This window comes from Betaproteobacteria bacterium (assembly GCA_009377585.1).
Taxonomy (GTDB): Bacteria; Pseudomonadota; Gammaproteobacteria; order Burkholderiales; family WYBJ01; genus WYBJ01.
In genome coordinates, this window is the sequence record WHTS01000032.1 from 1 (window position 1) to 54,673 (window position 54,673).

A 54,673-nucleotide genomic window follows, 5' to 3' on the forward strand; every position below is an offset into this window, starting at 1 on the left:
GCGACTGACGCGTCACCCTTGCCAGCGTCAATCAACATCGGCATCATCAACCTCGCCGCGACATTCTCATCTTGTTTGTCGCGCCTCTCTCATCCAGATCGTCGCGCTACAAGTCGTAGTGCTTCGATGATCTTGCGCATGGATAACCGTTCTCTTGCCACCGGCCGTCCCCTGAAAAAGGGGGCGGATGGTAGCGGGTTATCCCGCGCCACCAGAGCGGGCCAGTCGTTCGCTCCGCTTGCATACGCAGTCAGTGATCGAATTGCCCTGGAATCACTGATCGATTTGCACTGGAATAGGTGATCGCAATGGCGTGGAATCAGCGATCGAAATGGCATGGAATACGCACTTACGTTTTTCGACGGCGTCCGATCGTGTCGAGGATGAACTGCTCCGCACCATCGGGCCGTCTTGCAACCATCCAGAGTCCAAGGTGTGTGCAGACATAGAGCAAGACACCGGTCGCGATCAATAGGGCGACTTGTGCAATCTGCATGAAGATCGCTGTCGACGGGGCGATGGCAGATTTGAGCAGCACGACTCCGCCAACCATGATACTCACGCTGACAAGACTGCGCCAGATATTCGTGATCTGGCGCAAGACCGAGATCTGAATGAAGCGTCGAGCGATCATCAAGGTCATGAGGATGATGACCAGCCCTCCAAGTGAGCGGGCAATGACCGCACCCAGCAGACCGAAGTACCATGCGCCGCCCAGAGTAAGTGGCATGCGCATGCCAAAGTTGACGGCCTCGCGCACAACCAGCACCTTCGGTTGACCAAGGGCCATGGACAGCGAGAGTAACGGCAGATAAAGCACCTGCAATGAGACGACAGGCGCCAGCCAGTAGATGACGGTCACGACAGAATCCCAGTTTGGGCCAAGTACCAACGGCACGAGTCGGTCTGCGACGACAGAAAGGCCGAAGCCGAATGGGAGCAGGATTATCACCAGCATCTGCTGGGCCTTGAGATAAGCTGCACGGGTCCGGTCAGTGTCACCATGCAGCCGAGCGAAACCTCCAAACATGGTCTGCATGATCGGAGAGGCAAAAGCGTAGGTCGCGAGCGATGCCATGTCGCTGCCAACCGTGTATTGCCCGAGTTGGGCCTTACCCAGGATATGACCTATCAGAAAGCGATCGGACTGGAGATTGACCGTCGAGATGAAGCGCGAGATCGTCACCCAGCCCGCGAAATTGAGAAGGCTCCTGGTCCCTTTGAGCCGGAACCGAGGCCGATACGGCGCCAAGAAGTAGCTATAACCGGTAGACACCAATGGTGTCACCAATTGGCTCGCGATCAGCGCCCAGTAAGAGCGGGTGGCATAGGCCAACCCAATCGCGACTACAAGACCCGCGAGACGCCCGACGATTTGCATGCGGGCGCCAGGTCCATATTCGAGCCGATGCAGGTAGTGCACTAGAGCTGGACTGGTAAAGCCGCCGACCAGGGGGACCAGTGACAGCACCCACAGGATGGCGGCGAGCCGATCATCATCATAGAGCGCCGCCATCGGCACGGCAGCGCCGGCGATGACTACTGTGACCAGGAGCCCGCGCAGGCAATTGATGGAGAAGGCAGTGTCGATATCTCGCGGATCGATTTCTTTGCGCCGCACCAGCGCGTCGCTGACGTTTAGTTCGGTTGTAGCCCGGACAATGGCCAGCACGGATGCTGCCAAGGCAACAAGTCCGAAATCGGCTGGCGTCAGCAGCCGCGCCATGATCACGAGAGAGATGATGTCTACGAACTTTATGAGCAGCTGCAAGGCTGTCAGAAGCGCGGCGCCGAGGGCTACTTTGCGTCCAAGCATGGGTTGTTTTTTCAGCGCTGCCAGACTGCCCGGAGGCAATTGACCACTCGCTTGGCGAAGGGGTTCAGATCCTTAGTCGATTCCAGAATGCTGGCTTCCTTATATCGCGTAGGAATTGGCGCAACTTATCGTTCGAATTCGATCAGTGGCTGCTTGGCCTGCCGGAGCCTCCCATAGATCGCCACCGAGGTTTCCGCGATTCCCAGTCGAACGTCATAACTCTCGCGACGATGCAAGCTTGACGCGAACTCTGGTTTGACGCGTTTGACCGGATCCCATGCTGCCCCCGGACCATGTCCTGCTCACACTCCGAGATTTCATAGCGAAAACAGCAGCCCATCGTTCTCGGTTGGATCCCCTGAGTTGACGTGCAGACCGCGTCAATCTCGCCCGATGGAACAGTTCGACGAATAGGCATTTCGGCTCGATTTTGACCTATCGCTCGGTGCGCGTCGAGCAAGTTGCCGTGGTAATCGCCGTCATGAAGCGGCTCGCACGCTCGCACAGCGGTACCCGCACTATGGGTACCGCCGCATCAAATCTTCCTGAAGCGAGAGGGTTACAGCATGAGTTGGCAACGCGCTCACCGGCTTTGGAATGCCGCCGGGCTGCAGCTTCCCCGACATCGGCCACAAAAGCGGGTTGTAAGGTCACGGCCGCGCCCCTTACAACCCTTTGCGCCAAACAGCGTCTGGATCTACGATTTCGTCTTCGACGGCTGCGCCAACGGCCCACAGCGCAAATGCCTCACGATCGTCGACGAATTCACCCGGGAGTGCCTCGCGATCGATGTGGCGGGCAGCATCCGTTCCAACCTCGTGAACGAGGTCCTGAACCGCCTGATCAGCGAGCGTGGCGCTCCGGCGATCCTGCCTTCCAACAATGGCCCGGAGTTCATCAGCAAGGCGATCTTGCAATGGATCGTGGACCAGAACATCCAGACGGCGCTCATCGATCCTGGGAAGCCATTGGGCAGAATGGGATCGACGAGAGCTTCAACCGCAATCCCCGACGAGTGCCTCGGCGTCGAGCGGTTCCGTTCGCACCTGAGGCGATCGTCGAGGCTTGGCGCAGGAATTACACCACGTTCACCGTATTCCAGCCTCGAGTACCATACGCGGTCGAGTTGCGACGTCGCCGCGATTTCAAGATTTTATCACCCGAAATTCCCATGGCAGGTCAAACGTTTGAATGGGTCAATTGGTCCGACAACCGGCGCCTACTCGAACCCATCGGCAACACGCCTCCGGTGGAGTTCGAGACATCGTACTATCCTGTCGCGGATGCTGCTCGAGCAGCCCAACCCATGATCAAGCAGCGCGTGGCGCTAAACTTTCAGCTCCCTTCCTCACCTTCTCGAGTTACAAAGGTGGCCCACAGGGCATGGGGTACTCTCTTGACCGAAACTGAAGCGTCGACGAGCGAGAAAGTGTTACGGCTACGTATAACAACAACTTTATAATGTAATGATGAGGGAATCTAGTCGCATTGTCGATACAGTGTTTCAATCACTATCATAAGAGGAGTCAAGGTATGTGCTTCCCCTTCGAGGCTCCATTGCCTTGCCAATCAGCATTAGCGTCGCTATAAGCTACTGGGTATGTCAACAATGGCCTTCGCTCTTCTAAAACAAACCCTAAAGCGGACGACCTGGAACTTTTGTCGCTCGTTACTTCGCACGTGCCCTTTTGTTCGCGACGGATATCACTACCTTCTAAAACGAAGGATCGTGCGTGCAATGTTTTATCTACCCGACGCAGTTCGCGCGTATCGCCATATGCGCTGGGGAACGACGAGGGAAACCTATTGGAAACTCAGCGCGGAGACGATTTTCTACTTTCATAAGTTAGAGAAAGGACTATGCATTCCTGGTCAGAAGCGATTTTTCGGCGCGGACGCGGCAATCACGTTAGTCTCTTTGCTTGATCGGTGGAGAGCACGCAGCTACTCAATAGATGATCCTGTTTATGTTGGCGCCCTAGAATGCCTTCGCGCCTATAGATCTCGCCTTGCCCTCACACCGCCGCCAGTCAAACTAGCCGACGGTCTGAAAAGACGAATCGATACTTGCTTGGCAGATGCCTCTTCGCGTCCTGAGTTCTCGACTCCAATGTCTGCCATGCAATGTACGGGCGCTGCTGAAACCCTTCAGCGGCTATGTATTGCACGCAGAAGTGTACGTGCATATCGTCCGGAACCTGTTGCTTTGAGTGATGTGCACGATGCAATAGCCATTGCGCAACTGAGCCCAAGCGCTTGCAATCGGCAATCTTGGCGCGTACACGCTTACCAAGACAGGCGGCAGATGGATTCGTTACTGGCTTTACAGAATGGCAACCGAGGTTTTGGCCATCTCATTCCACTACTTCTTATTATTACTGCAGAGGCCAATGGATTTTTCGATGGTTCGGAACGCAATCAGCCGTATATTGACGCCGGCTTGTTCACTATGACCTTGCTGCTGTCGCTTCAGGCTAGAGGATTGTCAAGTTGTTGTCTCAACTGGTGCGTCACAGACCCAACTTTAGACATCAAGGCGCACCGCCTCGGGCGTATCCCAGAAAGTGAGATTATCATCATGTATCTAGCAGTAGGGTACGCCGATGACGCTGCGTTGGTGCCACGCTCGGTTCGCAGAGACATTAATTCTTTCTTAGTCGTACACTGATTCGGAGCCCAGACCAACTGCAGCCCTCGAGCATCATTAACTGGACACGGAATATAACGGAATATCGTAACGTGCGGCGAACGCGACCTGCCTTAGAAATTCGGGTCAGTTATTGCTTGAGGATGGCTCCCTGGTTGATAAAATCATGACGGCGCCGAACTCGGTCGGGGTATGGTACTCGAAGCTGGAATGCGGAGGTGGCCCCGCTTGGTGCTGTTGATCAGCGTTGCCTTCGCCTTTGTCCAGATCGTGATGGCGTGTTTATCCAAGCGCCTGCCGCAGGAAGGCAATGGAAGTTGCCTGTAGTTCCTTGAGCTTTTCGTCAACTACCGCAAAGTCGATGGGTGTGCGCACGAGCTCGCGAAGCCGATCTGGTGCCGCGTCGGAGACAAGGCGGTCCATGAGGCCAAGTTGGCTCAGTAGTGAGGTGAATCGATCCGCGCCGCGGTTGCGATTGACGATGGCGATGAAGTTCTTGCGGAAGATGATCGAGAACGCCATTCCATGGAAAGAATCGGTAAGGACGAAATCCGCCTCCACGAAGGCTCGCACCCATCCGGACACATCCAGCGTCGTCGCCCCGGCATCGAGTGTCAACGAATGGTAGGAATGGTCTGGCTCAAGGGCCCGTTGAACTTCGCGACTGAAAATGGGTCGATCGGGTTCCTCATCCAGTACATAGCTCAGGAAAGACTTTCCGGGCTTGCGGCCGACGGGTTCGGCGATCCTTACGTAGAAGGCGGGATCGATTAGAAGCGTGGGATCGATCACATGGAGAGCGTCATTGCGGTCGAACACCTTGGCACAGATTTCGACGCCAGACGCCTCTCGCACTGAGACGGCATCGAACTGCGCCAGCAACGCCTTGATGCGAGTCGTGAGCTGGGGATAAGTCCAATTGCCGTGACCGAAGGAGGCCGCATAAGCCACCTTGCGGATGGCAGGGCTAGGCGCAAAGCCGAAGAAAAAGTCTTCCTCTGCGCCCCTGGGCAGGTATTCAAGACGCCAGACCTGATCCGAGCCCACCACGAGGGTGTCGATTCCGAAACGATGGATCGCTGCTGCCATGTCGCGTGTGGTGGTCAGCTTGCCTGATCGACTCGACACAAACCGGTTCAAAAACGGTTGATGCCCTTTGGCTCTTCGGGCACGAAGCGCGATATCGGCTTTTTCGAGCAATTTCCTCGTAAGGCCAGACGGGAGCAGCCTAGAGAGGGGAGGTCTTTTCTCGGCCATTGTTGTCAGCTGACTTTGCAACGTGGGAAGCCAAGGCAGATGTTCGAGTAATCCGACAGCAGTCCGATGCAGGGGCGACGTCCCCGATAGGGACGACGCACGCTCCAGAAACACGACATCCTTGTTCAACTCGGAGGTTAGAAACCAATAAAGCGCAACCGCTTGAAGGATGCCACCGTAGTTGGTGTGCAGGGGGAGGGTCAACAGACCAACACGCTTGGACAAATCAGCTCACTCCAGTTCCGTGCGGCAGTTCACCGTTTTCCGATGACTCGGCGTCGCACATACTTCAAGTATCTCCTTGCATCTCCAAGGAGAGTTCGCGGTTTCAAAAGACGAAACTTGCGGCGTACACCGAGGCACCGGATGATTTGTCCGGATTCCGCAAGACCGATGGCATCATCGGCAGCCGTTCTCTGTGCAAGTATGAAGAATGCCGCCCGGTGCTCCGGGGCAATGGTCTTCATAACCTCGAGTCCGTGGGTGGCCAAAGGACGTTCACGGTCTCGATACTTCACGGCGAAACCGAGGTCGGAATCTTCGACATGAAAAAGTATCCGTGGAGTTGGATCCCAGTAGACAGGTCCCATGAACAGGATCTGAACCCAAAGGTAGCTGTCCTCACCCCATAAGCACCGGTCTCGATCGTAGAAACCGCCAGCCTTGTGGAATGCTGACCGGCGCACGATCGTCGAACTCGAGTGCAGGCCATCGAGAGCGATCTTCATCCGACTGGAGTCTGTTTCCGCAGTTGGCGGCGGCAAGAGTTCTGGAGACGAAGTGAGAAGAGATACCTTGTCTTTGACGCGGTGTGCGAATGCGCCGGTATCGTAGCTGCAGGCATAGGCAACTGCTTCCGGGTGTCGCTCGAGTGCGGCAAGCCCAGCCCTCAGGAAGCCCGGTTGCCACTCGTCATCTCCATCGAGAAAAGAGAGGAGGTCAGCCCTCGCGTGAGATGCACCGGCGTTCCTGGCGCGCCCCGGGCCGGCATTGGCCTGCTGAATCAGCCTAATGCGTTTGTCGGTGATCGCCTTGACTTCTTCGGCAGAGCCGTCCGTGCTTCCGTCATCCACCACGATGATCTCGATCTCCGGAATTCCTTGTGCAATTACAGAACCAATCGCCCGCTGGATCGTGGCCTGCTTGTTGTAGAGGGGAATGACGATCGAAATTTGTAGAGGGTGAACCAATTTCAAGCCTCCGTGAAATTTTAGTGTTCGATCCTTTCGTTGTCCGACATGACCGGCTACAGTTCACGTGCGGGAGGCAACTGTTGGCCGTCTGTGAAGCCGTTACTTACTCCGGCATCCAGAGCCAATGAGCCTCGCCGCCGAGCGCTTCCACCGTTAATGTGGAGGGAGAACCGACATGAACACGCTGCTTGCCGATCCGGCCGAATTCGCCGCCTTGCTCCAGCGCTTCTTTGCCGACCGGTTGCTCCAGCCCCAGGCCGTCAGCCCCAGGCCGTCAGCCCCAGGCCGTCAGCCTCAGGCCGTCAGCCTCAGGCCGTCAGCCCCAGGACCATCGCGGCATACCGAGACGCCTGGCGCTTGATGCTGGCATATGCTGAGCGCAGGCTCGGCCAGCCGCCCGCCAAACTGACTCTGGGCGACTTCGACACGCAGTTGACTCTCGGCTTCTGGCAGCGTCAATGGCGTAACGGCTGCGCCTTCTCGACCGCAGCACCGAACTGCCCGGCCCGATTGGTGGTATGCGCAACAAAATCCCGGAAATCCGACAAAAATCTGGGGGTTGGCGCCATTTCCGGTAGCGACCCGTTTGCTCTGTCCCGTAGAATACCGCGATCGACAAAGCAACGAAAACAGATCCACGACCAATGCTCGACAGACGCTTTTGGGCACTTTTTTGTACGGCATGCTGGCCGGCTTTCGTGTTCGGCGCATTCGATCCGACGGATGTCGTTCAGATCGAAGCATCGGCATCGCTTTTGCGGGACGACAATTTGTACCGGCTGCCGGACGTCGATCCAAGGATATTCGGCATTAGCCCGGAGCAAACTTCGGATACGGTGCGCGTGCTCGGCATCGGGCTGAAGCTCGACAAGGAACTCAGCCGACAACGCGTTATTGCAGATCTGAAGCTGACCGACACCACCTTCGACAACAATCCACTACTCGACAATTCAGGTTACGACGGCGGGCTGTTATGGCATTGGCGGGTCGGAAACTATTGGGACGGAGAGTTGGGGGCAAGACGCCGCAAGTACCAAGCAGGGTTCGCAAATACCAGACTGACAACCAAAGACATCATCACATCGGAAAGTTATGTCGCATCCGGAGGGTATCTTTTCCACCCGCGATGGCGGATCGGGGGCGAACTACGTGCTCGTGACTACAGCCATAGCGCGCTGAGCAGGCAAAGCTCCGATCTGGAAACCAGCGGCGCGGCCATCGTCCTGACTTATCGCACCCCGGCCGCCAATTCGATTGGTGCGGAGCTGCGCCGAAATGAGGGCGAGTACCCCAACCGGCAGCTTATCGGAGTGGCGGCGTTCGACAACAGCTATACCGAAAACGAGGCCAATGCGATTGTCGCATGGCGCCTGTCGGGTGTCACGAATTTCAATGGGACGCTAGGATGGACCGAGCGACGTCATAAGAATTTCCCTGCCAGAGACTTTTCCGGGTTAACGGGAAAGTTGTCGGCCACCTGGGAGCCAACGGGAAAGCTGCGGTTTACCGTCACGGGAATCCGCGATATCCGCACGCTCGAGGACGAGGTCAACAATTACGTGCTCGTCAACTCCATAGCGGTCTCACCCTCATGGGCGGTCACTTCGAAATTCGCACTCCAGGGGTCACTGATACGGGAGGAGCGTGAATATCTCGGTGATCCTGGGGTCGTGGTCACGGGCGGTCCAACGCGAGAAGACACGGTGAAGACGGCCAGAGTTGGCATCATTTACACGCCCTTGCGATACATCGATCTAACCCTCTCGTACGAACGAGGCGACCGGCGCTCCAACCAGTTCCTCAATGACTTCGATTACGAGTCGTGGTTCGGAAGTTTGAGATTACGGTTCTAGCTCAGGCCGTAGGTCATTGATTGCAAATTGCACCAATTTTCTCCGCGCAGTGGGAGTTAGGGCTAACGGTGCTCCCGTCAACGCACGGTTTGAGGCTCGAACTCTCGGTTTTCGTTACCTGGTAGGTTCGTTCGAGCGGTCCCTTGCTCGATCAGTGCCAGCAGCCCGGCATGCTGAGCACCATTCCAAGCGTGAGCGGCCCAGTGCGCTTTCCGCGCATATGAGGCGGCAACCTCGGGCTCACGCAGCAAGAGCACAATCGCGTCGGCCATAGCGCTTGGATCATCATCCGGCACGTTCAGAAACGCCTTACCGCGCAATCCTTCCAGCCCCCGGCTCCCTGCTTCTGTCACAACTAACGGAAGCCCCAATGCCAAGCATTCCACAGTCTTCACATTCAGTCCTGTGCCCATCCGGACCGGGTTGACTGCCAACGATGCTTCCATGTAGACAGTTGCGAGGTCGTCTACCCTGCCCTTCTTGACGATGCCCACGGCATCTTCAATCCGGCGACATACGTCGCCAACGAGCCACAACTCGAAATTGGGGCACATCGTGCGCACGCGGGGTAGCACCTCCGCCACGAAATATTCGACGGCCTCCTGGTTGATGGGGTTGTCCGACCCTACGAACACTGCGCAAGGCCTTCTGGCGAGTAAGAGGGGATCCGATATCTGCACCAGGTGACCTATCGTCACCACCCGCGCCGCATCTTGCAGGATGTCGGAAAATATTCGCCTTTCCGTTTCCTGAATTGCGACGACCACGTCGGCCCTCGCCAGCCCACGCCGTTCCTCCTCCTGAGTTGTCGAAAACCATCTCGGCGTTTGACCCTTTCGCAGATAGTGCAAATGACGGTCCGCGAAGCGATCGTTTGTATCGAGTACTTTCAGGACCGTATCGGGCAACGCATCCAGTGCCTTGGAAAGGAAGACATACACGACGATGACCACGTCGAAACGTTCCTTCGCGTGCAATTCAGCCAGAGCAGCCGAAATCGCATTGTCGTACCAGTCGTCCACACCCCACACGTATGCGCTCGCCCTGGCCAGAACCGCCAATACGCGCCGACGCAATCGTGTACGCCAGCCGCGATGAGCCGACGGAGCTCGGTACGGAAGAACCGTCAATCGGCCCTCGAAAAAGCGATTCATTGCCGCTAGGTCTCCGCTCTCCATGGGAACCAGTGCAAAATGCACGGTGTGCCGAGCGTCCTTCAAAGCGCGTGCAATTGCGCCGACTCTTGCCCGATTCCCTGCGGAGGAAGGGTGAGTTGGCGTCGGGGAAACGATCAAGATCTTCATCCCATTTCCATTATCTGCTAGTAGTACTATTGTGGCGGGACTCTAACGCAGCTCGATGATTGCATCGTGGCCGTCTGCGGGATGGGTTCTATCGCAAATTGCGGCACGCCGAGTACTCGGTGTGTGCCGCTGCCTGCAGCCCTTTGCAACGGCCTCGTGACAAGTCGGCTAAGAACCGATAACTTCCGCAGGCTATATCGCGGGCGGCGATGCACATGCCAACGATAATGTATGCAAACGGCGAAGCCAACGAGCGGCGCCATTACAAGATGCGGTGACTGATTCTTGTCGAAGCTATCCAACTATCTCGAACGCGGCGAACAGGTTGACGGTTGGCTCGTCAACTTCAGTGCGCGTTTCATTGATGTGGCGAGAATCCAATTGGCGGCATCGTATACGTGTTCACTCGGCGAGATCGGCGGATCGGCGTTCCATGCGGGGCGCCTGTTTTGGTGCTGCACCTCTCAGCGCAACCCGACGAAAAGGTCTTTGCGATCGGTGACTTCGACAGTCAACATCCCGAAGCTCGATGCCGCTCCGAGCGGAGCCTATGCCGACTACTACAAGAGGAAGACCGAGGACTTCGAGCCCAACTTCCACTGTTGGGCTCGATGCACGCGAGCAGTAGAAGTGGTAAGCGTGGATGTCGATGAGGCCTCACTCGATCCGCTCTATCGGCTCACCAAGACGGAGACGCACCATGTAGTTCCTCTCAAAATACAATCTGAAAAACTCGACGAATCGATCGTCGTCGAAGACGACGAGCACGGCACATCTACAACATCCAGCCTTTGTCGATGCTGCAAAGGCACACTTCTCGTCTCACGAGATTCTCGATTCACACCCGGACTCGCGAAAGATCATCCTCTTGTATGATGGCACGCGGTTTTCTATGGTCCGATGACAGCTCTGCACCCAGGCTCGAACACCCCGAACGCAATCGAGGAACTTGCCATCTTGTGCTCGAAACGGCTCCCGCTCATCTGCCGCCAGCGCTCCGATAACCATCCGAGGAATCACCTGGGCATGCCTGCCGTCGTGCCAAACGCTGCTTCTTCGGCCGACTGGAAAGCGCCCGCGCGGGCAATAGGTCCCATCCAGAACGTATTTCGCACTCGCATGGAAGACCGATACATGCCTTGCTTCCAATAGTGCCTACCCGGCGCTCCGATGTCCCGGCCGCTGTTGTACTGCAGCGTTGCGACCTTCTGGATGTCCAGCACTTGCCGAAATTGCACCTCGTTTTCGTTGCGGCGCCAGATCGTAACGCCTCCCGTGTCATCTGTCGCGAATTTGATTCGGATCACAAAATCGGTCCAGTGACCGAGATTAAGAGAACTATCGGAGAGTTCTTTCGCGACGTAGCGATTGCCCGCAGCGAGATCGCCGCCATTCGTTCGAGCGACATATCGGCCGCCTGCTACATCAAGCGCGAACGAAGGAGGCGCCTTCAGACTATCCGGACCGTGCAGTTGCAGGATGATCTGCCACGTGTTTCTGGTATCTCGCTTAATGGCCACGAAGTCTTTCGGGAACTTGTAGCTCATCGCGAAGTACTGCGTATTGCTATCCGGGGTCTCGTACAAGACGCGGCCCTGATCCGAACGCATGTTGAGAAGCTCGGCACGATTCTCGCCCGGATGAACATCGACCAGAACCGCTTTCTTGCCGTGGTTCATTTCGCTCTCGGACACTGACAAGCGATCCGGGCGCGCGGCATGAGCATGGGCCCACTTGCCGAGCCGGGAATCCGACGTAAAGTCACTCGCGAAGCTCACATCGGGTGCTTGGGCGGCTGCAGCAGCCACGCTCGCTGGAAGAAGCAGAAGAGACGCCATCCAGAAAACTGGACGATGATTGTGAATTCCAGACTTGGTGAATCTCATAAGATTCTCCTGAGCTCCTGACAGGCCGAAATCGACCTCGGTCGGGGGTAGAGCTGCACTGCTGCGGACCGCGCGATGCACCTCACCCGTGTTCTGAAAACCGGTGGCGTGACGATCATTGATGACGTCCAACTCTGGCCCTGCCGAATCGTCGCAGATTTCTCGATGGCGAAGACGTCTGGGGAGAAATTGTCCGAACGCGCCGTTTTTGCCGCCTATCGTGTGCGCGTCGCCTCTTCGGAAGCATTGAACAGGGCGGGCGCCTAGCCCTACGTTGTCATTAAATCCAGACGCACGTTCTGGACGAGAATGCTGGATAGACTTCCGCGCAGTTAGCGAATCCATGCCGACAATTGACGACCATTATGCCGGGCCATCTCCAGGGCCAGCAGCCAGAAGAAGTACATGTCATGGATGAAGTAGCGGGCAAACATCCTCTGCGGTTCTTGCAGGAACCGATAGAACCACTCCAGGCCGACACTACGCATCCAGGCCGGAGCCCGCCTTGTCTTCCCTGCCACGATATCGAATGTTCCGCCGACCCCCATTGCGAAAGGCACCCCCATTGCCGACTGATACTTCGCCAGGAATTCTTCCTTCTTCGGCGAGCTGATGGCAACGAACAATATGTCCGGCGAGCTTTCCCGGATTTGCTCCACCACCGCGGCCTCGTCGTCTTTCTGCCAGTATCCGTGCCGAGATCCGGCAACGATCAACGAAGGGTGCATCGCTTTGAGGCTCTCCACGGTTGCCGATACGATCTCCTGTCTGGCGCCCAGGAAATAGACCCGCCAGCCCTTCCGTGCAGCGCTCGCTACGAGTTCGTAGAACAGGTCCACCCCGGTCACGCGCTCCTTAAGCGGGCGCCTGAGCAGCTTGCTGGCCCACACGACCGGCATGCCATCCGCGTTTATGAGATCGCACCGATTGATAATCGACCTGAATTCTGGATCATGGTGCGCGCGCACGACTTTGTCGGCATTTATCACGACGTGCTGATGCGGTTGTCCGGAATCGATGAACGATTCGATCCGATCTATCGTTTCGCTCATCGACAAGTTGTCGACCATGCAACCTAGAATCTGTACTCTCATCGTGAAGGTCTCATTAGCTCGCGAACGAATCCCTGTCAATCCTATCCGCCGTCCTGCGGCATCATCCGTTGGGGGCCATGGATGCGTACAAGTTCTCCAATCTGGGCAACACGACATCGGCGGAAAATGCGTGCTCGACCCTCGATCTGCCGGCTGCGGCCATCGCCGTTCTCATGCTTTCATCCTTGCCCAGCCGAACAAGACTCGCCGCGAGCGATGCCACGTCTCCGGGAGACACGATAAGTCCATCCACCTGATCGCGTATTACGTCCGGAACTCCGCCCACATCTGTCGCCACCACCGCCAAGCACCACGACATCGCCTCCAGTATGCTCACGGGCAGCCCTTCATGATGGGATGGGAGCACGAATATCTCCGACGTGGCGAACAGCGTCTCCTTTTCCTGGCCAGAAACCCACCCGCAGAACTCGACCTTGGTTTCCAAACCGAGGCCACGGGCGAATACTCGCGCCTTTTCGATTTCCCCGTCGCCGGCGACAACCAACTTCAACTGGGGCACATCCGCGATTGCCAGTTTGAATGCCGATAGCAGTTCATATATTCCCTTCTGTTCGGCCACCAGGCCCAGGAACAAGACTTGCAAAGCCGGCCCCGATCGCGGGCGGTTCACGTTCTGGGGCAAAGACACGTAGTTCGGAAGGACCATTATCTTGGAGCCGGGAGCAACGGCTTGTACGAATTCCCGCCAGGACTCGGTCAGAACCAGGACGATCGAGGCTTTGTACAGCTGCGAAGAAACGAAGCGCCGAAAGGGACGAAACAGTTGGGAGTAGAACTTCTGCATTGCCCCGCCGTGCAGGTGCAAGATCACCGGGACGCCGAAGGTCCGCGCAATGGATGCGAGAATCGCCTTTCTGAAGAAGCTTCCATACGCCGCGCAATGACAGTGCACGAGCGCGACTTTCCCGCTCATCAAGGCAGCCGTCAGCCGTAGGACACTCGACACGAATACCCCAATGCGCGCGGCGATGCTGCCCCTGACGTGCGTAACGATCAAAATTACGTCCCACCGTTCGAAGACCCCTTCCTTCCTGTAGCCTTCGACAACCGACCACATCCCGCCAGGCGCCGATGTCGAGAGCATGACTGCTCGCGATTTACGCCGGTCAAGCATCGCTGCGGCATTCCAGTTGCCGTAAGCGTACCATCGAGTTTGGATGCGGCCGCCAGCGCGAAACCCGCCTGCGGCATGCGAATAACGTTCCTAGGCGCAAGAGGTCGATGAACGGCCGTACTTGTTTTCCCGGTGCGGCTTTACCATCTCGCAAGGCTAACGTCGAAGCGCGAGCTTTCCCGTGAGGCCATGTCTGAGCTCGCGCGCTTCTGCGTAAACCAGTTCGCAGGTATCGGCTATCGATCTCCAGGACAATTCTCCATTTCTCAGTGCACCTGCGCCGTCCGCAAGCCGAGTCCAAAGGACATCGTCCAGAAGCAATGAGCGGACCGCGTTGGTAAGCGATACGACGTCTTTCGGCGGTACCAGCAGACCATTGATCCGGTCTCTAACCAGCAGCGGTATGGCCCCCACCGCGGAAGCCACTACTGGCCGGCCGTACCCTATCGCCATGGCCGCCACGCCGCTTTGTGTACCCTCCACATAGGGCAAAACAACCACCCTCGCACCACGAAACAACGGGGGAACTTCCGAGGCAGCAATATAGCGGTCGATGACCTCGAAGCAGCCAGAGGTTTTCATGCGGGTTAAATGCCTGCCGAGATCGTCCCCTCGACCCGCAACGACCCCCGTCACGGGATGACCTTCCGCGCGAAGCCTGAGCACGGCTTCGATGAAATATTCGAGACCCTTATATTCGTGCATCCGGCCAAAGAAGAGCAGCCGCATCCCGCGCGGCGGCACTTCCTCGGTAAGCATCGCTTCCTCCGGGCCCAGAGGTCCGTGAGCGACCGTCCGCACCTTCGTATGCAGCCATGGAGCCACCTGTACGAGCTCCCCGGCCAGCGCTTCGCCGTGGACCAGCGCAAGATCCGCCGATCGCCTCGCCCACGGCAGATACCACCTGTACCGGGAGAAGCGCAGGCGATTCTCATCGGTACCCTTATGCGGTGCCGGATCGTGAATCGTCATTACTTTCGGATACATCCAAAGAAACGGCAACGTGAGCACGATTTCGTCGCGCGGATTCTCCTGATAGTGGATCACGTCGGGAGCGAAGCGCAGTATTTGCTTCACCAGCCGCCATGCGTTGACGATCGCATTCCATGGCCAGCGAGGCTTTTTCAGGACCAGGCACTTCAGATTGGCTTTCTCGCCTCGGCTTTCCCAGTCCTGGCCCAGCTCATTCATCACGTTCTGATCGTACAGGATTAGCAAGACTTCCCACTTATCCGCAAGCGCCTCGGAAAGGCGGACGGCATATTCCGCGAAATGCAGCGCAACGACCGCAACTCGCCGCCTTCCGGTCGCCCCCGGATCCAACACTGGACCCTCCGTGGATGTAATGTGCGCGCTCATTTGGGATCGGTGAATATGTGCATCGTTACAGCGCCGCTGAGCTTCCTTGCGTTCTTCCAGCAACTGAATGGATCGGCAGCCGAATTGCCTACCGAGCTTCCCAGATGACCTTCGATCCTCTTCCCCTTCCTGCGGGACGACGGAGCGTACCGTGCGTCGTTGATGCCATCCGCCTGCGGAATTTCAGTAGCTCTGACCTAACAGCTTTGCGCCGTGCCTTTTTCCGTCCAGCGCGAATGGCCGCAACCGCCTGCCCGTTGCCTTGGCTTGCACGGCGCCTTCCTGCTGTTCGATTTTCGCGGCAACGCCGAACATGAGGGCAGGCAAAAAGTACAGCGTCGTATCCTGGAACGCCGGTGAGCTGAATGTCACCAGAAGCATGTACACCGTGCTGGCTACAAAAACAATCCAATACAGGCGTGCCCGCGACTTGGACTTGACAGAACGTATCACCGCGTACAGCAACACCAGACAGTAGAACATTAGCAGCAATGCCGCGCCGAAGAATCCGGACTCTGCAAGCGAATTTGGCCAGTACGTATCGATCAGAAATTGTTCGTCCTGAAACCACCAGTACTGCCTGAATCCGAGCTCATCGTATACGGACAGATCGAACTTCATCGCACCCGCGCCGCCGTAGGTTCCCAGCCCGGCCCCAATCGGAAAATACAGCTTGGCCAGGACGAAGCCTCCGTAGTACAGAAGTGCGCGCGGATTGTCCCATCTGCCCGTCGAATTGAACCCCCACGTTGTCGCATCCCGAAGGATGAACTCCGAGAAGGCGACCCAAAGGAAGACTGCGCCTATGCCGAGCAAGAGCATTGCCAACAATATCCTGCTTCTCATCTGTTCCGGGCGAACGATGACAATCACAAAAGCCGCGGCCAGAATGAACGAGACGATCTCCTGCCTTTGGACCGCGAAAAAGACCAAGGCAAAATAGGCGACAGCAAGCAGACGGAACTTGAATCGCTGCTCGGACTCCAGAGCCGACTTGATGAGGCAAACGAGGCCGAAGAAAGCCGAGATCGAGGCGAGGATCGATGGGTGCACGAACGGTCCGAGCGCGCGTCCGGGAAAGATTCCGGATGGATCCTTCCAGTACGAACCCGGCTCGGGAAAGACCTTCTCGTAAACGCCCGGCGCGACCCAGCCGAACACTACAAAAGCCAGTTCCCATAGCCAGAACCATCGGACCACGAACCAGAACGTCTTCTCTGCGGGAGCTCTCCATACTATCGCAAGCCCGAACGCAAGCAAGAGAAATGGTTTCAGATCCGACAGGAACTGGTATATGGCCGCGGCAGGGCGAGATCGGCCGAGATACGTGGACAACAACACAAGGAACAGAAAAAGAAGGAAGCAGATGCTTGCGCCGATCAGGAGCTTCGAGCGCGAGATCATGCCTAGTAACTTGGGCAGCCCTAGCAAGGCGCTCGCGAATACGAATACCTGCCAGAACCCGTAACCCGCTATCCCCAACACCTTATGAACGATCGGTAGACAGATCAATCCAGCCAGTGCGGCAAAAAAGAGCAGATCCCTCCCCGTAAGCGGAAAAAACGCCAGAAAGACGAGCATCAGCGCGGCCGCGATCAGCGCAAGCCAGAAGGCGGCCCCGAAAATACCGAACAGTGCGACAGAAGCGCCCACGACAACCAGCAGGAAGGCGCAAAGAATGGCCGCTACGGCAGCTCCAAGCTTCGACTGCCTCGGAGCGATTGTATAAATCGGGGTCATGATGTTCGGGCGCCTCTGGACAGGGAGAGGCCGTTATACCGGCTGACATATCGATAGTCGGACGCAATCGGCAGCCAGACCATCCTCGAGTTCGGACTCTTGTGCGATGTCGATGAACTCGCGCACGGCGCGGGCGAAAGCCACTTCGACCATGGCATAGCCTTCTCGCGCCCGATCATGCAGCCACAGAACACTTGGTCCTACCGCAGGGCTGGCGCATCAACCGGCCGTTTCGAAACGGCCGGCAATCCGAGCCCGGACCTCACCTTCAATGGCCGAAACGAACGTCTTCAGGAACCGATCCTGCACCTGGAAACTGTGTTCGCTGTTCGTATCGATGGTCGAAACTCGCACCAGCACGCCATCTGGAATCGTGCCTGTCAGCCCATAGCGCAACTGAGCCAGCTTTTGCTGCAAACCGTCGAGAACGATGTTGTCCCCAACCACGATCCAGTACGTGATCGGCTCGTGGCGCGTCCCTTTGGTTGCGATCAGCCGCTTCACCGGAAGCACACCGAACTGAGTTGCCACCTGGGACAACGAAGAACGGACAACCTGAAAACCTTGCGCCGCATAGCAGACTTCCGGACGATGCGCTCGCATCGCGTCGCTTTGATCGCCTCCATAGGCGATGGAAAGCATGACCCTGTTGCCTTGCTTGTCGACGTAGGTCCTTGCCAGGGTCTGGTTGTATATCTGATCGAGCTTTGCCTGAACGTCGGGTGCAGGCACGACGGGCATTATGGATCGATCGATCCGCCAGTCTCCGAGCGACTCCGGCACGATCTGCTCCAGATCCAGCTTCGGTCCGAGATCTGCCATGCGCTGCCTCGGCGTGGCTGCGATCGTCAATCCGGCAGCAATGAGCATCAGAATTGCCAACAGAATCGGTTTAATCAGCGACTGCGCGTTCATGTCAGCCTCGGTTCGGTGCGTGCGAACGTTCGAAAATGCCCCAGCGCTGCGTCGATCACGAACAATATGAGCAATCCGACGACGAACAGGAATATGCCGGAAAACCCGTGAATGAATCCCTGTCCCGCCTCATCGCCGAAGTGATAGGTGACAAGGACAAGGACGCTGACGCGGACCACGTTAGCCGCGAACGCGATCGGGAGCAGGCAGGCGGCGAGCACGAGATTGCGCCACAGATTGCGATGGTCCATGAGATAGATGTACAGCAAGCCCATGGCCGACATGGAAATCAACGAATGCAGTCCGGAGCACGCGTCGGCCACCAGGAGTTGGTACGGCCCCACCGTCAGAATCACGCCCGTGCGGCCGATCGGATATCCCAGGGCGTAAAGCATGTTTTCCGCGATACCCGACACCTGCTGCTTCAACGGACCGGTGAGCGCATCGACCAGAACGCCTGGAAGCGGTAGCATGAACAAAATAAAAAGCAGCGGAAACTTGAATCGCCAAACGGTTTGCCAACCCTGCATTGCCAGCAGCACGCCGCCGAGTACCACAATCAGCGAGCCCACTTCGAAGATAACGATGTCTTGGGAACGTCCCAGTACGTAGAGGGCGAGCCCGAAGGTCAGGCCGGCAATGCCTGTCCAAAAGCGAGGAGTGTCGGCTGCGAGGAGCTCGGAGCGTTGTTGCCATACGATCCACAACACGACAGCCAGCACGATCGGACCATGCATGTGATCATCTTGGGTCCACAGGCTGCGTCCCAAGTCCACGAAGGTCGGAACGTACAGCGCAAACAAGCTGATCGCAATCGGGATCCACCGAATCCAATGACGTGCGAGCAGGCCGTTAGACGGCTGAGGGGAAACAATGCTCGACATGCGCTTCGGACGGCCACCTAGATCCGGTTCAGGACGCAACCCACCACTTCGGCTTGCGTACTTTGAATCGCAATTCCAAGCCGACTCAGGGACTCCAACCGGGATCGGCCTTCGCGGGCGACGACCAGGGCGCCCCGCGCTCTCGCCGCGATCGCCTGCGCATCGGCCGAAGCGTCGGCCGCAGGCGTGTCGATCAATACGACGTCATAGCCAGCCGACTCACGCGCCATGAGCTCGGCGAACTCCGGGCGGCTCACCAGCTCGAGAGGATTGGGCGGAATGGCCCCGGCAGGCAGAACCGACAGGTTGGCAAAGTGCCCGACTCGTTCAATGGCCGCACCATTGATGCGTCTGCTCAACAGGGCCGACAGCCCATATTGATTCGGTAACTTGAAGAGCTCGTGCTGGCGCGCGTCCCGCATATCGGCGTCTATGAGCAAGGTCTTCTCGCCGAGCTGCGAAAAGACGATGGCGAGGTTCGCCGCCAGGTAGCTGCGGCCATCGCCTTGGGACGGGCTTACGATGGCAAGCGCCTTGCGTTCCGTGCTGAACCAGCGCAACAACAGCTGCGTGCGCAAGGCGCGAAGGGCTTCGACTTGCTCGCTGAAAGGTTGATAAGCTGCCACGAGCTCAGCGCTTAGGTTCGCATCGCCCGGGCGCAAGTAGGGATAGTCGAACTGATCGGACAACGCGCTGTCGATGTCGGACTGCTCGACAAGCTTCAGCTGCGTACATGCTTCGCCGAAGCGGATTCCCTTGTCCTTGGAAAGCCGCAGGGCACGCTCTGCGTCGCCTGGTTTCAATTTCCCCGCGTCGAGCAGGATTTTGCCGATGGAGCGATCAGCGGCCTGATGAGTTCCGGCCGCCGGTACGTTTCCGCTCAACCGCTCGATGATGCTGCTCATAAATCGATCTCCTCAGGCCCTCGAAAGCGCGGCGGGTCGTGCAGGCAGGCTGCGACGCCGCAGGCGCCGGGATTGGCGATCGAGCGCCCCGAGCAGCGGCATGCCCAGCGCGTCCACGATGTCCGCTTCGGAGCGCACGATCCGATCGGACATCTCCCTCAACAGGGCAAAGCCGACCGCGAGCATCGACCCGAGAACGAACGACAGGGCGATGTTGAGGAGCAGCCTGGGGAAGGACGGAGCCATCGGCTCGATCGCTTCGTTGATTACCATGATGTTGGTCTGGGTTGTCAGACTTTCGAGCCGCGTCTGCGTCATGCGGCCCATGGCCGCGTCATAGGCACGCTGGGCAGCGTCCACCTCGCGCAGCAGGATTGCCTGATCTTCCCGCACCTTCTTCATCTGCAGCACCTTCGACCGCTGTGCGGCTAGTGAATCTCGAATCTCGCCTTCCCGGCGTCCGGCAAGATTGGCAGACGCTCCGAGCGCGCTACTTATGGTCTTCATCTCGTCGAGCAGTTGGCGCTTCACTCCGGCGATCTCCGCGCTCACGGCCTGGGACGCCGGATGGTTCTTCCCGACCCGCGTTGTCAAATCGTTCTGCTTGGTCTCCAGCTGGGCGAGGTTCGTCTTGAGACTCTGTATCACCGGGTTTGTCAGGACGTCCGGCAGTGTGTCCGGCACCTGCCCTCTCGCGACCAGTTCCTGCACCTGCCGCTGGCGCCCCACGCTGTCGTATGTTTGCGCCTGAGCCCCAACCAATTGGGACGAAAGATCGTTCAGCCGGCTGTTCGCAACGTCGAGCCGCTCGTCGGTGGCGATAATTCCGTTCTCCCGCTGATACTCCGAGAGCCGGCTTTGCGCCCGTTCGAGATTGTCTTTCATCGTCTTGATTTGCTCGTTGAAAAACACGTTTGTCTCGCGGGCAGGCTCGGTCTTCAAGTCGAGATTCGTCGTTATGTAGCTATGGACAAACGCGTTCGCGACCGCCGCGGAAAAACGAGGATCGTTTCCGGTATAAGCCAGGTTGATCACGGTGCTATCGCGGGACGGATCGATATCCAAATTCTTCAAAAGCAGATCGGCCAGCCAATCGCGAATATTGCCCCTGCCCCCGGTTTCTTTCATGAACAGGTCCCTGGCCGTCGGATTGTCGGCCAGCTTGAGCACATCGACCGCGCGACGTGCGACGCTATGGCTCTTGATGATGTCCACCTGGGTCGCGAGATAGCCCGACATAGGCAGCATCGGCATGGCACCACCCGAAATCGGATCCACACCCTTGAAATCCACCAGCACCGTGGCGGTTGCTGTGTAGCGGGGAGGCAAAAGGAGGCTGACTGCAATGGTGGCTCCGACCGTAATCACGATCGTGAGCAACACCAGCAGCCAACGCGCGCGAAGGATCCGGAGGAACTGTTGTAGGCTCATTTCAGAACAGGCTTTCCTTAACGTAGATCACGTCGTTCTCCTGCACCCGGTCGCTCATCTTGGTCTCCAGCGTCTGCACCGTGCCGTTCCCGCTATGGCGATTGATGCGTATTCCACGCTCGGTTCCACGGACACTCAGGCCGCCACCGACCGAGAGGGCTTGTATCACGGTCATTTCCTTTTCCAGACGATACGCGCCTGGCCGCTGGACTTCGCCGTAGATATAGAAAAGCGGCCCGCGGGGCACGAAGATGATGTCTCCATTGGCCACCGGAAAGTTCTTTTCCATTTCGCCGCTTTTCAGTGCATCGTGAATATCGATCTCGCGCTTCACCGTTTTGCCATCGACTCCCCGCGTGATGTGCGTAATCACGTCCGCGCCCGTCTGCGAAATCCCGCCGGCGATAGCGAGCAGGTCTGCGAGCGTGCTTGCCTGCTCGATGGGGTATTTCCCTGGGCGATTCACTTGCCCCAGTACCGAGATCTGCTGGCTCTTGAATCCGAGCGTGAGCAGGTTGACCTGCGGCTTGATGACAAAGCCTCCTTCACCCAGGCGACGTGCGATCACCTGTTCCGCTTGGCCCTTCTCCAGCCCTCCGATTTGCACCTCTCCGATGAGCGGAAATGTTATTCGCCCTTCCTGGGTGATCTGAGCCTCGGTCAGCAGGTCTGGATTGTTGTATACGCTGATCCGGACGACGTCGCCGGGACCCAGGCGATACTCGTAGGCCGGCTGCGTCGGCTGTGCTTGCGCCGCTGCGGGAAGCAAACAGGCGCTGACCCAAGCGATGAACAAGATGGCAAATGTTTTCAAGTTATCTCCCGATCGCGCATGTTTTGTCGAAGGGCCCGCCCATCCAAGAACAATTCCTTGCTGTTTCCTTCACGAACGCGTAACGCGGCTCACCGTCGCAAGCCGGCCACACCCTTCTCGATATGATCGTCCGCCTTCTGCTCCTGCGTAGCAGGCGCTGGACTGGACTTGGCATCGACCGCATCGACATCCGATTTCGCGTAATTCCCGACATACTCAATCTTGGCTTTCGCTCGCAAATCCTTCGCGCTGTCCTGGGCCACCTCACGTCGTTTCTGGTTGAAGAGATAGCGCTGAATCGCCTGCGTCGCTCGCTCCATCGGCACCGGTTGCTCGGCGTAGTCGAGAAGCATCAGGACGTTTGCCACGTTCTGATCGGTGAAGGCCGCCGTGTCGCCCTTGTTCATCTTCGCAATACGCGGCAATGCTTCGATAGGCAATGCTTCGGCCGGGCGAGTGCTGTTCCTTTCCCGGTAACGAATGCCTGCGGCATTGAGGATTTTGCTTACATCGGCAGGCGTCTTTGCGGCGTTCAGTTGTTCACGCAACTGCTCCGAATACTTGGCTCGTTCGAATACGAATTCCCTGAAAGCGTAAACTCGCCGATGCTCAAACAAACCCGGATGCTTTGCATAGAATTCCTTGATTTGTTCCGGCGTCGCTGGAGAACCAGCGGCCTGGCGGTCCACGTAAGCCTGAGCAAGGATCTGCCGGCGCGAAGACTCCAATTGCTGCAGAACTTGCGGGTCCCTGTCGAGTTTCGCTTCCACCGCTTGCTGAACCAATAGGGTCTGGTCGATCAGCCCCTCCAGGATGCGTTTGGTTGCGGCTTCCGTGTCCGCACCTTGGGGCAAATTGCCCGCGAGCCGCTGTAACTCCGCGTTGATCTGATGCACGGTCACTTCATCGTCGTTGACCTTGGCCGCCGTTTGACTCGCGGGCTTATCCTCTTCGCTGCCACACCCGGCCAGCACGGCGACGAGCAGCAGCGATCCAACGCTTTTCCCACACGCAAGGTTCATCTTGAAATAGTCCTAGTATCTTATGACAAGCCTATGATATACCGCAATTTACCGCGGAACCCGACTTCGTGAGCCCAAGGTCGTCCGCGCCAAGCTTCAGTACGCGTTCCGATCCTTCAGAATCGTGAACATCGTCTTCACCATGATCCATAGGTCAAGTGAAACCGACCAGTTGCGCAAGTAGTCGAGATCATACTCGATTCGCTTGCGCATTTTGCCTACGGTGTCTGTCTCCCCGCGAAATCCGTTGACCTGCGCCCACCCGGTTATCCCGGGCTTTACCTTGTGCCGGATCATGTAACCGTCGATCAACTTACGGTACTGCTCGTTGTGGGATATGGCGTGCGGACGAGGGCCGACAATACTCATACTGCCGCCGAGCACGTTCAGGAATTGCGGCAACTCGTCCAGGGACGTCCTCCGCAGAAAAGCACCGAAGCGCGTAACTCGCCCATCGTTTTTCCGTGCCTGAATCACATGAGACCCGTCCTCCTGGACGGTCATGGTCCTGAACTTATACACCATGATTTCTTCTCCACCCAGGCCGTAGCGTCGTTGCTTGAACAAAGCAGGGCCGGGCGATGTGATCCTAACTCCGAGCGCGATCATCGCCATCAGAGGCCAGATCAAGAGCACGATGGTTGTCGCCATGGTTACGTCGAACACGCGTTTGACGACGGCGTTCACGCCGAATATGGGCGTTTCGCATACGGCGACGACTGGAATTCCGTTGACCGAATCGACCCGCGCCTGGATAAGGTCGAATACGAACAGATGCGGCGCGAAATAAACGGACGCCGTGCTGTCGCGAAGGGCGTTGATCAAATCGATGATCCGAGGCTGAGCTGCGATGGGCAGAGCAATATAGACGCAATCGATGTTGTTGCGCTTCACAAACTCGGACGCGTCGGCAACCTTGCCGAGCAACTCTGACTTATCCAGTCCCGTCAGCCGGCTCGATCGTCGATCGTCGAAATAGCCGCGCACGTTCGTTCCGGAATACAAGTCTCGCCGGAAACGAGCGACCAATTCGCGTCCCAACTCATTCGCACCGACGACGATTGCGGACCTGGCTATTGCTCCACTGATGACAGCGCGACGGACCAACGAGCGCGCGAGTTTGGTTCCTAAAAGAAGCGTCAACGGAGTGACGGCAAACCACGTCAATATTACGTTGTATTGAAAATTCGTCGTTAGTTGTGTGGCATATCCCAAGAAGAGCAATATGGCTGCAACGATGCCCCATCCGACGACAACGCCCCGGATCAACCGGGTGAGATGAAAAGAGCTCCACGGAACCAGGATATCGATCTCGTCGAACACCTGGGAGGCAATGAAGAACGTCAAGACCGTCAGGAGCAAATAATACCCAGTGAAGTGCTCGCCGTAAGCATAAACGCAGACCAGCAGACTGGCAGTAGCAAGAAGGGGATGGAGCAGGCTGTTGACTAACGCGGTAAGCGGACTCTCCAGACCTGTGGATACCACCACTCCGCCACCCCGCGCAGGTAGCTGCGGGCGAGTATGGGCGAAAGACAGCTCTTTCGATTCCATCATGATGCCTTGTTCTGAACTCGTGCGCCTATGCGTTAACTACTCAATGTGGCATGCGCCATGCCCGGGACTGCGGCCGAAACCGCAAGGCGATACGCGCTTTCGGCTGAGGCGCCAAAGTGCGGAGGTGCCAAGCGTGCGAGCTGCACCACGAAGCAACCACTCTCGCCTGATGCCGCGCCCCTTGATTCGCTCGCACACTTGTGGGCCACTCGTCTGTACAACGACAACGGACTGGCAATTTTTGCCCTGCGAGGCATTAATTACCTGCCACAGAAAATTAAAGGCTGTCGGCCGTGGGGCCGACAGCCTAAGGCAAGCGAAACTAACGACCGAACTCGCTACGGCGGTCTACGCGAACCGGCTGGCAGACGCCCGCTTGCTCCTATTCCTCAGACGAAAGCCGACCAAACCCACACCCACCAACATCATCGCCCAAACTTCGGGTTCGGGTATTGAAGTGACGGAGATCGCACCGTTGTACGCCCCACCAGCCGAGCCGGTAGTAAACCCGCTCACGGCCAGATACATATTTTGTGAGGCACCTTGTGGACCGAAATTCACACTCAGTTCCGTTCCACCACTACCTGCAACGCCGCTATCGGAATCCATCAAGACGTCGTCACCGCCGCCGATGGCAGCATCAGCGCCCATCGAGAACAAGGACAATGATGTAAACATCAAGTCCAAATTCAGCGGTGGAATAGGAAAATTAACCACGGAATATGCGGACCCGCCATTCGGCGGTAGCACGAACGTGAAGAAGTCGCCGAGGGATACGGGGGGCGGACCACCCAAGATGAAACCGGCGAATGGAGTGGCGCCTATATTCAGGGTGCCCAGATCGGTTATCGCTGCGTTCGATGTAACACAAGCGCCGGACAACGCTACTGCACATGCCAACTGCTTCATCGGTAGTCTAGACATTGCTTCACCCTCTTCTTTTTGACCCTTTGGCTAGCAAACACGGGCAGCACATTCGCCTAATCCCGTGGCTGAACTCAGTGACCCGAGGAAAGCGTACTATACTTTGCCTCGATTACAGACTTCTTACTCCTGCCACTTCTTACTCCTGCCACTTCTTACTCCTGCCGGCAACTTCGATTGCTCCAGGCTGGCCACATACAAGCGCCGGGTATGCTTAAAATTGTGCGCCCTTGGGGCTGATATCACTGTTAACTGCGTCACGACTCTGGCATAAGTTTTTAGGTCTTCTGCGCCCGGTGCCAACCATGCTTCGAGAGTAAGGTACGCTCTCGTCCATGAATCCGTCCGCAGTCCCTTAGTCATAGGCGACGGTATGCGACTTCGGTAGGGTTGCTACAAACCACGGTTGCCGTCCAATAGCCTTGGATGCTAAACTTTGCCTTCCATTTCGGGCGGTTAGCTCAGCGGTAGAGCACTGTCTTCACACGGCAGGAGTCACTGGTTCGAACCCAGTACCGCCCACCAAGTCCGAACTCCTGGTGCCACTCACCAGGCCATTGCCCGGTCCCTAACTGGCCGTCTTCGGTGACGAGCCGTTGGCCGCGGCGGCCGATCCAAACGTTCCATCCGAGGCCGTCGTCTTGTGTAGCACGATCCTCGCCCCGCTCTGTCGGGCCAGGGACCGGGCAGCCCTGATTACACGCGCCTGCTCGCTGTCGCTTACCAGCGCAGCAGGTGAATTGCCTGCGTACAGGTGCCACGAGCCGTCTTTTTTCATGACATGGTAGTATTTGATCACTCCTAGCACACTCTTCTCTGGTCGTGTCTGCCGCCAGGCCGGGAAACGCCAGCACCGCAAATTGAGTACCTGACGCCGGACCCCGACAAGCGGTGCTATAGAACGAAAAGCCCCGCACGAAGCGGGGCCAAAGACGGGATCTAAAAGCTCAATAGTTATTAGACACGGCGGCGGCGATGTACCACATAACCGATCAATCCCAAAGCCGAAAGCATCAACGCATAGGTCTCGGGCTCGGGAACAGCCGTGGTCGTCAAGTCCATGCTTCCGCGCAGGGTATCCGGATACGGCGGCGCCAGGCCGTTGAACGACGAGCCGATGAGAAAGTCGGCATTCCCGCCAAATAACGCCGGGACCGTATTCGAATCGAACGACGCGTTCGCCACGCCACCGGCGCTGGTATCGACATCGAGCAGTCCGAAACCATGGCCGGTGAATGCGGGCGTGCCGATATTTTCGCCCTCGCTCCTGAACGTGTTACCGGCCGCGTCGATATCGTGCCCTTTGAGCGTGAGCCACAGCGTGCCGTTCGAAGCCTCGATCATATCGTCGGCAACCGAGCTCCCGGCGTTCTGGGTGCTGAAGTCCTTGGTCGCGCCCGTGCCCATGTAGACACGTACGGAACCGCCGTCAAAGGACACAGAACCGTCAACAATGTCAATCGAACTCACGGTGTAACCATCGAATACATATGTGAGCTCGCAACCGCCGCAAAGATCTCCCGTAGCGAACGAATTGACGGAATCGATCTTCCCGTAACCGGTCAGTTCACCTCCAACGGCTGATGGCACATTGGTATAGATTTGCCCGGCCGTGAACGTTGTGCCCAGAGGGATCTCGAGGCCTCCGATATTGACGGCGAGCGCTTGGCTCGTGGCGGCAGCGAGCAGTACCGACCCCGCCGCCAACCATTTCTTGGACGTTCTTCTCATATCCTGGCTCCTTTTATACGTCGTCAGTGGAACGGAAAACATAGACCACGGTTTTGCGAAACGTTGAGACGTGGTTCACATTCCGCCGTTAAAGGTTTTTCGACTCCCGGGCATGCCTCTTGCCTCCCCGGGCGCCTCATGACTTGTTGCAATTCACATGCACGGGGCACATGCACGGGGGTGGCGTCGCCTGGAATGTCGCTTGGTTGCGACAAGGCAGTCGAAGGAACGGGCCTTTATGCAGATGCCATTTCGATGGAGATAGCCCATCGACCACACCGCACGCCGATACGCGAACGATCGAGATCGCCGCTCGATGGAGAATCACTACGACACTCACGTCCTCGATGCCGGCGTAATTTTCGATAGGTAATCCTCGGAGCCGCTGCGCGGCTTGATCGCCTCCCCGGGTCGGCGCGTCTCATGAAGACGGTACAATCCCGCATGAAGGAAGATGCGAGCGGCACCCCGCATAACGACAAGCGCCCATCGCCGAGGAATCGCAATGAATGCTTCGTACAGTACGGATTTCGCTCCGGCCATCAGCAGTGATTGCGATGGCCGTCCTGCCCGATGGTTCGTATTCCACGAGGGTAGGATGCTGGTGGCGGTCTCCGGCGAAGAGCTACTCGTGCCGAAATGCGCGCATCTCGCCGAGCTCGGCCTGGAACCCGGTCGCATCCAGTTTCTCGGCACTCTGAACGGCGAACCCGCCTACGCAGCCGAAATCGCGACGCCGCATACGCCCGAGGGGATGGCATGGGAGGGGCTGAGGGCGCTGTTCGGCCGCTTCGATGAGGTCCTGGTCGGCATTGCGAGCCGGGCCTCGCAGCTCATCGAGTGGGACCGGACTCACCAGTTTTGCGGCCGATGCGGCTCACCGACAACGCCCCGGGCCGACGAGCGCGCGCGGACGTGTCCGGGCTGTCGGCTCAGCGTCTATCCGCGGATCAATCCGGCCATCATGGTACTGATCACGAACGGCCGTCAGGTCCTGCTTGCCCGCAAGCCCGCCTCCCCGAAAAACCGTTTCAGTGCCCTGGCAGGCTTCGTGGAGGCTGGCGAATCGCTGGGGCAGACGGTAGTCCGGGAAACCCGTGAAGAGGTCGGCGTGGAGGTGAAGAATATTCGCTACTTCGGCAGCCAGTCGTGGCCGTTTCCGAACTCGCTCATGATCGCGTTCACCGCCGAGTACGCAGGGGGCGAGGTCCGGCCGGACGGGGTGGAGATCGAGGAGGCGCGCTGGTTCGATCCCGGCGAGCTGCCGAACGTCCCCGATCGCATAAGCATCTCGCGCTGGCTCATCGATTCGGTGTGCGCGGAGCTCCTCGATGGACGCCGGAACTGAGGGGGCTGATCAGTCTTTTCTCAAGCACTCAGCTCCACCGCCCCGCACCGATTCCACACGCACGCGCCCCGACAAGCCTTGTCCAGATCGACCAGATATTGCTCGTGTGCAGTCAGTTCCTCGGCGCTTGCGACCAGAACCGTGAGCGTGTAGTGCTCGATGACGTCGACATCGAGATGGGCCGGGGTTTCGTCGCCGAGCCCGATCAGCAGGCTCTCCTGGCCGCGCGTCATGGCGAGATAAACCTCGGCCAGCAGTTGCGCGTCCAGCAGCGCCCCGTGCAACGTGCGCGTCGAGTTGTCGATTCCGTATCGATCGCATAACGCGTCGAGCCCGTTCTTCTTCCCCGGGTGCAAATCGCGTGCGAGCTGCCAGCTGTCGATCACCGAGGGACAGGATTCGCAGATCGGCGGCAATCCGGTGCGCGCGAGCTCCGCATTCAGGAAGGCGACATCGAAGGCAGCGTTATGGATGATGAGCTCCGCGCCGCTGATGTAGTCCAGGAACTGGGCCGCGACCTCGCGGAACTTCGGCTTGTCGAGCAGGAACTCGTCCGAGATGCCGTGCACCTGCAACGCTGCTTCGTCGCTCGACCGCTCCGGGTTGACGTAGTAGTGGAAATGATTTCCGGTCGAGCGGCGGTTCAGCAGCTCCACCGCGCCGAGCTCGATCACGCGATGACCCAGTTCCGGTTCGAGACCCGTGGTCTCGGTGTCCAGCACGATCTGACGCGTCATCGCAACGCGTCTGGAATAATCTTCTTGTGCATCGGCTGCGCTCCCCGCATGCGAATGGGCGCGAGTCTATCAGCCAATCCCTGAAACATCACGCTCGGCATCGAGATGCGAGCCCGTGATCCCCATGTTCGCAAGCCGGTCGGCACGTTCGTTGCCCACGTGGCCGGCATGGCCCTTGACCCAGAACCATTCGACGCGATGAAGCGCCGCCAGTTCGTCCAGGCGTCGCCACAGGTCTTCGTTCTTGACGGGCGTCTTATCCACCGTGCGCCAGCCACGCCGTTTCCAATTGCCGATCCACGCGGTGATGCCTTTTTGCACGTATTGCGAATCGGTGTGGATGCGCACGACCGAGGGCCGCTTGAGCGCTTCGAGGGCGCGAATGACCGCGGTGAGCTCCATGCGGTTGTTGGTCGTCAGGGGCTCGCCGCCGTACAGCTCCTTGCTGTGAGCGCCCCACTCGAGCCGCACGCCCCAACCGCCGGGACCCGGATTGCCCTTGCATGCGCCGTCGGCGTACACATCGATCGCCTCGACGCTCATCGCTTCTGCGTCGACTCCCGGGCCGCCATGGCGCGCCCGCGCACGCGCCGCAGCGCCACCACGTTGCCGCTCGTTGCGATCGCCGGACGCCAGCTCGGCGTGATGACGCGCATGCCGCGCACGCGCTTCACCGCCTGCAGCAGGTAGATTCCTCCGGCGAACGGCCACCAGCGGTCGCCGGCCGAATCGAGGAAGTGGAAGCGGCGCAGCCACTGCTCCTGCGAGAACGGCGGAACATAGCCGTGCATACACCCGCCGATAACGTCGAACGACAACAGCGACAACCAGTCCTTGAGCCGCGGCAGATTGATGAAACGCCCATTCCACGGCGTCTGCGCATACGCGCTCGGCACAATGCGCTTCAAGCCGAGCAGGCTCCAAGGATTGAAACCGGAAATGACGACCTGCCCTTCGGGAACCAGCACGCGCACGACTTCGCGCAGGATCTGATGCGGGTCGTCGGTGAATTCCAGCACGTGCGGCAGGACGACCAGGTCGATGCTGTTGGCGGCGATGGGCAGATCGCGAAAGTCGGCCTTGAGCGCAATCGGACCGGCGGAGCCGATACACCAATGCGACGGGATGCGCGAGGTCCGCAGCAGGTCGATTTGCGCCGAGCCGTATTGCAGCGCGTTGTAGCCGAAGATGTCGGCGACCACGCGGTCGTAATACTCGCGTTCGCGCTCGAGCACATACTGACCCAGAGCGGTATCGAACCAGGTCGCGAGCGCCTCAGCGGTCACTTGGGGATGTTGCACTGTTGCCATAGGCGTCCATTACAGCGAAGGTTGTGAGTCACCGCCCGCCGGCCAGGAGTCCGGTACACACGCCGAGTACGCGAATCGGCGATTTGCCGGCGCCGAGCCATAACGTCGAACAAAGCCATTTCGTCCGCTTGGTTCTCGATCGAGCCTGCACATGACGGGCCTATTATTGTCGAAATCCGCCGTGCGGGTGTGCCCTTGAGAGCCATGCATGTTTTTGCGAATGGCGGGTCGCCGGTCGAAGCGTCGCGCAGGTCGACGTGCAGGGAGTTAGCCCCGACGCAGCAAAGTGGGCCACATTCCTAATGCGGCACTCTAAAATACAACCATAAACCATTGGCCCGACGCGTATCTTTGTCTAACATCGCGCCGGGAATACGTTCTCCGGGGGTGGCATGCCAGATTTCAAGGCGATGCGCGCAGTCGCGCTACTCGTGCTGACGTACGGCCTGAGCGCAGCTTCAACCCAGGCATTTGCGTTCGATGAGCCCGCCGCCGAGGTCGAGATCATCGACGTTGGAACCTTGACGCTCGCCTCGCCCGTGCCGACCGAGCCCGCCTTGCTGTTGCCGCGCCCCCACCTGCCGCACGAGCAGGCCGAAGGTGCCGGACCCGCGGGCCTGACGCTCGGCGACATTCCCTTCAGCTCGGCAACCAACGCGGCCTCGGCTCATACGAGCCTGTGGGATCGCATCCGGGCTTCGTACGCCATGCAGGAGCTCGACTCGCCGTTGGTGAAGGAGTGGGAGAACTGGTATGCGAGCCGGCCGGACTATGTGGCTCGCATGGTGGCGCGGGCCGAGCGCTATCTCTACTACATCGTCGAGGAAGTCGAAAAGCGCGGCATGCCAGCCGAGATTGCGTTGCTGCCGATGATCGAAAGCGCCTATAACCCGAATGCATACTCGACCTCCCATGCTTCGGGCATATGGCAATTTATTCCATCCACCGGCAAGATTTACGGCCTGAAACAGAACTGGTGGCAGGACGAGCGCCGCGACGTGCTGGCTGCCACGCGGGCGGCGCTCGACTACCTGGAGAAACTCTACGAGATGTTCGGCTCGTGGGAGCTTGCGCTCGCTTCCTATAACTGAGGCGAGGGCGCGGTCGCTCGCGCGGTTCAGCGCAACGAATCCCGCGGGCTCAAGGCCGACTACCTGAGCCTCGACATGCCCGCCGAAACGCGCAATTACATCCCCAAGCTCATGGCGGTGAAAAACATCGTCACGCGACCGGAAAGCCATGGCTTGACGCTCGCCGAGGTGCAGAATCGGCCCTACTTCGCTGTCGTGACCACCGACCAGCACATCGACGTGAAGCTCGCCGCCAAGCTTGCCGACACGCCGGTGGAAGAGTTCCAGGCGCTCAATCCCTCGCACAATCGGCCGGTGATCCGCGCCGATACAAGTCAGCCGATTCTGTTGCCGGCGGACAGGGCGGAAGTCTTTCAGACAAACCTGCAAACGCACGGCGAATCGCTCACCTCCTGGCAGTCCTATACCATCAAAAAGGGAGACCGGATCGAGCGCATCGCACAGCGCTTCGGCATCGCGCTGTCGCGCCTGAAGGCAATCAACAGCATTCCGGCCCGGCTACGTAGTCTCGTCGGGCTGACGATCCTGGTTCCCGCGGCTGGCGATCAGGCCGGCAGCGACATCGCGGCCGCCGGGTTCGCGGCGCCTGTCGTGGCGCCAGTGGCCGGCCCCGCAGCAGTAGCCGTCCAGGCAGCCAAGCATGTCGTCAAGGCGGGCGAGACCCTGGCAGGAATTGCTCGCCGCTATCGGCTGAGCGTCGCGCAACTGGCGGCCACGAACGGCATTCGCAACGGCAAGATCCGGGCGGGTCAGTCGCTCAATCTCGGCGTCTCGGGCAGACAGGTTGCCGCGACCGGCAAGAAAACCCCGGCCGCCAAACGCGCGGTCTCCAACACGACCAAATCGACCAAACCGACGGCGCGCAGCAACGGCCCGGTTGCTCGCGGTCGCGCCGCCAGCAAGGACAGCCCGCGAGTCGCAAAAGACGCCAAGGATGGCACGCGCGTCGCGTACGCCGCGCAGAAGGACTGATCCGTCGGACTGAAGGACTGATCCGTCGGACTGAACCGCCTTACTGCGCCACCTCGTCCTCGCGCCGCTTCGGCCCGGAGGCGCCTTCGTAGAGGTAACAGCGTACCCAGTGCGTATCGCTCAGCGCCCGCTCGGCGGGGTAGCCGACGCGGCACGGCTCGTGCACCTTGGGGCAGCGTGGACTGAAATGGCAACCCGGCGGCGGCGATACGGCCGAGGGCAGGTCGCCGCCGATGCGCACGGGTTGCTTATGAACGCTCGGATCCGCGACCGGGACTGCCGCGAGCAGCGCCCGTGTATACGGATGCTTGGGCGCGGAAAAAACCTCCTCCACGCGCCCGTGCTCCACGACCCGTCCGAGATACATGACCGCAACCTCGTGGGCGAGAAACTCCACGACACCCATGTTGTGCGTGATGAACAGGTACGACAGCCCACGCCGGCGTTGCAGCTCGAGCAGAAGATTCAGAATCTGGGCCTGCACCGACACGTCCAGCGCGCTGGTCGGCTCATCGCAGACGATCAGCCGCGGCTCCACCGCCAACGCGCGAGCGATGGCGATGCGCTGTCGTTGCCCGCCCGAGAATTCGTGCGGATAGCGCGCCTTCGAGGCCGGATCCAGCCCCACCTCGGCGAGCAACGCGTCGATGCGCCGCGCCCTTTCCTCCGCTTCCCCGCCGACACCCAGCGACGCCATGCCCTCGTCGATGATCTCGGCCACTCGCATGCGGGGATTCAGCGACGAATACGGATCCTGAAACACGATCTGGAAGTCGCGCCTGTGCAAGCGCAGCGCACCGGAAGTCAATTGCGCCAGATCGATGCCGTCGAAGAATACCTCGCCCCCGGTGGCACGCAGCAGCTGCAGCACGCCCTTCCCCACCGTGGTCTTGCCGCAGCCCGATTCGCCCACCAGCGCGAGCGTTCGCTCGGCCGGGATGCTGAGCGATACGCCGTCGACGGCGCGGACATAGCCCGCCACGCGGCGCAGCAGCCCCTTGTGGATCGGAAAATGGACCCGTAAATCAGTCACCGCGAGCAGCGGTTCACCTGCTTCGCTAGCTTCGGCGGGGCTCTCGCCGGCAACATTCGAAGGCGACCGGCTCGCGTTTTCTTGCTCCAGTGCCGGAAGGCCTCGATTGCCGAGTACCTCGGTGTACAGATGGCAGCGCACCGACCGGGCAGACCCACTCGACGCGAGTGCGGGCGCGATCGCCCGGCAAGGCGGCTGCGCGCAATCGCACCGGTCGGCGAACCGGCAGCCGAAGAATTCCTGCGCCAGCGATGGCACGCTTCCCCCGATTACGGAAAGCATCTCGCGGCGTTTGTGGCGCGTCGGCAGGGACGCGAACAGCTTGCGCGAATACGGATGCTGCGGATCGGCGAAGAACGCCTCGCTCGGCGCCGTCTCCACGATCTGCCCGGCATACATCACGCCGACGCGATGCGCGGTCCCCGCGACCACGCCCAGGTCGTGCGTGATGAGCAGCATCGACATGCCGCGCGTGCGCTGCAGCTCTCGCAGCAAATCGAGTACTTGCGCCTGGATCGTGACGTCGAGCGCGGTCGTGGGCTCGTCGGCGATCAGCAGATCGGGCTCGCAGGCAAGCGCCATGGCGATCATCACACGCTGGCGCAATCCGCCCGAGAGCTGGAACGGAAACTCGTGCAGGCGGCGCGCGGAATCCGGCACGCCGACCGAGTCGAGCAGCTCGCGCGCCTTGCCCTGCGCCTCGCGCGTGCCCATGGCGGTGTGCTGCTCGAGCACCTCGATGATTTGCGCACCGATCGTGAGCACCGGGTTGAGCGACAGCATCGGTTCCTGAAAGATCATCCCGATGCGGGCGCCGCGCACCGAGCGCATCTCGGTTTCCGGCAATTGCAGCAGGTCGACGCCGTCGAGGACGACGCGCCCGTCCACCACGCGCCCCGCGTCGGGAAGCAGGCGCATGATCGAAAGCGCGGTAATCGATTTGCCGCACCCCGATTCGCCGAGCAATGCAAACGTCTCCCCGGGACGGATGGCGAGGCTCAAGCCGTCGACGGCGCGCACGGGCTCTTCGCCCGCATCGATCCATGTGCAGAGGTTCTCGATCTCCAGCAGCGGTTTGCTCACGTCGCCGCCTCCGTATCGTCGTCGTGAACCGATCGCCAAGGTGTCGGCGGCTGGGCGCCGGTTCGCTTTGCGGTCGATCCCCGCAAGCGGGGCCCCTCGCCCGGGAAGCTCACGTCGCCGCCCCGCCCTCGTTACGTCTCTCGCCCGCCGAGCTCACCCTGTCCTCCCGACCAGTGTGCGACCGAGCCGCAACTTGAAGGGCTTCACGATCGCGACCCGGGGATCGAACGCATCGCGCACCGCATCGGCGAACAAGTTCGCGGCGAGCACGAGCGCGAACATGAAGGCGAAGGCCGCGGCCAGGGACCACCACACCATGGGGTCTCGTGCCATCTCCAGGCGCGCCGCGTTGATCATGGTGCCGTAGCTGATCATCGAGGGGTCGACGCCGACACCGACGTACGACAGCACGGCCTCGGCCAAAACGAGGCTGCTGAACTCCATCACAACCGCGATCAGCACGATGTGCATCACGTTGGGCAGGATGTGACGCAGGATGATGCGCAGGTGGCTCACGCCGAACGCCTGCGCCGCCTGGATATAGTCGAGCTCGCGTATCTTCAACGTCTCTCCGCGCAGCAGGCGGCAAAGGCCCGTCCAGCTGGTCACACCGAGGATCGCGCACAGGAACAGCAGGCGCAGATCGGCCCGCTCGGCGCCGGAGGGGAAGAGTTGGGGATGGGTATCAACATACACCTGCATCATGAGCACGGCGGCTGCTATCAGCAGCACGGCAGGAATCGAATTGAGCGTGGTGTAGACGTACTGGATCACGTCGTCCGCCAAACCCTTGAAGTAGCCGGCGGCGATGCCGAGCAGAATGGCGAAGGGCAGCATCACCAGAGTCGTCAAGGTACCGATCACGAGCGCGGTGCGAATGCTCTTGAGCGCCTGGTAGAGCACGTCCTCTCCCACCTTGCTGGTTCCCAAAACGTGGTACTTGGCGGCGAGCGCCGCTGCCACGCCGATCAGCACCAGCACGCATGCCAGCGTGATCAGTATCGCCCGCCAGGGCAGGTCGAGCCCACCGCGTGCCAGTGCGCGCCAGACCTGGTCGATGCTCTGAGCGCGAGCGCGCGCGATGCCTGCGCAGATGAGCATCGCCGCAGCAACCCAGGCAATGAAGCCCCCCGCAGCGCCCGCCAATGCACGCCTCGACACGTCGGCTGCCCATTCCTGCTCCGGTGCCTTCAGGTGCGCGCCGCCGTGGCGCAGCCGAGGATACACGCGGCTTTGAGCTCCATCGGGCAGCTCGACCGTCTCACGTGCGTACAGCCGGTAAGCAAGCGGGGCCGAGTAGGTCTTCTCGCTCCGCTCCTGCAGCGTGCGCAGGGCGGCATCCAGTACGCTGGTCACTTCCACCGCGTAGCTCGCTTTGCCGCCGCCGGCGTCATCGAGTCGAGCGCGGAAATGCAGCGAATCGAGCAAACCGAATACGACGAAGAAGGTCAGCACGACGAGCCCCACCATGCCCGGTGCGCTATGGGCCACCCGCCGCCAGGGCTGGCGCAAGTGCTCGTGGCGGCGGACGTAGAGGGCCGCGCCGGCAACCGCGATCACCAGCACATACACCAAGGCGTCGGTCCAGAGGATGACGGGGTCGAAAGGCATAAGGACGGGCTTAAGCGAGACGCACCCGTGGATCGACCAGCGTGTAGGAGATGTCGGTGAGCAGCAGCCCGACGATGTAGAGCACCGCGCCGAGAAACACCATCGAGCGCACGACGGCGAAGTCCTGCGACTGGATGGCATCGATGGTGTACGAACCGAGCCCTGGAATGCCGAAGAACGACTCCATCAGCAGGCTCCCAAGAAACAGCATGGGGATCACGACCACCGCGCCGGTGAGGATCGGGATCATGCCGTTCTTGAGGACATGCCGGAACAGCACGACCGATTCACGCAGTCCCTTGGCGCGAGCCGTGCGCACGTAGTCCCTGCCCATCTCTTCCAGGAATATCGTGCGATACCAGCGCGCACCCGCGCCGATGCCGCTCACGACGCCGATCGCGACCGGCAGGACGACGAACTTGATCGCGTCCGGTCCGCCGGCAAATCCGGAAATGGGCACCAGGTGCCACAGCTTGCTGACGAGGTATTGACCGCCGATGATGTAGAACAGGCCCGAGATCGACATCATCGCGACACAACTCACTACGCCCCAGAAATCGAGGTACGTGGCGCGAAAAAAGGCCATCAGCAGCGCAAAGGTGATATTGACGGCGATGCCGATGATGAACACCGGCACCGCCAGCGCCAGGCTCGGACTCATGCGCGTGCGAATCTCGTGTGCAATGTCGCGGCCGTCGTCGGCATTGCCGAAATCGAATGCGAACAGTCGCACCGACTTGTCGTAGAAGATCGTGTCGGTCAGCTGGGCACTTCCTTCGGCTTTCGCGTTCCAAAGCAGCGGCCTGTCGTAGCCGTGCTGGATCTTCCAGCGCTCGATCGCCTCGGGCGTCACGCGCTTCGCGCCGAGTTGCATGCGCGCCATGTCGTCCGGGGTGTTCACGACGAAGAACAGGACGAAGGTGAGGAAATTGACGCCGATGAGAATCGGTATGGCGTAAAGCACGCGACGGATGATGTATCCGCTCACGGCGCCGCCTCCGAACTGTCGCGTCCACCCAGTTGCCAAGGCGTCGGCGGCCTGGCGCCGATTCGCTTTGCGGTCGATCCCCGCAAGCGGGCACCTCCGAACCAATTGATGCAACTGAACCGCCAAGCCGTCGGCGCCCGGCGCCATTCGCTTTGCGGTCGATCCCCACTGCGTGGGGCCCCTCGCCCGGGAAGCTCATGTCGCCGCCCCTCGCCCGGGAACCTCACGGCGCAGCCCGCGCGGCCATGCGCTCGCGCCGCCGATAGCTCACCACGGCGGGCGCGGCCAGAACGATGAGCAGGAGCAGCCCAAGCCCGATGGGCCACACGACCGGCTGATTCCATTGTTGGCGCTCGGCCGCCCGCAAGGCCGGATCGACGCGCTGGTACTTCAGCCCGTTGCGCGCGATCTGATTCGGCTTTGCATTGAATACCCATTGATGCGCCAAGCTGTAATCCTTGGGGTGATAACCCCAGGCCCAGGGTGCGTCCTCGCGCGCGATGCGCAGCATCCGATCGATGATCGCCTGACGTTCCGGTCCGTTTTCGAGATTCTTCATGCGCTCGAACAGCCGATCGTATTCGGGGTTCTGATAATTCGCCGAGTTCTCGCCTTGCGTCTTGGCGCGGCTTTGCGGTCCGTTGAGCAGGAACATGAAGTTCTCGGGATCCGGGTAGTCGGCGTTCCAACCGAGAAAGAACATCTGCGTGTTGCCGCTACGGATTTTTTCCTGGAATCGATTCCAGTCGGTGGCGCGTATCTCGAGATGGATGTTGAGCTTCGCGAACTGACGCCGGTACCACTCCAGGCGCGAGTTGTCACCGGGGCCGCGCGCGACCGTATCGAGTGCAAGCACCAGCGGCTGGCCGGTCTTGCTGTCGCGGCCATCGGCATATCCGGCCTGCGCGAGCAGCGCGCGCGCCACCTCGATGGATTTGCGTTTCGGCTTGCCGTCGACCCAGTCGTAGACCACGGGATTGATCCCCGTTTCGCCTTCGCGGTAGCCGAACAAGCCCGGCGGTATGGGCCCCATGGCCGGGATCCCGCGACCGTTGGCGAAGATGCTGATGAATTCTTCGAAGTCGACCGCGATCGAGATCGCCTGCCGCAGCTTGCGGGCGCGATCGCTCAATCCGCCCAGCACCGGGTCGAGGAAGTTGAACGCGAGATAGAACGTGCTGGTCGCCACCGACGTGCTGAGCGAGATGCCCTTGGCTTCCATCTCCGGCGTGAGCTGGGCGTGCCCCTCGACGCTGAACTGAACCACCTGGTCGAAGTTGTCGGAAGCGATGCTGGAACGGTCGTAATAGCCTTGCAGGAACTTGTTCCAATACGGAATGCCCTCCTTCTCGCGGCTGAAGACCACCCGATCGATGAAGGGCATCGTCTTGCCGGCGTCGCGCAAAAGCCCCTCGGCTGCGTCGCCCGGCTCGCCTTGCGACGGATAAGGCTCGCCGCGGAAGTTCGGATTGCGCTCGAGGACCATGCGCGCGTTCGGATCGTTTTCGGTGAGCATGTAGGGGCCGGTCCCCACCGGATACCAATCGAAGGTGATGTTGCGCCCCTCGTTCATGCCGCGCTGCGCGTAGAACTGGTCGACCTCGTACGGGATCGGCGCGAAGAAAGGCATCGCAAGCCAGTACATGAACTGCGGGTACTTGCCCTTGATGCGGATGCGGTAGGTATAGCGGTCGATCGCGGTGGCGCCGCTCAGCTCGTAGGCCCGCAGATCGAGCCAGGGCAGCCCCTTGTCGGCACTGCCGTAGCGTTCGCGATGCGTCGCCACGATCCTGTCGTTGTCCTTGCGCAGCCGCTCGGCCAGCTCGCGCAAGCCTTCGATGTACTCGCTGATGTGGCCGAAGATCGGCGAGGTCGCGCGGGGATGGGCAAGGCGCTTGATCTGGTAGATGAAGTCCTCGGCCGTCAATTCCCGAGTTCCGGTGCTCGGGAATTCGGCAAGCGTATAACGCGACGCGATCTCCGCTTCGGAGAGCGAAAGATAAAGAGGCTTGCCGGCCGCGTCCTTGGCGAATGCAGGATGCGGCTGGAAGCGGATTCCGGGGCGGATGTGGATCTCGAACTCGGAGCGAGCCACCTGCTGCGGCGGACTGTCCGGGCCGATCTCGCGCCCCTGCGCATCGAAATAGCGAACGCTCGGAAGCGCCTCGGCGGTTAGCGGAATCAGCCGGTACGGCCGCTCGAGGAAATGGTATTGCAGCGGCGGCTCGTAGATCTGCTGGATGAAATTCCACTCGTCGGAGGTGTACGACAGCGCCGGGTCCAGCCGCTTGGGCCGTTCGACGAAGGCGGCATAAAGCGAATTGTCTCCGCGCGACGCGGCCGGATACGGATTGTTCCACAGCGTGTCACCGCATGCGGGCAGCCACGCGAGAACAGCCAGAAGCGCGACCATTCGCGAAATCATGGCAACATTGTAGAGCAAGGCCCCGAGGAGGTTTTGCCTCGGAAGGCGTGGCCGCCATCGGCTATAATCTCGGGCCAATTCAGCGCGCTGCGTGTGTGCATTGCAGCGACCGCACACGTTCTCGGGCGCCCAATTCCCGTTTGCAGGAGACAGGCATGGGATTTCTCGCCGGCAAGCGCTTTCTCGTTACCGGTTTGCTCAGCAGCCGCTCCATCGCCTATGGAATCGCGCGCGCCCTCAAACGCGAAGGCGCCGCGCTCGCCTTCACGTACCAAGGCGAAGCGATCAAGGACCGCGTCGTCCCGCTGGCAGCCGAGCTCGGTTCGGATTTGGTATTCCCCTGCGACGTGGCAAAGGATGAGGAAATCTCGGCCCTGTTTGCGCAATGCGCACGCCACTGGGACGGGATGGATGGTCTGGTGCACTCGATCGCCTTCGCGCCACGCGAGGCGCTTTCAGGCGACTTCCTCGATGGCTTGTCGCGCGAGTCGTTTCGGATCGCGCAGGAGGTGAGCGCCTACAGCTTTCCGGCGCTCGCCAAGGCAGCCATGCCGATGATGGCGGGCCGGAAGGGGGCATTGGTTACGCTGAGCTACCTCGGGGCCGTTCGCAGCGTGCCCAATTACAACGTCATGGGTCTCGCCAAAGCAAGCCTGGAAGCTTCGGTGCGCTATCTCGCCGCCTCCCTCGGCCCAAGAGGCGTGCGGGTCAATGCCATCTCGGCGGGTCCCATCAAGACGTTGGCGGCCGCCGGCATCGGCGGCTTCGGCAAGATACTGAGCCACGTCGCCGAGCACGCACCCTTGCGACGCAATGTCACGATCGACGACATCGGCAACGCCGCCGCGTTTCTGTTGAGCGATCTGGCCGCCGGGGTTACCGGTGATGTGCTCTACGTCGACGGCGGCTTCAACACGATCGTCGCCGGCATGGGATAGCCGCACGGGGTCGCGGCGACCCGCACAACCCCGCGAGCGACGTGCCGGCACCGCGTTTCTCCATTGCAAAGCGCTCCCGCTTGCTTTCTTGCTTCCTTGCGTAGGCAGCGCCAAGCGCGAGGCGCGCACACCTACTTCTTCTCGATGAGCTCCGGCTTCACCTTGACTTCGACCCGCTGCTTGAGCGCGCTCACGTAGCCTGCCAGCTGCTCCTGGCCGATGAGGCGATTCAACTGCTCGGCAGCCGCCTTGCGCATCTCGGGTTCGATCTCCGTCGGCTCGCTCACGCGCAAGATGCGAATCAGCTGATATCCTCCCTTGGGCCCCTCGGCGCCCCCGTACGCCGGCACGCTGCTCGCATCGACCCGGAAGATTTCCCGCAACACCGGCTCGGACAAGCCTTGCGGATCGGCCCGCCTGACGCCCACGGGCTTACTCCACGTCAAGTCAACGTTTACACCCTTCTCCAGCTTCTCCAGCTTCTCGCGCCCCTCGGCCAGCGCCCGCTTGCGGGCCTCGTCCTCGACGAGGTGCGTGCGAATTTCGTCGCGCACCGTATCGAACGGCTGGGTCGACGCGGGTTTGTGCTCGAGCAGACGCGCGGCGATGAGCGTCCCCGACGCCACCTCCACCACTTCGCTGTTGCGCTTGTTCTGGAGTACCTCCTCGGAGAACACTGCCTTGAGAAACCGCTCGTTGCCGAGTGGCGAACCGGGCGAAGGCGTGCGCGAAATCCAGGGGCTTTCCTGAACCTTGACGCCGAGCGCCTCGGCCGCGGGCGTGAGCGAATCGGATTGCTCGTAGGCGATGTTGTTGAACTTCTCGGCAGCCTCGGCATAGCGCTTCGACGCGCGCGCTTTCTTCAGCTCCGATTCGATCATCGGACGCACTTGCTCGAACGGTTGCGCCGTGCCGCCCCGGATCGCATCGAGCTTGATCAAGTGATAGCCGAACTCGGTTTCGATCAGGCCGGCGATTTCGCCTTCCTTCATCGCGAAGAGCGCATCGTCAAACGGCTTCTTGGTTGCGCCACGGACGAGAAAGCCAAGATCGCCGCCGTTCTCGGACGAACCGGGATCCTGCGAATGCTTGCGTGCGAGCTCGGCGAACTGATCGGGCTGCGCTTTCGCCTGCTTCAGCAGTTCCTCGGCCTTGGACTTGGCCGCGGCCTTGGCTTCCGCGCTCGCATCGGCAGGCACGGAGACGAGAATGTGCCGGGCCTGACGCTCTTCGGGGGCGGAGAAGCGCGCCGGATTCTGCTCGTAGGCCTGACGAACCTCCTCGGGCGGAATATCGACCTGCGCCGCCAGGTTGTCGAGCGAGAGAACGACATATGCCACGCGCACCTGCTCGGGAATCTGAAATTCGCGCGGGTGGCTGTCGTAATAGGCTTTGAGCGCCGGCTCGTCGATGCTGATCTGCGCGACGAACGCGGACGGATCGATGGTCGCGATCGACACTTCTCGCGTCTGCTCGGAGAGCCGGATCATTCGATCCATCACCGCATTGGGCACGAAGCTGCTGTCGCCGAACGCATTGACGAGCGGTTGCAGCAGCAGGTCGCGCCGCACTCGAGCCTCGAAACCGAGCGCGCTCGCATTCTGCGAGCGCAGGTAGGACTCGTACAGATCGTAGGAGAACTGGCCGCCCTCGCGGAAGGCATCCTGCGAGGTGATGAAGTCGTGCAGCCGGCTATCCGTGACCGTTAGGCCAGCGCGCACGGCTTGCGACAGCAGAAGACGCTGGCGAACGAGCTGATCGAGCGCGGCAAAGCGCATTTCCGGCGAATCGAGCACCGCCTGATCGACGGGGACGTTCCCCAGCATGCGCCGCATCGCCTCCTGGCGTTCGCGCAGCGCCTGCTGGTATTCCTGCTCGCCGATGCGGTAATCGCCAATGCGCGCGACCTCTGCGCCGAGGTCGCCGCCGCGGAAGTAGCTGTCGACGCCGAAGAAAGCGAACGGCAAAAAGATAAGCGCCAGGATCACCTGCATGAAGCGCTTGTTGTTGTGGACCCAATCGAACATAACGTCAGAGCAAATCCGCGTTCGACACAACAAAAAAGGCGAACGGACGTTCGCCTTGTCTGAATTGGCGGAGTGGACGGGACTCGAACCCGCGACCCCCGGCGTGACAGGCGGATAATAGCGGCACTAAGTGGTTGATGCAACAAGGAGTGGGCATCGCCAGCCACCACTTACGCCGCTTTATCCCCACTCTGAGCGAATTATCCAGTGACACAATTTCGACGCATCCCGGTTTGGGCAAATAGGGGGACCATGCGGGTAGGGATGCGTGGCGTGGCGATTAGTTTGACCAGACAGAGTTTCCACTTATGCCGCTGTTCAAATTCGCGGGGCCACTTCTGGCCTTCTAGGCCCTTCAGGTTCGTCGTTGGGGACAGCGTGATGTAGTATCCCTGTACGACGCGATGCAACCAGTTGCCGACAGCGGCAATGGATTCGTGCCGCCGACGCATCAGCGCGTGCCGGAGGGACAGCGGCGTGGCTCGCATTCGCTTCTTCGCCGTGAGGCGAACGATCTGAAACCGGCCCTGCTGGTCCCGACCACAACAGTGACTGAATCTTGGCGAAAACAGCGCATGCTCAACATGTTAACGCACGACGGGTTCATAAAAGTTAGGCAGGTTTCCCACCATACCGAAACCGAATTATGAACCACACCTCACGCGTGGTGAATCAGCGACCAAAAGATCACACAGGTACCACATTTAGGTTAAGCGTCGTTGCAGTTGAAACCCAAACATATGTAACCGAATCGTCTGGATCCTCATCTCCGATTGCGCTGAACGCCCCATCGGAGGACCCGAATGTCAGTATTTCAAAACTATCACCTATAGCAGGTGTGAACCCGTCGGAATTTCGGACGCTCAGCACGCCCTGAAGTCGCGCAATGCCGGATATCGTGATGCGTCCATATTGAGTCGTCGCCGTGCCGCCAAGGAGAACAGACGTAACGGCACCCGGCTGGCTCGTTAGGTCTCCACTGACATTTATCGATCCACCGGCCCCGGCCGAAATAGTTCCCGCGTTCACCAGGTTGTTCACCTGCAGCAGCGCGCCATCGAGCGCCTGCAGCGTGCCCTCGTTTCGCACCAACCCACCGTTGAGCGAGATCGACTCGCCCGCGGTGTCCGCCACGATCCGACCCAGCACAATCAACTGCGGCGCCGGCGTCCACGCCGCCACATCATGCGGCCCCACCATCCCCGACTGCGTGCCATGAACGAGAATCCCCTCGCCGATCGTGAGCACCGTCCCGGCCTCGGTCGCACGCACCCAGTTCAAGTCCCCGCTGCCCGCAAACACCACCTCGCCTTCGCCACCGAGCGTCTGCGTGCCCTCGAAGTCCACTCTCGCAAGGTTGCCGGTGCTCTCCAGCCGGATCACGCCCCCAATCAACGCAGCCTCATACCCTCGGGATCAGAGGAGGGTCGCAGGAAGTCGGACACGGGGTGAGGTGAAAGCTCTGCTCTAATGGGCGCATGTCCGCGCGGAAGCAGGAGCGATGAAACGACCCCGCCGCAATCACTCATCCGAATTCAAGGCGAAGGTGACCTTGGCGGTGGTCGAGATCCGCCAGACGCTAGTGCAGTTAGCCGAGCGCTTCACGTACATCCCCACCAGACTACTCAAACAGCCGGCGTTCAATGGGAGTAGTTCGCACGCGCGCTACCTGAGCCGCAATCCTGGCCGAGCCAATCGCAATTCTAATTTCGGGTTCGGACTCAGACGAGCGTTCGCGGTCCAGGGACTTCAATGCGTCGAGGAGTTGATCTCGCGGCAGCGCCGCGAGACCTTCGGCCAGTAGATCCGAGGCGAGCTTGCGTTTGGCGGAGTCTCGATCATAAGCTTTTAGGACCTGAGAGCAGGTATTCGTCCAGCATTGCCGAGCAATATCCCAAGCAGGTTGTTGGGACAGAGCACGGATTATCACATCGCGGAACGCGGGGTCTGTCGAGTGCCGTTCCAGTACGGCAACAGCGTCAGGCGGCAGGCGGCGCCTTGTCCCGACGATCGCCAGCCCTTCGAGCCATGGGCCAGGACCGACGACGATGGCCATGCCCTGAAGGGGGAGCTCCGCCGTCATGCTCTCCGGCTTTGCCAGCTTCGCGCGATCAATGATGTCCAGCAGCATCTTGTCGGTCTCGAATCCCTGACGAGCGAGCACAGTGTAGATCTCTGCGACGGTGCTTGACAGTGGGGTTCGGTGCGCTGCCACTCGTGCGATAAGCCGGTAGACGAGTGGCCGAGACGACGCGGGGACCTGATGTATACCGTGAGCTAGGACGCGCGCGTATTCCGAGTCCATGAAAATGTCTTCGTCCCGATCGATTGCCTCCTTTGCCTTTGCAAGCAGGGTTTGCATCAGCGACGGCGGGATCGATCGCCTGTCGCCCGCGGCGATCAAGAAGGCAGTCAGGTCGGATTGCTCCTCGCCACCGGCCGAGACGAAGCGCTGATAGACCGTTTCGACGGCAAGCAGAGCCGATGGTGACCCGTCTAACAACTCCCTTAGCTGCCTGAGGGCATCGGCTTCGGCTCGATTCGCAGAGTTTCCGTGAAATGTGGACAACGCAAGTTGGATAGCTCCCTGCATCTCGGCGGGCTTGCCAACGACCCGGCTCAACGCATTGCGAGCAAGCCGGTCATGGCCGGATGCTGCGAGGCCTTCGAGCGTGGCGACCATACTCGCTCCCAGAGGCGAGGGGGCTCCGCGGTCTATTCGCGCTTTCGCGATGGTTTCAACCGTGCTGCCAACATCCTCGGCGACGCGTCGCTGGGCCTCCCGCCCATGTTGCTCGATCGAGCTATGCGCAAGCCACATGGAACACGCCTTCAGGAACCCGACATAGGCCACAAACGCCCTATCCGGGTCGATCGCCGAGACGAGGCGCAGTGCATCGGCATAGGTCGAGAGATCTTGCTGCCTTAGGTCCAGAATCTCGAAGTCCAGTTCTCGAGCGTCGAAGGGCGTCACTAGCGGGCTCGTGCGGTTGGCGCCCGGCAGGTGACCCAATAGAGTTTCGAGGTCTTTGGGCTCAGAGCGATCGAGCAGTGCCCACGCAGCAATTACAACGTCTGACGGCCGCGATTCGTTGTTCAGTCGCGTGACTGGGTGCGCCATGCCCCCAGACACCAAGACGTCGTATCGTGCAGCTGCGTTTGCACCGAGGAAGGGTCGAAGCGTATCGTACCAAGAACGATAGCCTCGCCGGGATGCGTGCGTCCACAAGCCCCAAACGTCCCCCGCTTGAACGGCGTATCGATGAACAGGATCGGTTGACACTTCAGCGGAGTCAATACCAGTAGCCAGCCGCACGCTAGGTAGATACTGGAATATCGGCGCCGTCCATTTCGATCCGTGGCGCAACTGAATCTGGCCGCTCCGGTCAATCTCGGCGTAGTAAACAAAGGAGTAGACAAAGACCATGACGACGAGACCGGCGAGGACGGCAGACATCGCGATCTGTCTGACACGTCGAACCGCCGTGCCGAACGCCGAGCGCTCCTTAAGGCGACGTGCCGTTCGCGCGACTGGTAGTGAAACGGTGCGAGCGCAGACGCCACCTTTGACCGGTTCTTGGCGCGCCTGCTTGTGCTCCAATACGTAGAGCGGAACCTGATCACACAGGACAGGAAAGAGCTCACCGTCGACGTCCAAATGGTCGTGCTGCCAAGCGAGCTTGATGGAACTTCCCGTGTTCAGTAGATCGACGAGATGAGCCGTGAAGATCCCGTGTCGGACATCGTCATCTTCCCACGTTCTCTGATCCTCGCGAGACGAGGCGATAAAGAGACGTGCATCGCGTGACCCAAGCCCGGCAAAGAAGGTCATCCGTCGAACGATGGCCTCAGCGAAGCAGCAGTCCAGAATTAGAATTGTCCTTGATGCGGTCACGGAGGACAGAAACTGGTCGAGTCCCTCCGGTTGCAATAGGGTAGGCGCATTTGAATCGTGCGGCGGCTGCAGGACGTATGCCGCACAAAGGTCGTCAACGTAGCCGTGGCCCGAAAGGAAGATCAGGTTGAGATCGTACGGTCCTGCCTCGCGCAATCGCGCAAAGGCGTCTTTGATGGCTGCTTCCGTGGCATCGCCTTCTTCGATGTGGATGACGCATGCTTCGTCGGCGTCTGGCCAACACGTCTGAAGGTACCGGACGATCTCGCTGGCGTCGTTCCCCGCATATCGCAGCAGCGGAAACTGCGAACGGTCAAGCCGATAGTCGCCAATCCCAACAACGATGGCGCCTAAAGATCGCAAAGTTCTACCAAGTAAAGAATCGACGCAGCGTTGGCGGCGGCGTGACGACGATGTTTCTGCTGCCCTCTGTTTCGGGGATCGACGTCACAAGCTTCTGGAGGATCAACGGTGCTGACAATCCGACGTGGGCCGCGATGATCGCTTCAGCTCGGTTGCCGAAATAAAACCAAGCCACAAGGCCACCGGCCAACACCATGGCAAGCGTAATGAACCAGTACAGAAGACTTTTCGCGTACGCGGGCAGCTGAGGAGATTGACGTAGTCCCCACCAATGCAGGAGTTCAGCTAGGGCGCCCCCAGCGCAACCCGCCATGAAGATCGAATGACTTCCTTCAAGGACCATCGCTCCCTCCCTTCCTCTTGACGAGTAGTCAGTGTGTGCGACGCGATTCTGCGCGGTGGTGAAAGCTAGGAACCCTCGCCATTGAACTTGATGGGCTTGGATGCCGTCAAGCCATGGCGTCTAGTCAAGACCTAGGTTACCCTGTATGCGTGACAACGCCCCGAACGACCGCTTCCGGTCTGTTTCGTTGAAGAACCCCAGTGCGGACGGATGGACCCGTTCGCTTACGTGAACCCATGGTTTGGTATCCGTTGCGTCGAATATCATTCAGGACATATCAGGAAAGTGAAACTCCACGTTGCCGTCCGAGTTCCCACGAAGCCCCACTCCCTCGGACTATCGCTGTGATGGATTTTCCGCGATGTTTCTCGATGACCCGCTTCCAGGGAACGAGGCTGAATCCCTGGCCATCGACGAGCATCGCGAAGCGCCCACTGGCAAGCTGTACGTTCCGTCGATAGATCCCGATGATACGTTTGCCGTCTTCGGTTGCCCGGAAGGTCAAGCCAGTTTCCGAGGCAATGGTCTTGCCCGCCTGCTCAAGTTCTCGCCTTCGCAGAGTCGATAACAGGTCCCGCACCAACACCACGCGCCCGCCACGCCGATGGGCAAGCCCCTGCCCGACCAGGAAGTCCGCACGTTGCCGAAGTGCCGCCCGCACCTCGGCGCCGAAGCCCCGGTCGATGATTCCGCTCCCGTCTCCGATGAGCTGACGGTCCAGCCAAGTCGCACCGATGGCGCTTGCCTGCTGCTCGATCGGTAGATGCGAACACACCTCCACCACCAGGCCGCCCCGCCTGCTGCGGTCGTACCGGGCTCCCTGCTGAGGCAGATCCGCCGGTACCCGCCAGACGCCATCCGCCAGTCGTTCTACGATGCCGGTCCGGCGCAGCGCTTCGAGCCGCCGCACCTGGATCTGCACGAGATCTGCTGGCGATTGCCCTGGGCTAGGATTCCCACCTGCCAGGTGGTGTGAGGTCCGGTAGACGCCGTCCTGGACGCTAACGGCGATGGATCGGTCGATTTCCCGTACCCCGAAGGCACTGCGCGCCTCGACAACAGCACCGACCGGTAGCGCTTCGAGCTCGCTCCCTGGATTCAACGGGACGAAGTACGCCTTGCCGTCAATTCCATCCAAGGCGAGGAAGCTGCGATCTGCGAGCTCATCCGCTATGCCCCTCGCCACTACGCGCCCCACTATCGGCTCGGGTCGTTCCGTCGGCTCGAACTGCCCGATCTCGCGTTGCACCCCGCTCATCGCGCGCTGCATGGTACGAATGATATCGCCCCGCTCACCCATCGCCCGAAGGATGCCCTCGAGCTCGGCGTGGACGTGCCATTTCCCGGTTGTCCGCTCCTCCGCGAGTCCCATGCCCTCCAGGGCGCGCAAACGACCCAGCATGAGGAGCCGGGTCTGCGATTGCGGGAAGCTTGCTGAAAGGCGGTCTACATCGACCGAGCCGTTGTCGATCTGCCGCTGCAAGGCCCGGTCCAGACTTGTCCAGCGCTCCTGCTCGATCTCGCGAGCCAGGCTCTGGCGAATCTCGAGATCGCTCCGCGGCCCCAGCCAGGCCGTTGCGAGTTCGGAGGCGCGTCTCCGCATCCCGTGCGCTATGTATTCACCGGAGATCACGAGATCCTTTCCAGCCTCGTCCTTTCCGCGCAGCACGATGTGCGTATGCGGGTTGTCGGTGTCCCAATGGTCCACGGCCAGCCAGTCGAGGCGCGTTCCCAGGTCCGCTTCTACGCGATTCATCAGCTGGCGCGTGAAGGAGCGAAGCGCCTCGAGCTGCCCCGCGTCTTCCGGCGAGACGATGAATCGAAACTGATGCCGATCGCCGTGGCTCCGCGCCTCGAATGCGTCGATATCGGCTTCATTCATCATGGCGTCGTAGGCGCGTCCTGGTTCTTCGTTCGGCCCCACGCCTTCGCGCTCGATGTAGCGCAGGTGAGTGAGGGTCGAGCGCTTCCCGGCTTGCTTCAAGTTCACCAAGCGCACCTTGATCGCAACCCGTCGTGCGGTGATCGCGATCTGCTTGCCACCGAAACGTACTGCGACATGGCCGCGACCGAGCGCTGTGGGGCGCGAGGTGCGCCTGCGCAGCGCGCCAGCCCGCACTTTGCTCACTTCAGTCAGAACTCGGGAGACAAATCGTTGGTGGCGGTTCTTCGGTGCGCCGGGACGCACGCGGAATCGATCATCATTCGAACGTCTTCGCTCCGCAGTGCCGCGTTTCATAGCGTTCTCCAGCGTAGCAGGCGCGCTTATCGCCCAATGGAGTCAGGCTCTTACTAGCATCCGCAGCACAACCGATGAAATGGTGTGTGCTGCGCTAACTATCGTGCAGACAACACAAAATCGGCACACCTGTGCCGTCCCCTTTTATCTTGTCCTCCACCGCTGCACTGCCTCTTGGCCGTTGCACCTTCACGGCGGCCCGGCTCCTTCGACGTTCGATGCGCCAATCGGCCAGCGCTTGGAATGCACGTCACGCGGCCAAATGGCGACCAGCATTGCCGCCGCCTGTGCACCTTCAACTCGCAACTGCGGGTGCAAAGTGCGGGGCCCCCGTCCGTTCTGCCAACGCCCATAAGGCAGCCAAGTTCAACACCCGGCCGCACCATCAGCAGCCCGCGGATGTGTGGCGTTACTGCCCGGTTTGCGGCCATATCCGATCCGCCCGCCCGATCACCGTGCTCGCCTGGATCGGGCCAAAGTAGCGGCTGTCGAAAGACGCAGGATTGTCGACGCTCAACAGGAACAATTCGTCGCGCGTGAGCCGTCGGCATGCCGCCCACGCCGGCATCCTTCGGCTGAGCCGGTCCGCCTCCAGGATGGTCGCAATCGGAACAAAGTCGATGTATACGACGCGACCCAGGATGCAGACATGCTGTGGCGAGACGGCGCCGATCCGCTTCAGGATCGGTACGTGAATAGGCAGGTAACTGCGTTCTGCCGCCAACCTCCTGAATGCCGCCGGTACCTTCGCCAGCACGATACTTCCGACGTGCCAGTCGTGTGCTGGTCGAATGCGATACCACCCGATCGGCACGCTGTCGGAGACGTTGTAGATGAGTTGCAACGAAGGTGTGGCTAGCGTCGACCAAGCCAGCGCAGCCAATCCGATTCCGGCCGTGGCTGCTATGGCGATTCTGCTTGGCCGCCTACTGTGCCGACGCCGCCCTAACAAGACATCTTCCGCGCGAGCCATGCCTCGTGCCTTTCTGTGGTGTACTCGGGAAGATCGCCTTGTCCATGCAACCGATTGCCGAGGGCACTCCAATAGTCCGGCGAGACGTCAGCCGGATCGACATTCATCGCCTCGATAGCGTCGATCTGCCTCAGCGTCGCGCGCACTTCGCCGTCCCGTTCTGCGTACAGAAGGACGCGCGCGCCGGGATGAACACCAGCGATTCGCTGCAGGCACTCCCCCGGACTCCCGACTTGCAAGACCGTCATGCGCCAGCATGTCGTCCCGTATTCGTTTGCCTCCCAATGGAGCCGGCAAAAGACTTCCCCGGGTCGGAACAGGGCCTGGCTGCGATGACTATTCCTCCGACGCACGATGGCAGGACGTCCGAAGCGGAGATAGACGTTGATTCGGTGTTCGATGAAGATGAGCGACACACGCGTTAGCATGTGCAAGCCGGACTCCGCATGGAGGTTCTCGGCATGACTGTTTTGAAGACGATTGGAGTGCGCCAGTTGCTTCACCACCGGTTTTCCTAGTGCACTTGCCTTGAACATGATGTCGCTCGAGGAGCGGCTAAAAACGTTGGCTATCGACGGTTGACTAAATGCAGGACAGAGCTCTTTTTAGGAGGCGCAGCGTTCGATACCTTGGGGACAGGTCGCGCTGTGATGGCCGGGGTGGTTGCCTTGCTTTCGAAACGTCCCCCCGGGGACCGGTCGCGATGCGTTCGCGCGGTTCACTGTGCCATTTCCTCCACCGCGCGTTGTTCCCTTAGTGTTTGTTAGGTATTTCAAGTTAAAACCGTTACGGCGCGGCCAAGTCATTGGTTTCCCATGTATTCTGGCACTTTCTTGCGTCTGATAGCACGACTCGGCTGCGTCTGATAGCACGAGTACTGGTGCGTCTGATAGCACGAGGGGATTCACAGCTCCTCCACAAGTTATCCACTGCGGTCGGTAGCCGGGCTGGGCAACCGCGCCGGTCGAAAGAACAGTTGCTCGCATCCCCGCAAGTCGCGCTGCACGGCTAGCACATAGCCGGGTAGAGGCTGCTTCGCCGCGATGTCACGCACATTGCGCGCGAAGTCTGAGAAGCGCGAGAGACTTCCGGACTTGAGGTATAGGTGCCGGAAATCGAATTGCCAGCCGTGTTGCTGGCGGCCGCCGTGCTTTCGAACGAGCCGGTAGAGCCATCGCTCGATGCCACCGGTCAGGTTGAAGTATTCCCGATCGATCGTGAGTACGAGCGCTCGTTCCACCACTCCAGCGTAAAACCAGTCGGGCAGAATAAGTTCGATGCCTAGCGACCGCCCCTGAGCATCGGCCCGCTCCCTCCACTCGTTGATCCAGGAGAACCGGTGCAGCCGACGTCCAGAGGGCGCTCGAATGGACGTGGCGATACTCGTCGATTGCAGTCGATCCAGGGCCGCCTTGAGACGCACGTAATCCCGCGTCGATGAACCACGGCGTACGAAACTGAGGATCTCGTAGGGCGTAGTCTGCATCAGCCGGGAGGTCGGAATGCCAGCATCGCGAGCTTCGACAATCTGACTTGCGGCCCAGATCAGAATGTCTGCATCCCATACCGTGGCTATGCCGTGCTCCGCGGTACCCTCCACGCGCACCACTACTGCCCCGGACCGAAAATCGATCGGCGCCGTTCGCTTTGACTTGGCCAGCGAGAAAAACGGATACGCCATCAGATCCTGCGCATCGCGCGGCGACATATCGCCCGGCAACGCGCGGAATGCCAGAAGCTCCTGGCGCGAACTCAGCAGCGCCGCTGAACTCCCCATAGCGCATCAATTGCGCAGACCTTAGAGGGGCACGGGAGCTCGCTGGGAGAGCTGAGGCGCGTCGCAGGTCGCCTCGAAGGTGCGCGCATCGGCCCACGCTTCGAGATCGACGAGCGCGTACATGACACGCCGCCCGAACTTCCTGAAGCGAGGTCCTCCGCCGATCACGCGTTGCTTCTCGAGAGTGCGCGGCGAGAGCCGCAAGAACTCGGCCGCCTCGTCATTTGTTAGGTATCGCGGTCGAGCGCCGCCCGCCGGTTGTGGAAGTGCTGCTGCTACGGGTTGCCGCGAAAAGGAATGTCGCATTGCGTCTGCCTCCATCGATCCGAATCGCCGGCGGAGCAATCGCCGACGGGTGGAGGCAGTATGGTAGAAGTCAGTCGCCCTGCGGATGGCCGTTTCGCGCGCGAGCCAGGGCGACCCTGTTGACGCGTACTGCCGTATAGGAGTTGCCTGTACCCGCCCCGCATCAATTGACTGCCGCGACGCACCAGTCGTCGCACTTTCGAACGCATACCGCTGTCGGCATGCCAATGATTTGCAAGAGCAGAACCGAATAACACGTCTGCGATCTCATGCGCACTCGCGCCGGCCAAGTGTCCGTCCAGGGCTTGCAGGGTCTGCATCTCAAGTAAAGCCGAGGCCGTGGGCCGCGGAATTGTGGCCGCGATTGCATGTGATGTGCTTCTTTCGATCTTTTTCAGCTCGCCGCCGAGCATTAGGGTGCGGTTGTGAAGAAGCTGTCCTGGGCGAACGACGTAGGCGAACGGCATGCCGTCCGCCAGGCTTGCGGCAAGAGCCAGGCGGGCATTGCACCCAGGTTGTCTCACGAAGACCGACAACGTATGCCCGTCGAACACGATCTGTTTCCGGCCAGGCAAGTTCCAAAGGCGAAATGGGGCAGCAACATCTTCCGAGTCGGTATCCGGACACAGCCGGAGCACGCATTCAAGATCAGGAGTCCAGATGGGACAGGCATCGCGTGCGTCCAGTTCGGGATCCTCGAATAGGCGCAGACCCCATCGACCGGCTGCAGCGGAAGCACCTTGCCGCCGCCAGTCCTGTCGGTACTCCGGATTGCGCCTCAAGTACTCCCAAGCGAGGGCCGGGGCGCCTAAAAGGAGAGCGTATAGGTATCCCGCATGAGGGTGCCACTCGTAGAGGTCCGAACGTCGCATGCGTGGCCTCCACGAAGGAAGTAGAGCTCAACGTCAGAACGATATGGTCGCCGACGAATGCCTAGGCCGCATGACCGATTGGATCTCGCTGATGCGATGCTCGGGCATACTGGGGATTGATTCGTACAAGGTGAGCGCGGAGACTGCGCACCAGCGCTTCGCCGTTGCCTCCCACTAGAACCAATCGGCAGGGATCAGGCACCGCCGCCTGCGGATGAGGGTCTCGGCAACATCGCATTTCGCCACGTGTTGCGCACGCGGCCTGACTGGGTTGAGAATCGAGCTAGGAGATCGACTCCGGAGGAGATCAAGCCATGTCAGTAGAAGCAGTGCGGGAAGCGCTAGCGCCGCAGACCGGAGCAGTCGATGTTGCTCCGCTTTCGATTCACATCGGTGCGGAGATCCACGGCGTCGATCTGTCGCGCCCTCTTCCGGCGGAGCACGTGAGCGCAGTGCGTGCTGCGCTGCTACGCTGGAAAGTGGTCTTTTTTCGCGATCAGTCGCTCGATCATGGCCGGCACATCGCAGCCGCGCGCCAGTTCGGCGAAACGACCGCCGGACATGTCGTCTACGGCAGCGACGGCGAGTACCCGCAGATTTATTCCGTGGCCAAGAACCGGAAAGCAAACAGGTTCCAGGGCCAGGTCCTGTTCCGGCCGTGGTCGGGCTGGCACACCGACATCACCGCGGCCATCAACCCGCCTGCCGCGTCCATGCTGCGCGGCGATATCGTGCCGCCCTATGGCGGCGACACCCAGTTCACGAACCTGGTCGCTGCCTACAACGCGCTGTCGCCTGTCATGCGGACATTCGTCGATAAACTGCGCGGCGTGCACCGATTCGCTCCGCCGCCGGGCGTGGACGAGACGCCGGAG

At 60.1% G+C, this 54,673-nt stretch carries 44 protein-coding genes, 1 tRNA gene and 2 pseudogenes; 12 read left to right on the forward strand and 35 right to left on the reverse strand.

From position 1 onward, the window contains the following. Window positions 1-349: 349 nt before the first annotated feature. On the reverse strand, window positions 350-1,816 hold the full coding sequence (locus tag GEV05_12425) for an oligosaccharide flippase family protein (GenBank protein MPZ44188.1): 1,467 nt from the start codon (window positions 1,814-1,816) through the stop codon (window positions 350-352). Window positions 1,817-2,382: 566 nt separating this feature from the next. Here GEV05_12425 and GEV05_12430 point away from each other — a divergent pair. Both GEV05_12430 and GEV05_12435 read left to right on the forward strand, forming a co-directional pair. Further along, the gene (locus tag GEV05_12430) at window positions 2,383-3,126 is read left to right on the forward strand and encodes a DDE-type integrase/transposase/recombinase (protein ID MPZ44189.1); all 744 of its coding nucleotides are present in this window, start codon (window positions 2,383-2,385) and stop codon (window positions 3,124-3,126) included. A gap of 290 nt (window positions 3,127-3,416) precedes the next feature. Continuing rightward, complete coding sequence (locus GEV05_12435) at window positions 3,417-4,484, forward strand: hypothetical protein (GenBank protein ID MPZ44190.1); 1,068 nt, start codon at window positions 3,417-3,419, stop codon at window positions 4,482-4,484. 261 nt (window positions 4,485-4,745) lie between these two features. Here the strand turns inward: GEV05_12435 and GEV05_12440 are convergent, their stop codons facing one another. Further along, on the reverse strand, window positions 4,746-5,945 hold the full coding sequence (locus GEV05_12440) for a hypothetical protein (GenBank protein ID MPZ44191.1): 1,200 nt from the start codon (window positions 5,943-5,945) through the stop codon (window positions 4,746-4,748). Between the two features lie 29 nt (window positions 5,946-5,974). Continuing rightward, a complete protein-coding gene (locus tag GEV05_12445; GenBank protein MPZ44192.1) occupies window positions 5,975-6,916 on the reverse strand; it encodes a glycosyltransferase in 942 nt (313 codons plus the stop codon). A gap of 172 nt (window positions 6,917-7,088) precedes the next feature. Between GEV05_12445 and GEV05_12450 the strand changes: the two are divergent. The 3 genes and pseudogenes from GEV05_12450 (at window position 7,089) to GEV05_12460 (ending at window position 8,766) form a co-directional block, all read left to right on the forward strand. Further along, a pseudogene (locus tag GEV05_12450) lies at window positions 7,089-7,184 on the forward strand (integrase). Between the two features lie 47 nt (window positions 7,185-7,231). Next, a pseudogene (locus GEV05_12455) lies at window positions 7,232-7,339 on the forward strand (integrase). A gap of 218 nt (window positions 7,340-7,557) precedes the next feature. After that, window positions 7,558-8,766 carry an outer membrane beta-barrel protein gene (locus GEV05_12460; GenBank protein ID MPZ44193.1) on the forward strand — a complete coding sequence of 403 codons (1,209 nt, stop codon included), beginning with the start codon at window positions 7,558-7,560 and terminating at the stop codon, window positions 8,764-8,766. A gap of 77 nt (window positions 8,767-8,843) precedes the next feature. On the opposite strand, the gene GEV05_12465 is transcribed toward GEV05_12460, so the two are convergent. Beyond that, a complete protein-coding gene (locus GEV05_12465) occupies window positions 8,844-10,070 on the reverse strand; it encodes a glycosyltransferase (protein ID MPZ44194.1) in 1,227 nt (408 codons plus the stop codon). Window positions 10,071-10,355: 285 nt separating this feature from the next. Here GEV05_12465 and GEV05_12470 point away from each other — a divergent pair, with 285 nt between their 5' ends. Beyond that, window positions 10,356-10,946 (forward strand): hypothetical protein, encoded by a 591-nt coding sequence (locus GEV05_12470; GenBank protein ID MPZ44195.1) that lies wholly within the window; start codon window positions 10,356-10,358, stop codon window positions 10,944-10,946. A 140-nt stretch (window positions 10,947-11,086) separates the two neighbouring features. Here GEV05_12470 and GEV05_12475 read toward each other — a convergent pair whose 3' ends face one another. The 13 genes from GEV05_12475 to GEV05_12535 all read right to left on the reverse strand — a co-directional run bounded on the left by GEV05_12475 (window position 11,087) and on the right by GEV05_12535 (window position 25,736). Continuing rightward, window positions 11,087-12,301, reverse strand: coding sequence for a hypothetical protein (locus GEV05_12475; GenBank protein ID MPZ44196.1), 1,215 nt, complete (start codon window positions 12,299-12,301; stop codon window positions 11,087-11,089). Beyond that, window positions 12,289-13,008: a WecB/TagA/CpsF family glycosyltransferase gene (locus GEV05_12480; protein MPZ44197.1), complete on the reverse strand. Its 720-nt coding sequence runs from the start codon at window positions 13,006-13,008 to the stop codon at window positions 12,289-12,291. Before GEV05_12480 ends, GEV05_12475 begins: the two co-directional genes overlap by 13 nt. Before the next feature lie 103 nt (window positions 13,009-13,111). Beyond that, a complete protein-coding gene (locus tag GEV05_12485) occupies window positions 13,112-14,185 on the reverse strand; it encodes a glycosyltransferase (GenBank protein ID MPZ44198.1) in 1,074 nt (357 codons plus the stop codon). A 156-nt stretch (window positions 14,186-14,341) separates the two neighbouring features. Beyond that, window positions 14,342-15,607: a glycosyltransferase gene (locus GEV05_12490; protein MPZ44199.1), complete on the reverse strand. Its 1,266-nt coding sequence runs from the start codon at window positions 15,605-15,607 to the stop codon at window positions 14,342-14,344. A gap of 120 nt (window positions 15,608-15,727) precedes the next feature. Further along, a complete protein-coding gene (locus tag GEV05_12495) occupies window positions 15,728-17,284 on the reverse strand; it encodes a hypothetical protein (GenBank protein ID MPZ44200.1) in 1,557 nt (518 codons plus the stop codon). A 219-nt stretch (window positions 17,285-17,503) separates the two neighbouring features. Continuing rightward, window positions 17,504-18,199, reverse strand: a complete 696-nt coding sequence (gene epsI, locus GEV05_12500; GenBank protein MPZ44201.1) for an EpsI family protein — start codon at window positions 18,197-18,199, stop codon at window positions 17,504-17,506. Next, on the reverse strand, window positions 18,196-19,083 hold the full coding sequence (gene xrtB, locus GEV05_12505; protein MPZ44202.1) for an exosortase B: 888 nt from the start codon (window positions 19,081-19,083) through the stop codon (window positions 18,196-18,198). The genes epsI and xrtB overlap by 4 nt, the downstream gene beginning before the upstream one ends. A 17-nt stretch (window positions 19,084-19,100) precedes the next feature. Next, window positions 19,101-19,988 (reverse strand): chain length determinant protein tyrosine kinase EpsG, encoded by an 888-nt coding sequence (gene epsG / locus GEV05_12510; protein ID MPZ44203.1) that lies wholly within the window; start codon window positions 19,986-19,988, stop codon window positions 19,101-19,103. 12 nt (window positions 19,989-20,000) lie between these two features. After that, complete coding sequence (gene epsF / locus GEV05_12515; GenBank protein ID MPZ44204.1) at window positions 20,001-21,419, reverse strand: chain length determinant protein EpsF; 1,419 nt, start codon at window positions 21,417-21,419, stop codon at window positions 20,001-20,003. A 1-nt stretch (window position 21,420) separates the two neighbouring features. Further along, entirely contained in the window at window positions 21,421-22,233 is an 813-nt protein-coding gene (epsE, locus tag GEV05_12520) for a polysaccharide export protein EpsE (protein MPZ44205.1), read from the reverse strand. 89 nt (window positions 22,234-22,322) lie between these two features. Next, a complete protein-coding gene (epsD, locus tag GEV05_12525; GenBank protein ID MPZ44206.1) occupies window positions 22,323-23,255 on the reverse strand; it encodes a peptidyl-prolyl cis-trans isomerase, EpsD family in 933 nt (310 codons plus the stop codon). 96 nt (window positions 23,256-23,351) lie between these two features. Beyond that, window positions 23,352-24,809, reverse strand: coding sequence for an undecaprenyl-phosphate glucose phosphotransferase (locus tag GEV05_12530; GenBank protein MPZ44207.1), 1,458 nt, complete (start codon window positions 24,807-24,809; stop codon window positions 23,352-23,354). Between the two features lie 351 nt (window positions 24,810-25,160). Then, the gene (locus GEV05_12535; GenBank protein ID MPZ44208.1) at window positions 25,161-25,736 is read right to left on the reverse strand and encodes a PEP-CTERM sorting domain-containing protein; all 576 of its coding nucleotides are present in this window, start codon (window positions 25,734-25,736) and stop codon (window positions 25,161-25,163) included. A 450-nt stretch (window positions 25,737-26,186) separates the two neighbouring features. Between GEV05_12535 and GEV05_12540 the strand changes: the two genes are divergently transcribed. Continuing rightward, a tRNA-Val gene (locus GEV05_12540) sits at window positions 26,187-26,261 on the forward strand. 432 nt (window positions 26,262-26,693) lie between these two features. On the opposite strand, the gene GEV05_12545 is transcribed toward GEV05_12540, so the two are convergent. Then, window positions 26,694-27,509: a PEP-CTERM sorting domain-containing protein gene (locus GEV05_12545; protein ID MPZ44209.1), complete on the reverse strand. Its 816-nt coding sequence runs from the start codon at window positions 27,507-27,509 to the stop codon at window positions 26,694-26,696. A 463-nt stretch (window positions 27,510-27,972) separates the two neighbouring features. On the opposite strand from GEV05_12545, the gene nudC reads away from it, so the two are divergent. Beyond that, window positions 27,973-28,815, forward strand: coding sequence for an NAD(+) diphosphatase (nudC, locus tag GEV05_12550; protein ID MPZ44210.1), 843 nt, complete (start codon window positions 27,973-27,975; stop codon window positions 28,813-28,815). 20 nt (window positions 28,816-28,835) lie between these two features. On the opposite strand, the gene dnaQ is transcribed toward nudC, so the two are convergent. The 3 genes from dnaQ to GEV05_12565 all read right to left on the reverse strand — a co-directional run bounded on the left by dnaQ (window position 28,836) and on the right by GEV05_12565 (window position 30,862). After that, entirely contained in the window at window positions 28,836-29,552 is a 717-nt protein-coding gene (dnaQ, locus tag GEV05_12555; GenBank protein ID MPZ44211.1) for a DNA polymerase III subunit epsilon, read from the reverse strand. A gap of 69 nt (window positions 29,553-29,621) precedes the next feature. Beyond that, on the reverse strand, window positions 29,622-30,095 hold the full coding sequence (gene rnhA, locus GEV05_12560) for a ribonuclease HI (protein ID MPZ44212.1): 474 nt from the start codon (window positions 30,093-30,095) through the stop codon (window positions 29,622-29,624). Beyond that, window positions 30,092-30,862, reverse strand: coding sequence for a methyltransferase domain-containing protein (locus GEV05_12565; GenBank protein MPZ44213.1), 771 nt, complete (start codon window positions 30,860-30,862; stop codon window positions 30,092-30,094). Before GEV05_12565 ends, rnhA begins: the two co-directional genes overlap by 4 nt. A gap of 392 nt (window positions 30,863-31,254) precedes the next feature. Between GEV05_12565 and GEV05_12570 the strand changes: the two genes are divergently transcribed. Further along, window positions 31,255-31,953 (forward strand): transglycosylase SLT domain-containing protein, encoded by a 699-nt coding sequence (locus GEV05_12570; GenBank protein ID MPZ44214.1) that lies wholly within the window; start codon window positions 31,255-31,257, stop codon window positions 31,951-31,953. Between the two features lie 75 nt (window positions 31,954-32,028). Next, window positions 32,029-32,925, forward strand: coding sequence for a LysM peptidoglycan-binding domain-containing protein (locus tag GEV05_12575; GenBank protein MPZ44215.1), 897 nt, complete (start codon window positions 32,029-32,031; stop codon window positions 32,923-32,925). 40 nt (window positions 32,926-32,965) lie between these two features. Here the strand turns inward: GEV05_12575 and GEV05_12580 are convergent, their stop codons facing one another. From GEV05_12580 to GEV05_12595, 4 genes are all read right to left on the reverse strand, one after another. After that, a complete protein-coding gene (locus tag GEV05_12580) occupies window positions 32,966-35,041 on the reverse strand; it encodes a dipeptide ABC transporter ATP-binding protein (protein ID MPZ44216.1) in 2,076 nt (691 codons plus the stop codon). A 153-nt stretch (window positions 35,042-35,194) separates the two neighbouring features. After that, window positions 35,195-36,652 (reverse strand): ABC transporter permease subunit, encoded by a 1,458-nt coding sequence (locus GEV05_12585; protein MPZ44217.1) that lies wholly within the window; start codon window positions 36,650-36,652, stop codon window positions 35,195-35,197. 10 nt (window positions 36,653-36,662) lie between these two features. Beyond that, the gene (locus tag GEV05_12590; protein MPZ44218.1) at window positions 36,663-37,640 is read right to left on the reverse strand and encodes an ABC transporter permease subunit; all 978 of its coding nucleotides are present in this window, start codon (window positions 37,638-37,640) and stop codon (window positions 36,663-36,665) included. Window positions 37,641-37,863: 223 nt separating this feature from the next. Next, entirely contained in the window at window positions 37,864-40,065 is a 2,202-nt protein-coding gene (locus tag GEV05_12595; GenBank protein MPZ44219.1) for a peptide ABC transporter substrate-binding protein, read from the reverse strand. A 155-nt stretch (window positions 40,066-40,220) separates the two neighbouring features. Here GEV05_12595 and fabI point away from each other — a divergent pair, with 155 nt between their 5' ends. Then, window positions 40,221-41,003, forward strand: coding sequence for an enoyl-ACP reductase FabI (gene fabI, locus GEV05_12600; protein MPZ44220.1), 783 nt, complete (start codon window positions 40,221-40,223; stop codon window positions 41,001-41,003). Window positions 41,004-41,134: 131 nt separating this feature from the next. Here the strand turns inward: fabI and GEV05_12605 are convergent, their stop codons facing one another. The 10 genes from GEV05_12605 to GEV05_12650 form a co-directional block, all read right to left on the reverse strand. Further along, a complete protein-coding gene (locus GEV05_12605; GenBank protein MPZ44221.1) occupies window positions 41,135-43,030 on the reverse strand; it encodes a peptidylprolyl isomerase in 1,896 nt (631 codons plus the stop codon). Window positions 43,031-43,717: 687 nt separating this feature from the next. Then, a complete protein-coding gene (locus GEV05_12610) occupies window positions 43,718-44,413 on the reverse strand; it encodes a hypothetical protein (GenBank protein MPZ44222.1) in 696 nt (231 codons plus the stop codon). A 238-nt stretch (window positions 44,414-44,651) separates the two neighbouring features. Then, window positions 44,652-47,288: a hypothetical protein gene (locus tag GEV05_12615; protein MPZ44223.1), complete on the reverse strand. Its 2,637-nt coding sequence runs from the start codon at window positions 47,286-47,288 to the stop codon at window positions 44,652-44,654. 4 nt (window positions 47,289-47,292) lie between these two features. Then, a complete protein-coding gene (locus GEV05_12620) occupies window positions 47,293-47,631 on the reverse strand; it encodes a hypothetical protein (GenBank protein ID MPZ44224.1) in 339 nt (112 codons plus the stop codon). 277 nt (window positions 47,632-47,908) lie between these two features. Beyond that, window positions 47,909-49,870 (reverse strand): DUF3363 domain-containing protein, encoded by a 1,962-nt coding sequence (locus GEV05_12625; protein ID MPZ44225.1) that lies wholly within the window; start codon window positions 49,868-49,870, stop codon window positions 47,909-47,911. Between the two features lie 409 nt (window positions 49,871-50,279). Next, the gene (locus tag GEV05_12630) at window positions 50,280-50,843 is read right to left on the reverse strand and encodes a S26 family signal peptidase (protein ID MPZ44226.1); all 564 of its coding nucleotides are present in this window, start codon (window positions 50,841-50,843) and stop codon (window positions 50,280-50,282) included. After that, window positions 50,816-51,271 carry a DUF2840 domain-containing protein gene (locus GEV05_12635; GenBank protein MPZ44227.1) on the reverse strand — a complete coding sequence of 152 codons (456 nt, stop codon included), beginning with the start codon at window positions 51,269-51,271 and terminating at the stop codon, window positions 50,816-50,818. Before GEV05_12635 ends, GEV05_12630 begins: the two co-directional genes overlap by 28 nt. A 494-nt stretch (window positions 51,272-51,765) precedes the next feature. After that, window positions 51,766-52,620, reverse strand: a complete 855-nt coding sequence (locus tag GEV05_12640; GenBank protein MPZ44228.1) for a RepA replication protein — start codon at window positions 52,618-52,620, stop codon at window positions 51,766-51,768. 21 nt (window positions 52,621-52,641) lie between these two features. Further along, a complete protein-coding gene (locus GEV05_12645; protein ID MPZ44229.1) occupies window positions 52,642-52,926 on the reverse strand; it encodes a helix-turn-helix domain-containing protein in 285 nt (94 codons plus the stop codon). Further along, on the reverse strand, window positions 52,896-53,798 hold the full coding sequence (locus GEV05_12650; protein ID MPZ44230.1) for a DUF2285 domain-containing protein: 903 nt from the start codon (window positions 53,796-53,798) through the stop codon (window positions 52,896-52,898). The genes GEV05_12645 and GEV05_12650 overlap by 31 nt, the downstream gene beginning before the upstream one ends. A gap of 314 nt (window positions 53,799-54,112) precedes the next feature. Here GEV05_12650 and GEV05_12655 point away from each other — a divergent pair. Then, window positions 54,113-54,673: TauD/TfdA family dioxygenase (locus GEV05_12655; GenBank protein ID MPZ44231.1), on the forward strand; the 561-nt coding region annotated here is incomplete at its 3' end.

What these genes read in the sequence shown, in the direction of transcription:
- nudC (MPZ44210.1), top strand. Translation starts at nt 27,973, where the DNA reads ATGAATGCTTCGTACAGTACGGATTTCGCTCCGGCCATCAGCAGTGAT.
- GEV05_12475 (MPZ44196.1), bottom strand. Translation starts at nt 12,301, where the DNA reads ATGGATTCGCTAACTGCGCGGAAGTCTATCCAGCATTCTCGTCCAGAA.
- epsD (MPZ44206.1), bottom strand. Translation starts at nt 23,255, where the DNA reads ATGAACCTTGCGTGTGGGAAAAGCGTTGGATCGCTGCTGCTCGTCGCC.
- GEV05_12425 (MPZ44188.1), bottom strand. Translation starts at nt 1,816, where the DNA reads ATGCTTGGACGCAAAGTAGCCCTCGGCGCCGCGCTTCTGACAGCCTTG.
- GEV05_12605 (MPZ44221.1), bottom strand. Translation starts at nt 43,030, where the DNA reads ATGTTCGATTGGGTCCACAACAACAAGCGCTTCATGCAGGTGATCCTG.
- GEV05_12575 (MPZ44215.1), top strand. Translation starts at nt 32,029, where the DNA reads ATGCCCGCCGAAACGCGCAATTACATCCCCAAGCTCATGGCGGTGAAA.
- epsF (MPZ44204.1), bottom strand. Translation starts at nt 21,419, where the DNA reads ATGAGCCTACAACAGTTCCTCCGGATCCTTCGCGCGCGTTGGCTGCTG.
- GEV05_12460 (MPZ44193.1), top strand. Translation starts at nt 7,558, where the DNA reads ATGCTCGACAGACGCTTTTGGGCACTTTTTTGTACGGCATGCTGGCCG.
- GEV05_12480 (MPZ44197.1), bottom strand. Translation starts at nt 13,008, where the DNA reads ATGAGCGAAACGATAGATCGGATCGAATCGTTCATCGATTCCGGACAA.
- rnhA (MPZ44212.1), bottom strand. Translation starts at nt 30,095, where the DNA reads ATGAGCGTCGAGGCGATCGATGTGTACGCCGACGGCGCATGCAAGGGC.
- GEV05_12645 (MPZ44229.1), bottom strand. Translation starts at nt 52,926, where the DNA reads ATGCGACATTCCTTTTCGCGGCAACCCGTAGCAGCAGCACTTCCACAA.
- GEV05_12485 (MPZ44198.1), bottom strand. Translation starts at nt 14,185, where the DNA reads ATGCTTGACCGGCGTAAATCGCGAGCAGTCATGCTCTCGACATCGGCG.
- GEV05_12595 (MPZ44219.1), bottom strand. Translation starts at nt 40,065, where the DNA reads ATGATTTCGCGAATGGTCGCGCTTCTGGCTGTTCTCGCGTGGCTGCCC.
- GEV05_12635 (MPZ44227.1), bottom strand. Translation starts at nt 51,271, where the DNA reads ATGCTAACGCGTGTGTCGCTCATCTTCATCGAACACCGAATCAACGTC.
- GEV05_12565 (MPZ44213.1), bottom strand. Translation starts at nt 30,862, where the DNA reads ATGGCAACAGTGCAACATCCCCAAGTGACCGCTGAGGCGCTCGCGACC.
- GEV05_12640 (MPZ44228.1), bottom strand. Translation starts at nt 52,620, where the DNA reads ATGGGGAGTTCAGCGGCGCTGCTGAGTTCGCGCCAGGAGCTTCTGGCA.
- GEV05_12430 (MPZ44189.1), top strand. Translation starts at nt 2,383, where the DNA reads ATGAGTTGGCAACGCGCTCACCGGCTTTGGAATGCCGCCGGGCTGCAG.
- GEV05_12650 (MPZ44230.1), bottom strand. Translation starts at nt 53,798, where the DNA reads ATGCGACGTTCGGACCTCTACGAGTGGCACCCTCATGCGGGATACCTA.
- fabI (MPZ44220.1), top strand. Translation starts at nt 40,221, where the DNA reads ATGGGATTTCTCGCCGGCAAGCGCTTTCTCGTTACCGGTTTGCTCAGC.
- GEV05_12465 (MPZ44194.1), bottom strand. Translation starts at nt 10,070, where the DNA reads ATGAAGATCTTGATCGTTTCCCCGACGCCAACTCACCCTTCCTCCGCA.
- dnaQ (MPZ44211.1), bottom strand. Translation starts at nt 29,552, where the DNA reads ATGACGCGTCAGATCGTGCTGGACACCGAGACCACGGGTCTCGAACCG.
- GEV05_12625 (MPZ44225.1), bottom strand. Translation starts at nt 49,870, where the DNA reads ATGAAACGCGGCACTGCGGAGCGAAGACGTTCGAATGATGATCGATTC.
- GEV05_12435 (MPZ44190.1), top strand. Translation starts at nt 3,417, where the DNA reads ATGTCAACAATGGCCTTCGCTCTTCTAAAACAAACCCTAAAGCGGACG.
- GEV05_12530 (MPZ44207.1), bottom strand. Translation starts at nt 24,809, where the DNA reads ATGGAATCGAAAGAGCTGTCTTTCGCCCATACTCGCCCGCAGCTACCT.
- GEV05_12630 (MPZ44226.1), bottom strand. Translation starts at nt 50,843, where the DNA reads ATGGCTCGCGCGGAAGATGTCTTGTTAGGGCGGCGTCGGCACAGTAGG.
- GEV05_12620 (MPZ44224.1), bottom strand. Translation starts at nt 47,631, where the DNA reads ATGGTCCTTGAAGGAAGTCATTCGATCTTCATGGCGGGTTGCGCTGGG.
- epsI (MPZ44201.1), bottom strand. Translation starts at nt 18,199, where the DNA reads ATGAACGCGCAGTCGCTGATTAAACCGATTCTGTTGGCAATTCTGATG.
- GEV05_12535 (MPZ44208.1), bottom strand. Translation starts at nt 25,736, where the DNA reads ATGTCTAGACTACCGATGAAGCAGTTGGCATGTGCAGTAGCGTTGTCC.
- GEV05_12495 (MPZ44200.1), bottom strand. Translation starts at nt 17,284, where the DNA reads ATGACCCCGATTTATACAATCGCTCCGAGGCAGTCGAAGCTTGGAGCT.
- GEV05_12570 (MPZ44214.1), top strand. Translation starts at nt 31,255, where the DNA reads ATGCCAGATTTCAAGGCGATGCGCGCAGTCGCGCTACTCGTGCTGACG.
- GEV05_12545 (MPZ44209.1), bottom strand. Translation starts at nt 27,509, where the DNA reads ATGTTTTCCGTTCCACTGACGACGTATAAAAGGAGCCAGGATATGAGA.
- GEV05_12585 (MPZ44217.1), bottom strand. Translation starts at nt 36,652, where the DNA reads ATGCCTTTCGACCCCGTCATCCTCTGGACCGACGCCTTGGTGTATGTG.
- epsG (MPZ44203.1), bottom strand. Translation starts at nt 19,988, where the DNA reads ATGAGCAGCATCATCGAGCGGTTGAGCGGAAACGTACCGGCGGCCGGA.
- xrtB (MPZ44202.1), bottom strand. Translation starts at nt 19,083, where the DNA reads ATGTCGAGCATTGTTTCCCCTCAGCCGTCTAACGGCCTGCTCGCACGT.